Origin of the sequence: Halogeometricum rufum, assembly GCF_900112175.1 — an archaeon.
Lineage (GTDB): Archaea > Halobacteriota > Halobacteria > Halobacteriales > Haloferacaceae > Halogeometricum > Halogeometricum rufum.
Genome location: NZ_FOYT01000004.1, coordinates 1 through 57,671 on the forward strand (window position 1 = coordinate 1; position 57,671 = coordinate 57,671).

Below are 57,671 nucleotides of genomic sequence, written 5' to 3' on the forward strand. Positions count from 1 at the left end.
GTTTCGCCTTCGTCAGCTTCCTCGTCGGTTTCGCCTTCGTCAGCTTCCTCGTCGGTTTCGCCTTCGTCAGCTTCCTCGTCGGTTTCGCCTTCGTCGTCTTCGACGGTTTCGACCTCTTCGTCCACGTCCTCGTCGGCCTCCTCGCTCGCCGTGTCGTCCGACTTCAGTCGCGCCTGTTCGACCCACTCGGCCGCCTGTTCGTCGTTCGCGCCCGTCTCCTCGACGAGCGTCTCGGGGTCCGCGCCAGCGAGGTCCTCGACCGACGCGTAGCCCGCGCTCCGGAGCCGTTTCGCGTACGTCGAACCCAATCCGGGTAGTTGCATCAGTGGGTCGTCGAACCCGTCGTCGTCGGCCGTCTGCCCTCCCTCCGTGAGGTCGCGCGCCCGTTCGGTCGGGAGGACGAACCGCACCTCGTCCGCGGAGACGAACCCGAACACCCGGTTCTTCTTCAGGTCCTCGGTCAGGAGGACGCCGCTCTCTATCGCTTTGAAGTTCGTACAGCCGATGGTCGTGCCGTCCCGACAGACGACGGTCAGCCGCGACTCGGAGTCGTCGTCGCTCATGGGCGACTGTTCGTGCGGCGACGGCCTGTCTCTTTGGGCTAGGACTCGGCGTCGTCCACGTACAACGCGTACCGGTACAGTTCGCCGTCGTACCAGAGCAATCGCCCGTTCGCGAACTCGTCGACCCCGCCCAGACCGAGTCTGTCGAGGAGCGCGTCGTACGACTTCGAGAGCGGCGTCGTCTCCTCGTAGCCGCCCCGCCCGACGGCCGTTTCGAGCGTCTCCCGAACCCCGGACGAGAGGTCGGCCGAGTCGAGTTCGGCGTCGATTCGCGACCCGAACACCACCTCGCGGAACGCCGCGCGCGAGTCGGCGACGGCGACGGCCACGAGAGTGTACGCCGTCTCGACTATCTCGGTTCGGGTCGTCCGAATCCGGTACAGCCACGGCCCGTCCGTTTTCATCGTGACGACCCGCCCGTCGAACTCGCCCGCGGCGAGAGCGCTCTCGCGTTCGGCGGGGCGGCGGAGGACGTACGCGTCGCCGCGCAGGAGTTCGGCGCTCCCGCCCTCGCCTCCCGTCTGCGCGTTGCTGTGGAGTATCTTCACCACGCGTGCCGCCGGCCGTTCGAGCGAGTCGACGGGAATCGCGTCGTCGGACGCCGCCTCCCTGTCGATTGGCTCTGCTCGTACGAGCGTCCGTTCCATCCGTTCCCGGCCGGTGACGACGGACTCCGTCTGGTAGTACGTTCCCCCGTGTTCGACGTACAGGTCCGCGGAGACCGGTCGATAGCCGTGCGTGGTGTGTCGACCCTCCGGCAGGACGGCGTCGAGTGCGGTGCGGGCCGGGTCCCCGAACAGTTCGTCGTCGCTCGGTTCGTACAGCGCGTGTTCGACGGGCGACGCCGAGATTCGCTCGACGTCGAGACCGTACGTCCGAGACTCGTCGTCGCCGTCCCCGAAGACGGCGGACGTACATCCGGCGACCGATGCGAGCGTCGTCGCGGCGGCGGCACGGAGGACGCGGCGGCGGTGGAGGGCCATAGCGACCGGTCGGTACGCCGACGTTTCAACCTGTCTGTCGCGTCCTCGCTCCCGGTATTCCGACTGATTAGGTCTACCTAAAACCGAAACCGCTTTATCGATTTAGGCGAGCCGAAAAATATGGCACGAGACTCGAAGTTCGGACAGTCGCGGCGGCGGTTCCTCCGGGCCGGCGCGGGCATCGTCGGCCTCGGTGCGTTCGCCGGTTGTACGGGCCAGAGCGACGGCGCATCGACCGAGACAGAGTCCGGCGACCGGTCGGCGACGGCGTCGGAGACGACGGCCGACCCGACGGCGACGGAGTCGGAGACGGCGACGGCGTCCGCCGAACCGTACGAGGTGTCGATGGAACCGGTGGGGACGGTGACGTTCGACGAGGTGCCGGAGACGTGGGTCCCGTACACGGGCGACTACGCCGACATGGGCGTCGCACTCGGGCAGGCGGAGGGTCTGTCGGCGATCGGCGTCCGCGCCCGGTTCGGCGCGCACCTGTACGACGAACTCGACGGCGTCTCCGTCGCCACGGACGAACTCACGCAACTGTGGCAGGACGGCACGGGCAAGGAGGTGTTCTACGAACTCGACGCGGACGTCCACCTCGTCGACCCTAACTTCATGGTCAACCGACTCCAGTGGAGTCGGGCCGACGTGGAGGAGATAACGTCGAACGTCGCACCGTTCGTCGGCAACACGGTGTTCACGCGGGTGTACGACTGGCACGACTACTCGTACTACTCGCTGTACGAGGCGTTCGAGAAGGTCGCGCAGGTGTTCCAGCAACGGGAGCGCTACGAGGCGTTCCGCGCGTACCACGACGACGTCCTCGCGGACCTGCAGTCTCGCCTCCCCGCCGAGACGCCGGCCGTCGCCGTCCTCTATCCGGCGGGCGTCCCGCCAGAGTCGTTCTACCCGTACCTCGTCGGCGACGGGACGCAGTCGAAGCACTGGCGGGACCTGAACGTCGGCGACGCACTGGCGAAGCACGACGTCACGGACGCGCAGGCGGGCGGCGGCACCATCGACTACGAGACGCTCCTCGAAATCGACCCCGACGCGCTGGCTATCCGGTTACAGGGCGAAATCACCCCGACGTACTTCGACGAGAAGATACGCTCGCACCTGGAGAGTCACGACGTCGCCAGCCAACTCACCGCGGTCCAGAACGACCGGGTCGTCTACGGCGGCCTGACGTACCAGGGGCCCATCATCCATCTGTTCCAACTCGAACGGGCGGCGCAAGGGCTCTACCCGGATGCGTTCGGCGGCGAGGAACTGTTCGACCGCGGGCGAGTCAGCGACATCGTGACCGGCGACTTCTGACCCGTTTCCGTTCGACCCCACCCCGAGGTGGCCTCCCTCGACACGGGACCGCTGAACCGCTACGACCGCCTGACCGGCGAGAACACGCGCGCTCTCGGCGACGACCCGTCCGACGAGATACGAGAACGGAGAATCGAGCCCGAGTTGGAGGTGTTCAACAACGGCCACCTGAACGAGGTGTACGGTCTCCTCGAACGCCGCGACCTCGCCGACCCCGCATACGCCACTCTCATCTTCGGTCCGGGGACACTGACGCACCCTCGTCACAGAACTTTTTGAATACGATGGGCGACGTACCATACGGGACGACGTTCGACACGCTCGGGTTCGGTCGGCACCGACTCCCGTTGGAATCATGTCGATAGATACGTCGGTTCTGGCCTCGAAGACGACGTCTACTACCGATGCGGCGAGTTGGCCGCGTCGAACGCGCCGTTGGTCGAACGAGTCGCCCGACTCGCCGAGACGTGGGGGAGACCGGTCGCGAGCACGTCTCAGGCGCGAGATGTCCTCGGTTCGAGCTGATTCGCTCTCGTGCGGGGTACTCCTCGGGAACGGTGTCGACGCGGAGCGAGGCGTCGGCTCTCCGGGGACTCGACTGTCCAATAATTATGTCCGGAACGCCTCGAACGCGGGTCGGTTCGAGGCGGGCGTCGCTCCCCGCGATGGCACCTCACCCGACGAACTGGAGGACGAGGAGAATCGTCCCGACGGACGCCACCGTCGTCGCGAACACGTTGACCGAGGCGAGGTTCGCGTCGCCGCCGAGTTCGGTCGCGTAGATGAACGTGGAGACGGCCGTCGGCATCGCCAGCATCAGGACGCCCGCGCGTGTCGTCGAGAGATCCGCCGAGAGCAGGGAGAACGCGACGAGTGCCGCGGCGGGCATCACCAGCATCTTGAGGAGGACGACGGTGCCGACGGTGGAGAGGTCGGCCGACTCTCGGTCTATCGACAGCGACGCGCCGACGGCGAGGAGGGCGACGGGGAGGGCGAGGTCACCGACTGCGACGAGGGCCGACGAGACTGCGCCGGGGACGGCGACGTCGAGAGCGGCGGCGAGGAGTCCGGCGACGAGTGCCGCGACGACGGGGTTCGTGAGGAAGCCCCGGAGTTCGCGCGTGAGGTTCGCCTCCGAATCGTTGACGAACGCGAGAACCGCGACGCTCAACGGCACCTGCGTCAGGGCGCCGACGCCGAGGACGAGACTCGCTTTGGCGGCGACCACGTCGCCGAACGCCACCGCCGCGATGGGCAGTCCGAGGAAGCCGAGGTTGCAGTGGTACGACTGTACGACGGCGACGCTCCGAACTCCGGGCGTCGACTCCCGTCGATGGACGACCCACGCCAGGCCGGCCATCGAGAGCAGGACGGCCCAGAACCCGACGACGAGGCGGGGTTCCAGCACCTCCCGAAGCGGTTGGGAGGCCGTCGAGGTGAACACCAGAGCGGGGAGGGCGACGTAGAAGGCGAATCGAGTGAGATAGGTCGCGCGGGCGTCGTTCAACACCCCGACGTATCGGCCGGCGAACCCGACGCACAGCACTCCGAGCAGATAGACGAGATTGGAGACGACGCCCATACGGCCACGTCGGCGTTCCCCCCATTTGAGGGTACGTTCCGCGGCAACAGACGGCCGGTTACGGCGGGTGTCGCTCCCCCACCGCGCACCGCTCCGGACCCGACAGAACCGCAAAGGCGGTTTTGCTATCTTTGTTTCTTTGCTATCTTTGCTCTCTTTTCCATACTTCCCATCTCGGAACGGGGCTGTCGCGCCACCCCTCCGCGGATACGCCCCGAACAGGCCCGTGAGGGCTCAGTACGCCTCTCGCAGGACCTCGACGACGTCCGCCACCGTCGGGTCGAGTCCCGGCGGAGCGTTGGCGACGAACGAGTCCGAGACGACGGCCTCCGCCACCGCCTCGAACTCGTCGGGTTCGGGGCCGTCCACGTCGCGGAGGCGGGTGGGCAACGAGAGTGCGTCGCGGACGGCCGCGACGCGTTCGACGACGGCGGCCGCGGGGTCGGAGGCATCGCCGACGCCGAGTGCGTCCGCGAGTCGGTCGCGTCGGCCGTCCACCTCGTCGAACACGTACCGCAGGACGTGCGGGGCGACGACGCCGTGTGCGGCCCCTTGCTGCACGTCGTACGTGCGCGTCAGTCCGTGGCCGAAGGCGTGGAGTATCGAGAGCATCGTCCCGTCGGGTCGCGAGACGCCGTACTGGACGAGCATCGTCCCCTCGACGACGGGGTCGAGGACGACGTCGTCCACCTGTTCGGTGCCGAGTCGCCGGAGACCGGACGCCAGGAGTTCCAGACCGCGGGCGGCCGTCGCGTCGGTCACCGGCGTCCTGTTCCGCGCGTACAGCGCCTCGATTCCCTTGTCGAACCCGTTCATCGCCGACGCCGCGAGGACGCGGTTCGGCGTCGTCGCGAACAGGCGGGAGTCGTAGACGACCGCCGCGGGCATCAGGCGCGGGTCCGAGACGCCGCCGTTCGCGGGGTCCGCGACGAGGCCGGACGCCGGCGACGCCGTCACGCCCGCGCCGTTCGAAATCTCCGCGCCGGCCAGCGTCGTCGGTACGGCGACGACGGGGAGAAGCGGCTCCGAGGGGGGCGAAATCGTGCCCGTCTCGGCGAGTTCTCGGCCCACCGTCTCGGGGTCCCTGTCGTCGGCCGAGAGGAGGCTGACGACCTTCGCCACGTCGAGACTGCTGCCGCCGCCGAGACTGACAAGCACGTCCGCGTCGTTGCGGCGCGCGGCCGCGAGGCCGTCGTACGCCGTGGCGAGACGTTTCTCGGGCGTCGTCTCCGCGAAGACGCCCACCAGCCTGTCACCCAGTCCCGACTCGACCGGGTCGACCACCGCGGGCGTCCGACCGACGGTCGACCCGCAGACGACGAGTGCGCGTTCGAAGCCGTGTTCGGCCAGTTCCGCGCCGAGGTCGGCCGCCGCACCGCTTCCTGACCTGAGCACCGGCGCGTCGAACTCGAACCGGAACCGGTCGTCGCTCATCTCGCCCGCCCTCCGTCGTCGGCGCGTCGATTGGTTCGCATGGTTTCTCTCGGACCTCCGGACGGGTATGGTTTTTCGGACGCGGAGGTCGCCTGGTAACACAGGGTAACCGCACGTGCGGCGACGCGCCGCCTCGACGGCAGAACGTATTTTATCGACCGCGCAGAACCCACTCAGCATGCCAGACGCGTACATCGTCGGCGCGGGTCAGACCGAGTTCGGGACGTTTCCGTCCGAGAGTTACCGGACGCTGTTCGCGGAGGCGTTCGAGGCGGCGGTAGAGAGCGTCGACGGGCCGATTGACGCCGGCGACGTCGACGAGGCAGTCGTCGGAACGCTGGGCGTCGGCGGCCGACAACTCGGGCTGTCGGCCCCGGCGGTGACGGAGCACGTCGGCCTGCACAACGTCCCCAGCACGCGCGTCGAGAACGCCTGCGCGGCGGGCGGGTTCGCCGTCAGGCAGGCCGTCCAGGCCATCGAGAGCGGGATAGCCGACGTCGTCCTCGCGGGCGGCGTCGAGGTGATGTCCGACATGAGCGGCGACGCGACGAAGTACTGGCTCGGCGTCAGCGGCGAGACGGAGTGGGAGCGACTCACCGGGACGACGTTCTCGGGCGTCTACGCCCAGATGGCCAGCGCCTACCTCGACCGGTACGACGCGACGACGGAGGACCTCTCGCGCGTGGCGGTGAAGAACCACGCGAACGGCGCGAAGAACCCGAAGGCGCACCTCGACTTCGCCTGTTCGCTGGCGGACGCGACGGACGCGCCGACGGTGGCGGACCCGCTGAACCTCTATCACTGCTGTCCGACCTCCGACGGGGCCGCCGCCGTCCTCCTCGCGAGCGGAGACGTGGTCGGGGAGTACACGGACGAACGGGTTCGCGTCGCGGGCGTCGGCGCCGCCAGCGACCGGGTCGGACTCGCCGACCGCGACTCGTACACGGCCATCTCCGCCTCGAAAGAGGCCGGTACGCGGGCCTACGAGATGGCCGGCGTCGGACCGGCGGACCTCGACTTCGCCGAGGTGCACGACTGCTTCGCCATCGCCGAACTCGTCGCCTACGAGGACCTCGGCTTCTGCGACCCCGGCGAGGGGGCGACGCTCCTCCGCGAGGGCGTCACCGACCCCGGCGGTGACCTGCCGGTGAACACCTCGGGCGGCCTGAAGTCGAAGGGGCACCCCATCGGCGCGACGGGCACCGGCCAACTGGTCGAGGCGTTCGACCAACTGACGGGGAACGCGGGCGAACGGCAACTGGACGACCCGACGTACGGACTCGCCCACAACGTCGGCGGAAGCGGCGGTGCCACCGTCGTCCACGTCCTCGAACGGGAGGCGGCGCGATGACGCTCCGACTCGCGGGCGTCGGCGCGTACGCGCCGCGGAACTACGTCACCGCGGAGACGATACGCGAGGCGTGGGGGCGGTTCGACGGTGCGGGCATCCGGCAGAAGTCCGTGACGGGTGCGGACGAAGACACGCTGACGATGGCCTACGAGGCCGCCCGACGTGCGCTCTCGGCGGCCGGGACGGACCCGGGTGCGGTCACGTCGCTCGTCTTCGGCACGACCACGCCGCCGACCGAGGTGGAGTCGGCGACGGCCAGACTGGTCTCGTTCCTCGGTCTCGCGGCGGACGCGACGACGACGCAACTCGCCGGGAGCGCGAACGTCGGCGTCGAAGCGGTCACGCTCGGACTCGACGCCGGTGACGGCGAGACGGTGCTCGTCGTCGCCAGCGACGCTCCTCGCGGTGCCCCCGACGGCGACGTCGAACACGGGGCGGGCGCGGGCGCGGCGGCAGTCGTCCTCACCGCCGACGGCGCGGGCGCGGTCACGGACCGGGCGACGCACACCGCGACGTACCCGGGAACGCGGTTCAGACCGGCCGGCGAGAGCGAGACGCGGGCGCTCGGCGTCACCCAGTACGACCGGCGGGCGTACCGCGAGACGGTCGGCGGAAGCGTCGCCGGACTCGACGCGGACCCGGACCCGGACGCCGCGGCCCTCGGCGGTCCGGACGGGGACCTGCCGTACCGCGCGGCGGACGAGGTTGGCCTCGAACCCGAGACGATTCGGGCGGGGGCGACCGTCCACGAACTCGGCGACGCGGGCGCGGCGACGCCGCTTCTCGGACTGGCGAACGCGCTCGACGGCGGCGCGTCGCGCGTCCTCGTCGTCGGCTACGGCGCGGGAAGCGAGTCGACGGCCGTCCTCGTCGACGGCGACGTTCCGACCGCGTCGGCGACCGAGGGGACCGTCGAACGCTCCTACGCCGAGTACCTCCGCCTCCGCGGCGTCGTGACTCCGGGCGAACCCGAGGGCGGCGGCGCGTACGTCAGCGTCCCGAGTTGGCGGCGGACGCTCCCCCAGCGACACCGTCTCGTCGCCGGCCGATGCCGGAACTGCGGGTCGCTCTCGTTCCCGCCGTCGGGCGCGTGTTCGTCCTGCGGCACGCGCGATAGCTACGCCGAGGTCACCCTCCCCGGCACCGGCACCGTCGAGGCGGCGACGGTCATCGGACAGGGCGGGGCACCGCCGGAGTTCGTCGAGCAACAGGCTCGCGACGGGGCGTACGTCAGCGCCGTCGTCGCCCTCGACGGGCCGGACGGCGGCACGGTCAGCGCGCCGATGCAGGTGGTCGAGACGGACGGGAAACCGGGCGTCGGCGACGAACTGACCGCGACCGTCCGACGCGTCTACACGCAGGAGGGCGTCACGCGGTACGGAGTCAAGATGCTCCCCGTCGACGCCGAACGGTAGTCGCGGGTCCGGACGATACCACTCGCCCGTCGTTCATCGACCCGACGCTGGGCCACGAGAACAGTCTACGTTCGTCCGCCACTCGACCGGTGGTGAACCTGCCACTGAGCTTCACAGCTATAGTATCGTAATGACCGACGCGCGCGACGGTGGCCGCGCTGATACCCGCCTGCCGTTCGTCGGTCGTTCGAGGCGAGGAGATAGTGGTTCCGGCCGACTTCGGCGCTCGCCGCGCTGCTACCAGTACGTTTCGGCAATCTCGGCGGCGTGGTCGAGCGTCTCGTAGGAGTCCGGACGCTCCTCAGCCTCGTATATCAGCCAGTCGAAGCCGTGGTCGCGGACCGTCGAAACGGTCTCCTCGACGTCGATGTCTCCCTCGCCGACTTCGGCGGGTTCGCCCGTCTCGGCGTGGTAATCCTTCAGGTGGACCAGACGTATCCGGTCGGCGTGGTCGTCGAGGTACGAGAGCGGGTCGTAGCCGGCGGCGCCGACCCACCCGAGGTCCAGTTCGAAGGAGACGTCTTCCGTCGCCTCCATCAGGCGCGTCAGAGCCGGTTCGCCGTCGAGGTCCGTGAACTCCTGGTCGTGGTTGTGGTAGTGCAGAGAGAGGTCGTACTCCGCGAGGTCCTCGGCGACGGCGTTCAGGCGCGCGCCCGCCGCTTCGACGGACGCTCGGTCCTCGAACTCCTCGGGCTCGAACCACGGCACGACGACGTTCTCACAGCCGAGTGCGCCGTACGTCTCCGCGACGGCTTCGGCGTTCGCCTCCAGTTCCTCGATGCCGACGTGCGCCCCCGCGAGTTCGAGCCCCGTCCGTTCGAGGGCGTCACCGACGTCCTCGGGGTCTGCATCACCGAGTCCGGCGAGTTCGACGCCGTCGAACCCCGTCTCGCCGACCCGTTCGACGACGGTCGGGAGTGGGTCGTCTATCGCGTGAACGCTGTACAGTTGGAACGCGAACGATGTCATAGTCGACGTTCGACGGTTCGGCTGATAAGTGTCGGTGAACGACCAAGGGTTGCCGACTCTCGGGCGGGAGGCTCCGAACGGGAACCGGAGGTCAGACGGCGTCCAGCGACTCCAGCACCTCGTAGCAGGCGTTGACGTGATGGTAGCCGCTCTTGACCTTCGGGGTCTCGTCGATGCTCGGGTGAATCGCTCCGTCGGGCGTGAGCCGTTCGTAGCGGATGCCGAGCGAGCGGTTCGTCGCGTACTCGTGCAGGTAGTCGTGGATTCGGTCGTACCAGCTCCAGTAGCGGTCGTCGCCCGTCGTCGCGCCCAGTCGCGCCGCCGCGCCCAGTCCCTCCTCCAGCGCCCACGTGTACTTCGCGTCCACGATGGGTTCGCCCTCCCGGTCGATGGTGTAGTAGAAGCCGCCGCGTTCGTCGTCCCAGCCGTCGGTGACGGAGGCGTCGAAGAAGCGCTCGGCCCTGTCGAGGTACCAGCCGGCGTCGTCGTGGTGGTGCAGGCGGACGAGCAGTTTCGCCCACTCCAGCATGTGACCCGGTTGGTAGCCCCACGGGCGGAACAGGTCGGCCTTCTCGTCGCGGTTGTACTCCCAGTCAACCTCCCAGTCGGACGTGAAGTGTTCGCAGAGCAGTCCGTCAGCTTCGTCCGGTTTGTCCCGCGCGATGGTCTCTGCGACCGTCGCCGCCCGCGAGCGGTATCGTTCCTCGCCGGTGGCCTCGTAGGCGGCAAGCAACGCCTCGGTGGCGTGCATGTTCGCGTTCTGTCCCCGGTAGTCCGGTTCGGCGGGTTCCCAGTCGGCCGTCCGGTTGCTGGCGAACGCCCCGTGTTCGGCCTCCCAGAACCGCTCGTCGAGGATGTCGAACGTCTCTCCGATGCGGTCCGCCACGTCGCCGATGCCGGCGCGCGTGGCCGTTGCGTACGCGAGGAGGACGAACGCGTGGCCGTACGTCGACCGCGTCTCGTCGGTCGGTTCTCGCCCCTCGAACAGCCACGCGTAGCCGTCCCGTTCCTCGTCGTAGGCGACGTTTCGGAGGTACGAGAGGCCGTGTTCGGCGGCCGGTTCGCACCACACCGGGCCGTCGAGGAGTTCGCCGACGCTGAATGCGAAGACGAAGCGCGCGGTGGGGACGAGGTGCTTCGTCCGCGAGTCGTAGATGGCGCCGTCGCGGTCGCTCACCTGTGCGACGTAGCCGCCGAAGTGGGTGTCCACCGATCGCTCTCGGTGAAACTGGAGGGCGTCGATGGCGTCTCGACGGAGCCACTCGGGCGACCGGAACGGGGTCTGGTCGTTCATAGCCGTCCATCTTCGCCGCCGTGGAAAAAGCCACCGACGCCTCGCGGTTCGGTCGGTGACCGTCACCGACGCTCCCACTACACTTTTGCTCGTTCCGCTGAACTGCCGTACCATGACAGTAGACGAGTTCCTGCGAGGTGTCACCGCGCGCGACTGGGAGCGGCTGGAGTCGGGAACGCTCCGTCTGGCGATGGTCGGCCTCGGCTGGTGGACGCGCGAGCAGGCGATACCCGCCGTCGCGGATTCGAAGTTCTGCGAGACCACCGTCCTCGTCAGCAGTAGCCACGAGAAGGGCGACGAGGTGGCCGAGGACGTGCCGCACGTCGAGGCGACGCTCACTTACGAGGAGTTCCAGGCCGGCGAGGCCACCGACGCGTACGACGCCGTCTACATCTGCACGCCGAACGCGCTTCACCTACCCCACGCCGAGGCGGCGGCCGACCACGGCAAGGCGATTCTCTGCGAGAAACCGGTCGAGGCGACGCGGGAACGCGCCGAGGAACTGGTCGCGGCCGCCGAGGACGTCCCCCTGATGGTCGCCTACCGGATGCAGACCGACCCGGGCGTCCGGCGGATGCGCGAACTCGTCGCCGACGGCGCCATCGGCGCGCCCGTCGCCGTCCACGGCCACATGGGTCAGCAGATGCTCGACGTGGTGTCCGGCGACCCCGACCAGTGGCGACTCGACCCCGAACTCGCGGGTTACGGCGCGACGGTGATGGACCTCGGCATCTACCCGCTGAACACCGCCCGGTTCGTCCTCGACGCGGACCCCGTGAGCGTGACCGCGCAGATGCACTCGGAGAACGAGGCGTTCCGGAAGGTGCCCGACCAGCACGCCACGTTCACGATTCGGTTCGACGACGACACGTACGCCGCCTGCACGGCCAGCCAGCACGCTCACCAGTCGGGCCACCTGCGCGTCGTCGGCACCGAGGGCGAACTGATACTCGAACCGACGTTCCTCGGCGAGTCGCCGCAGACGCTGACGCTCCGGACCGACGGCAAGGAGATGGTGGTCGACGACGGCCGTCGGGACGTGTTCGGCGACGAGATGACCGAGGAGTTCGACTACTTCGCCGACCGGGTGATTCGCGGCGAACCGCTCTCGCCCGACGGCGAACACGCGCTGGTCGACATGCGGACGCTCGCCGCCATCTACGAGGCGGCGGAGACGGGCGAGGAGGCTTCGGTCGAGTAGGGGGTCCGCGCGCTCACGCGTCCGCGCCCTGCCGTTCGAGGATGTCGACGAGCATGTTCGCGAACTCCACCGTCCGCGTCGGGAGGCCGTACCGGTCCGTCTCCATGTCGTACTCGCGGAGTTCCGACACCGCCTCCGCGGTGTGGCCGAGCGTCGTCGCCGCTTCGCGTACGTCCACCTCCAGTACGCCCTCGTCCGTCTCCAACCACGGCTGTCTCCGTTGTCGCTCGTCGTACTCGATGGTGTACGTCTCGCCGCCGACTGCGTCCACGACGTCGTCGACCCGACCCACCTCGAGTCGGTCGTCGCCGCCGCGCAGAAACAGCGTCTCGTTCTCCGTCTCGGGTTCGTAGCGTATCACTTTCCGGGCTATCCCGCTCGCGTGCTAATAGTAGTGTCGCCGCGAGTGCTAGCCCCCCTCGTCGTGGGGTCGGCCAACGTCCGGAACCGAAGTCGTTCGGCGGGCGACTCTTCGTCTTCGACACCGCCGTCCGACGAGTCACCAGCGGTGGTGAACGTGCTCGCGGACGTGTTCTTCGTAGGCGTCCAGAACGGCGCCGTGCGTCTGGTGCGACAGGGCGTCGAAGTCGGCCGCCGCCGCGTTCTCCGCGACGTGGTCCGACGACGTCGAACCCGGGATGACCGTCGAGACGGCGTCGTGGTCGAGTATCCAGCGGAGCGTGAACTGCGCCATCGTCATCTCCTCGGGGACGTGCGGCCGAAGCGCGTCCACCGCGTCGACGCCCGCGTCGAACGGGACGCCGGCGAACGTCTCGCCGCCTTTCGTCCCGACGCCCGCGTCGACTCCGCCCTCGATAGCGGCCGCGCGGTGGTCGTCCTCGTCGAACTCGGTCGTCTCGTCGAACGCCCCCGCGAGGAGGCCGGACGCGAGCGGAACGCGGACGATGAGGCCGACGTCGCGACGCTTCGCCTCCTCGAACAGTCGCTCTCGGGGGCGGAGTCTGAGCGGGTTGAAGATGAGTTGGACGGACTCGACGACGTCGTACTCGATGGCCTTGAGTCCCTCCTCGACGAGTTCGACGCTCACGCCCGCGTGGTCGATGAGTCCCTCCTCGCGGAGTTCGGTGAGTGCGTCGAACACGTCGGGGTCGTAGAACGCGCTCGTGTCCGGGCAGTGAAGTTGGACGAGGTCGAGGCTGTCGACGCCCAGACGGTCGAGCGACCCCTCGACGGACTCGCGGAGGCCCGCCATCGAGTGCCCACCGTCCGGGTCGGGTGCCGCCTTCGTCACCACGTCGATGTCGTCCGCGTCGTCGCGTTCGGCGAGTACCTCCCCGATGAGTCGTTCCGCACGCCCGTCGCCGTACACCTCCGCCGTATCGACGAACGTGATTCCCTCGTCTAACGCGGTGTGAATCGCCGCTCGAATCTGGTCGTCGCTCACGTCGCCCCAGACGGGGCCGACGTTCCACGTCCCGAGGCCGACCGCCGTGGCGTCGATACTCGTACTGCCGAGTGGTCGTGTCTCCATACCGTACGTCCGGCCCAATCCGGTAAAATACTGTGGGTAACGGCGACGTGCCGGGCCGCGGGCGGGTACGACTGGCGGTCACGTCCGCGACCGTAGACCTTCACCCGAACGGAACGGTCGACGTTACAGCCGTAACTCCGTAACGCAGAGTGGCCACGACCGTCTGCGGAGCGACCGCACCTCGGATACTCTCGCGACCGACCGGAGCAAGCGGCCGACCGCTGGCGTTCCCCCGGACTTCGATGGGCATTGTGCACCCATTGAGTAACAAACGCTCTATTCGTATTTTTGAATCTCGACTACTTACTTCCAAATAGCTCTAACCGACACAGATCACTCGAATAACTCGGAAAGCACGACTAGAAGGGTCCGAATCCGACTACTATAGATACACTCACCCGTATCGGACACTCGACTTCGTTTGGACCGTCGGCCACGTTCTGCGACGGGACCAGATGGAGCGTCGGAGCGTCGGCGACTGTCGCGACTGAGTGGGTTGAGTGAGGAGAGACGGACGACTATCCGGCCGGATGTCCGCTACACCGTCTGTTCGTCGCGCCGATTCGCCTCGACCACGCTCGTTCGTCGGCGCAGTTCGGAGTCGCGGGTGGCTACCCCCTGCACCGTCGACAGTGGTTGGTGTTCTTCGAGAGGCCGATGGACTGACAGCCCGTGCACGTCACCTCACCGCAGTCCGCGCACACGAAGCCGCTGTCGCTCTGAGCGACTGTCACTCCGTCCTCGACGACTGTACTCCCACAGACGTGGCACGTCTGTACCATACCTCTCTCTTTCACAATAATATAGTATAAATCTTACTCAGAATACAAGTGGATTCAGCTGCCGATAGACGGCGCTCTCGAAGCGATTCCCGACTCGCCGAGAGCGTCGGCGAGGGGAGGTAGACCGGTGCCGGACGGTGACCTCTACGACATCGGTCGGGTCTTGTCCGATGGGTCCCGCAGTTCACGGGTTCGTCCGTGAGTGGACGCCGCCCGCCGTGTCAGTCGCCCTTCATGACGCTGAGTTGCGGTTGCTCGCCTTCTCGACCCAACTGCTGGACCGACTCGGTTAGCTCGAAGCCCTCGTAGCCCTTCTCGGCCACTTCGAGGATGGTGTCGTGGTAGAGGTCGACGCCGCCGGGGTACGGGGTGAACACCGTCGGCTTGTCCGGGATGTTCTCGTTCATGTACCAGGAATCGACGGTCGTGTACAGCGTCGATTCGGCCACCTGACGGTTGTGAGTCGTCCACGCCTCCTCGGCCGCCTTCGTCGGTTCGATGAGTTGGATGTCGTTGTCGACGAGATGCTCGATGGTGTCCGAGACCCACTCGACGTGGTGCTCTATCGACACCGGCATGTTGCTGAGCACCGACGGACTCTGCGGCCCCGTGATGGTGAACATGTTCGGGAAGCCGTGGAGCGTCAGTCCGAGGTACGTCTGCGGACCGTCCTCCCACTTCTCTTCGAGCGTCAGTCCGTCGCGCCCTTCGATATCCATCTGCAAGAGCGTCCCCGTCATCGCGTCGAAGCCGGTGGCGTAGATTATCATGTCGAAGTCGTGGTGGCCATCGGCGGTCTGGACGCCGTCGGGCGTGATTCGCTCTATCGGGTTCTCCGTGACGTCCACGAGACTCACGTTGTCCCTGTTGTACGTCTCGTAGTAGTCGGTGTGGAGGGGCGGTCGCTTCGTCGCGTAGTAGTGGTCCTTCGGGGCGAGTTTCTCGGCCAGTTCCGGGTCGTCGACCGTCTCGCGGATCTTGCCGCGGAGGAACTCGGACACCTTCTCGTTGGTCTCCTCGTTGACCAACAGGTCCTCGAAGGCGAGCAGGAACCTGAAACCGCCCTCCTGCCAGCGCGGCTCCAACGCCTCTTCGACTTCCTCCATCGTCATGTCCGCCGCCGTCTCTTGTCCCACCTCGAACGGGAACCCGAACCCCGAGTCGTGTGCGCGTTGGAGGATTTCGTCGTAGTTCGACTGTATCAGTTCCCAGTCGTCGTCGTCGAGCGGTCGGTTGCGCGCGGGGACGGCGTAGTTCGGCGTCCGCTGGAACACGGTCAGATGCTCGGGGTCGGACTTCGCGACTTCCGGAATCACCTGGATACCGGTCGCCCCCGTGCCGATTACCGCGACGCGCTTACCCTCGAAGTCGACGGGTTCGTGCGGCCACTTCCCCGTGTGCGTCCAGAACCCCTCGAACGATTCGATGCCCTCGAAGTCCGGGATGTAGGGCTCGGAGAGGCAGCCGACGGCGGTGACGAAGAACTGCGAGGAGACGGTCTCTCCGTCGTCGGTGCTGATGCGCCACGTGCCGGAGTCCTCGTCGAACGCCGCCGAGGTCACCTCCGTCTCGAACTCGATGTTCCGCCGCAGGTCCAGTTCGTCAGCGGCGAATCGGAGGTACTCCAGCACCTCCGGCTGTTCGGGATAGCGTTCGCTCCACTCCCAGTTCTGCAGGATGTCCTCGTTGAACGAGTAGCAGTAGATGTGACTCTCGCTGTCGCACCGAGCGCCGGGATACCGGTTCCAGTACCACGTGCCGCCCACGTCGTCTGCCTTCTCGATGACCTTGACCGACAGTCCCAGTTCGTCTCGGAGTCGGTGGAGTTCGTACAGCCCCGAGAACCCAGCCCCGACGATGATCGCGTCGTAGTCTGTCCCCGCTGTAGCCCCAACACTATCGTGTGAGGTAGTCTCTGACATGGTATTACCCGATTGTTCATGTGTAAGTCTGAAGTCATAAATCTACCGGTAGGTCCTCTCGGTTCGGTCCGGCTACTCGGTGACCGACGCGGGCGTCGACTGTCGGTCTGGGATACGACCGTCGCCCTCGAAAAAGCGGGACTGGTGCGGTCCCTACTCGAACGTCGCCGTCAGGTCGGCGGCCACGTCGTCTATCAGTTCGCGGGACCGGGTCAGGTCCATCGGTTCGACCAGGAACTGGGCGATGCCGTGGATGGCGTCGTCGTAGTTGATGTGGTTGACCGAGACGCCCGCCTCCTCCAGTCGGTGAGCGTACGCCGCCCCCTCGTCGCGGAGGGGGTCGAACCCGCAGGTGAGAACCGTCGCCGGCGGGAGTCCCTCCAGATTCTTGGCCTGAAGCGGCGAGGCGTACGGGTTCTTCCCGTCCACGTCGGACTCGAGGTAGTGGTCCCAGAACCACTCCATGTCCTCCTTCGAGAGCAGGTACCCCGCCCCGTTCTCTTCGTACGACTCGGTGTCGAACGAGTGGTCGGTGACCGGATAGATGAGCACCTGTCGGTCGATGTCCGGGCCCCCGCGGTCACGGGCCATCAACGCCAGTGCGGCGGCCAGGTTGCCACCGGCCGAGTCACCGGCGACGGCGACGTTGTCCGTGTCCACCTGCATCGTCTGCGCGTCGTCGAACACCCACTCGAGGGCGGTGTAGCAGTCTTCCAGCGGTGTCGGGAACGTGTGTTCCGGCGAGAGTCGGTAGTCGACCGACACCACCATCGCGTCCGTCGCGTTCGTTATCGCCCGACAGGTCTCGTCGTGCGTGTCGACGTCGCCGAGTACCCAGCCCCCGCCGTGGACGTACACCACCGTCGGGTACGGCCCTTGTCCCTCGGGAACGTAGACGCGCACCGGGACGCCTTCGTCGCCGAGATGCAGGTCCATGACGTCACCCACCGGTTCGGGCTCGTCGGGGTCCGGGAACATGTGTTTCATCAACTGACGCGCTCCCGTCGGCGACAGCGACGAGAACGACGGCGCCGGCGCGGCACCCATCTGTTCCAACAGGCCGGCGATTTCGGGATGCGGTTCCTCAGCGGCAGTGGCTTCTGGTTGTTCCAGCGACATCACTGTGTCATGTCATCCTCTCACATGATAAGCTTAATGATTTATCACACGAGTGGGGCGGTGGAACGGAACCGCTCCGACGGGCGAACCGACGCTTCGGGGGGTGGCGGATCACCAGTTGGAGTACAGGTCGTCGAAGTCGTACCGTGAGAGGCGGTGTTCGACCTCTTTGACCGTCTGGACGAGCAAGTTCGGCAGTTCCCGATTCGCTCGGCGTTCGTCCAGTCGGTGCAGGACCGTGCTGATGAGGAGGGACCCGTAGATTTCGTCGCCCACTTTCACCGGCGCGGCAACGGCCCAGATGTTCTCGTGACTCTGTCCCTCGTCCACCGCTAGTCCCCTCTCTCGGATGTCTTCGAGTTCGGTCTCCAGTCGTTCGGTCGTCTCGGAATCGAGGCCGTTGCCGGAGAGAATCTCGCGACGGTCCGATTCGGGCATCTGCGCGAGTATCACCTTTCCCTGCGGCACCTTCCCGAGGTGGAACGGTTCCCCGAGGAACGGCGGGGGCACGTGAACGGCGTGGTGACTGTTCGCCTCGTGTATCATCACGGCGTGTACCCCCTCCTTGACGAACACCGAGATGTACTCGTCGATGACCTTCGAGAGAACGTCGATGGGTTCGGTGGCGGCGTGCATGATGGGGTAGGAGTTCCGCACGGCGCGTCCCTTCTGCAGGAACTTGAGGGTGAGTCTGTATCGCCCGTCGTTTCTGATGACGTACCCCCACTCCTCCAGTGTCCTGAGGTAGTTGTAGACGCTACTGGCGGAGAGTCCCACGTGGGCCGTGAGTTCCGAACAGGTCGGCTGGTCGAGTTGCTCTATCTTTTCGATAATGGTGAACACGTTCTCGGCAGTTTTTATATTCTTGTATTGTTGTGACATACCATAGACACGCCGCTCTATCCGCAAAAGCATTGTGCACGAACGTTCGTCAACGTTTTAGGGCACTCTCGAGGCGGCGACAACCGACTCGAACGGGTGATCCCACGCACTCCGTCTCGTTCGACGGCCTGCACGCTTCCGGTCGCCGTTCGTGCGGCGACGTGGCCGCAGTCGTTCGTTTCACACTCGCGTTCCGGTTCTCTCCCGTAGCTATTTTTCCGTTCGGCGAAACGTCTAATTATGCGTGTACGGAGGTGCGTCTCCACGAGTCAGCCATTCTGCACCACGATCCCGAACCGCGAATTTTGGAATTAAACTACCTGACCGTACCACTGTGATTTCTGAACTGAGCCGACCGACCGAACTGGCACCCGAAGCGAGATGGCCTCCCATCCCTTCGAATACGACGTTCCAGAATTAGTTGAAAAATGGTTATATAAATCTATTGAATGTAGTGGTTCGGTCTCACGCACGCCGAGCGTCGGGACCTCGGTTCCGGTGAGTGGACCGACTGCCGCCTGTGAAGGGGAGGGATGCGCGGGTGAAAGCATTACACACCTACTATCGTAACGTCATCCGACGTCTAACGGGCGGTTGTCGGACTTCGGGGAGACACGCCGAGGAGGCGCCGACCGGGCCGTCGAGGTTCGGTGTCGCCTCCGTGGCCGGACTGGTCGACGGCGTTCTCGACGCGAACTGAGATTCGCCGCTTACGACCGGAAGAACGGCCCACGGTAATCTTAAGTATTTGTACGAATCTCGATTCGGACCCACGAGACGAGCGGACGAGAGAGCGCGACGACTGCGGGTACTTCTCTCGCTGGAGGCACCTCACGCTGTCCCGGAACGAGGCATCTGAGCACGCTCGAACTCGGTTCGTGCGCATCGACCGCGAGTTCGTCCTTCGAGAGCTCTCTCGCAGTGAAGACGCGGGATGTGCGTGGCTCTCGTGCGTTTTGAACCCTGTAACACGTCCCTAAGCGAATCTGCAGTCCGCTCTCGTTCTCTCTCGACTGTAGCGAACACGAGACGGCGCCGAGTGACGCCGACTCGGACTAAAGTACGATTATTTCTATTCGACACGTCGGGCGACGACGGTCGCAAGGAGACGCCGGTGGCCGGTCTCTCGAAGGGGTCTTTCCAGTACGAACGGCGTTCGGAGCGGCACCGTTCGGCGTGTGTTCCGCGAACGCCGTCGACAACGTCAAAACGGTGCGATTTTGTGCGCCGAGCGCGCTATTACCTCCGTGAGCAGTATCCGTCCGAACGAACTGGACGAGCGCATCCGCTCGGGGACGAGAGACGAACCGTTCCTGCTCGACATCCGCCCGGAGTCCGATTTCCGAGCGAATTCTATCGAGGAGAGCCGGAACGTCCCCGTCTACGACGAGTTGCGACAGGGCGACGAATCCGCGCTTCGCGACCGACTCGGAGAGATTCCGACGGACAGAGACGTGGTCGTCGTCTGCAAGATGGGAGTGGTCGCGAAGCGAGCGACCAGTCTGCTCGCGGACGAGGGGTACGACGCGGTGACGCTCCGGGGCGGGATGAGCGGGTGGACCGGCTATCAGAACGACTCGCTGAGTTACAGGTTGCGGTCGGTCCTGTGGGACCTCTTCTAGCGAGGTGCCATTCGCGGCGAGAACGGACCGCCCCCGAGAGTCGGCCGGTCGGTACCGGTCCGCTATCGGCGCGTTCGGCTCACTCGACGTCGTCGCCGAGTGACCCCTCGTACTTCTCCTGTTCCTCGTCGGGGAGGTACGCCCGTTCCCACTCGACGACTTCGGGGAAGCCGGAGAACTCGTGGAGACTCCCGACCGGCGTCTCGTTGAACGCGTCGTCGATGTCGCGCATCGCCGCGACGGGGTCGTCGGCGAAGGCGCTGAGGTCGGCGTAGGCGTTGGCGATGGTCGAGAGCGTCGCGGCGATGGGGAACAGCACCACGTCGAAGCCCCAGTCTTCGAGCGACGACAGGTCGACGTACGGCGAGGAGCCGAGGTCGCCGACGAAGTTGTACACGAGCGGTCCGTCCACCGCGTCGCCGATGCGCCTGAGTTCGGCCTCGTCGGTCGGTCCTTCGACGAACGCCACGTCGGCACCGGCGTCGAGGAAGGCGTTGACGCGGCCGATGGCCTCGTCCAGCGACCCGCCGCCGGTCCCGCGGGCGTCGGTGCGGGCGATGAGGACGAACTCCTCGCCGCGTTCGTCGCGCGTGTCGGCCGCGGCCGCTATCTTCCCGACCGCCTCCTCCCGCGGTATCACCTGTCGCCCTTTCGTGTGTCCACAGCGCTTGGGGAACGTCTGGTCCTCGATGTGGATGCCGCCGACGCCGGCCTTGATGTACTCGCGGACGGTCCGGACGACGTTCGTCGCGTTACCGTAGCCGTTGTCGGCGTCGGCGATCAACGGGACGCCGATGCGTTCCTGGATGTTCGCGGCGTTGTCTATCATCTCCGGCATCGTGATGAAACCGGCGTCGGGGTAGCCGATCTTCGACAGCGACGTGCCGTAGCCGGTCATGTAGATGGTCTCGAAGCCGACGGCGTCGGCGACGGCGGCCGTGAGCGGGTCGTGGACGCCGGGGCAGACCAGCATCCCGTCGCTGTCGAGGTGGTCGCGGAGTGCGGCACCGTACTCGGTCATGGCCGCTCACAGGGGAGACGCGGGCTAGTCGGTTTCGATACGGTCGGGTCTGCGGGTTCGTCAGTCATTGGTAGAGAGGTGTTCGAGGACGGCGTCGGTCGCGACGACGTCGCCGTACTTCGCGTCGATGTCGAACAGGTTGGCGCGGTGCGGTCCCTCGGCGCGGTCACCGACCGCGTCTGCGGGGACGACGGTGCGGTAGCCGTGCTGGAGGCTGTCGACCGCCGTCGCGCGGACGCATCCGCTCGTCGTCACGCCCGTGATGACGAGCGTGTCCACCCCGTTCGTCGTCAGTTCGGTCTGCAGGTCCGTGCCGAAGAAGGCGCTCGCGTACTTCTTCAGGACGACTCGCTCGTCGCCTTCGGGCGCGACCCGGTCGTCGACTTCGACCGCCTCGGTGCCGAGTTTCAGTTCGCGGAGCGCCGGCACCTTCTCGATGAAGCGTCCGGCGTCGCCGTAGGACTCCTCGAAGGCGACGGTGGTGAAGTACCGCGGCAGGTCGTGTTCGCGGAACGCCGCGAGCAGACGAGCCGTCTGCTCCAGCACGTCGGTGACGTCCGAGCCGAGGTCCGTCTCCGGGTCGGTGAAGGCGTTTATCAGGTCGACGACGAGCAGTGCGGGCCGGTCGCCGAGGCCGACGCTCGCGCCGAAGGCCGCGTCGTCGTAGTCGGCGGCTTCGTACTCGGCGTCACCGTCGCCGGCGTTGACGTCGTGTGGACTGTCCATTGTGTGGTGGGCTCGGGTCGTTCAGCTGTGCCGGTTCTCGAACGTCCGGCGTTCCTCGGCGATGCGTTCCGAGAGCGTCTCTTCGTCCGGTAACGGGCCGTAGTCGAACTGCTGTGGGTCGCCGCGGGTCGAGCGAATCTCCGCGCGCCGGTCCTCGGTCGCGGCCTCGTCCACGGTGCCGTCGTCGGCGAGGACGACGCCGTACTCGGTGCGAGCGGCCGACTCGGAGACGAGTCCGCGTTCGACCTCTCCGGCGACGACGTCCGGGTCGCGGTCGAGGGGGTCGCCCAGTCCGCCGCCGCCCGCGGTGCTGAAGACGAGTTTGTCACCGGCCGACACGGCGACGTTCTCGACCTTCGAGGGGAGGTCTTCTTCGGTGCCGTCGGTCCGAATCAGCGTCTTCTCGCTCGTCTGCGCGTGCGTGCCCCCGTCCACGCCCCACGGGTACGTGTGCGCGCGGTCGTCCTGGAACGTGATGGCACCGTCCTCCTCGAACGTGTAGACCTTCGTGATGCCGTGGCCGCCGCGGAACTCGCCCGCGCCGCCGGTGTCGGCGCGCGTGCTGTACTCGTCTATCGTCAGCGGGTAGTACGCCTCCTGGTACTCCGCCGGCACCGTGCGGAACAGCGGCCACCACGAGTGACCGTCGAGGCCGTCGCCGCCGGGACGGGCTGGAATCCCCCCGTAGAGGATCTCCAGCATCTGGAAGTCGTTGCCGTCGGAGTCCGTCCCCGCGTACACGAGGTTCGGCGACGTGCCGTAACTGCCGGCGACCGAGAAGCCGTCGATGAGTTTCGAGAACGTCGCCTGCAGCACGTCGAACTGCCGGGCCATCGTCGGCAGTCGGTTGCCGAGCGGTGCCGGGAACTCCGGTTGCAGCACCGACCCCTCCGGGAGCGTGACCTCGAACAGGTCGTAGTAGCCGTCGTTGAACGTCAACAGCGGGTCGAACGCCATGATGAGGAACACGCCGGTGAACATCTTGAACATCTTCTCGTTCAGGAGGAAGTTCACCGTCCCCGGCACCTGCGCGTCCGTGCCGGTCCAGTCGAGGTAGACCGTGTCGCCCTCGCGGTAGATTTCGAGGTGGAGTTTGATGGGCCCGTTCCCCATGCCGTCGTCGTCCACGTGGTCCTCGAACGTGTACCGCTCGCCCTCGGGAACGAACTCGTGGATGAGGTCTATCATCCCGTCGCGGGTGCGGTCGAGGATGGCGTCGCAGGCTTCGAGATAGGTCTCCTTACCGAACCGGTCGCAGAGTTCCTGTATCCGCGTCTCGGCGGCCTTCGTCCCCGCCGCGAGCGCCTTGATGTCGGCCTCCGCGTGTTCGGGCAGGCGCGTGTTGTGAGCGAACGATTCGAGCAGTTCGCTGTCGATTTCGCCGCGCTTGTAGAGTTTGACCGGCGGGAGGCGCATCCCCTCCTCGAAGATGGTGGTAGCCTGTACGGGCATGCTGCCGGGCGTCTTCCCGCCGACGTCCATCAGGTTCCCCCACTGGCTGGAGAACCCGACGAGGTCGCCGTCGTAGAAGATGGGCCGCAACAGGAGCATGTCCGGCGTGTGCGAGACGGCGCCGGCGCACATGTAGGGGTCGTTGGTGGCTATCACGTCGCCGTCTTCGAGGTCCTCGCGGTCGAACGGCGAGTTCGTGAGGATGGTGTCGATGGCGGACCCGAACTGGCCCATCACCATCCGCCCCTGCGCGTCCGCGATGAGTGGGAACTGGTCGGACTGTTCGCGGATGACGGGGCTGATGGCCGTCGTCTCCAGCACGCGGTCCATCTCGTAGCGGACGTTCGAGAGCGTGCTCTCGATGATGTCGAGGGTGGTCTGGTCGACGTCGTGGTCGCCGACGAACTCTGGTGGTGCGTCGCTCATTGGCTCTCTCCTCTGGTGATTTCGATGTTGGCGTAGCGGTCGATGGTCGCGACGTGGTCCGGTTGCAGGACGACGGTCGAGTCGTCGTCGGTGACGATGGCCGGGCCGACGAGTTCGTTGCCCGGTCGGAGTTCGCCGCGGTCGTAGATGGTCGTCTCGCGGTACTCGTCGTCGAAGTACACCTCGCTCGTGCCGAGTTCGGCGTCGCTCGGGTCGGCACCGGTGAGCGCGTGTTCCTCGATGGTGACGCCCTGCAGGGTCCCCTTGCCGACGACGCGGAGGTTCGCGATTTCGAGGGGCGCGTCGAGCGAGAACCCGAACTGGCGGTCGTGCCGGGCCTCGAAGTCGTCCTTTATCTCCGCGAGTCCGCTCTCGCCGCGGAGGTTCTCGACGGTCACCGGAATCGACATCTGGATGTCCTGCCGGAAGTACCGGCAGTCGGCGAAGTAGTCGAACGCGTGGTCTCCCTCGGGGACGCCCTCGGAGGTGAGCCACTCGCTCGCCTCGGCTTCGAGCGCTCGGAGTTCGTCGTGGATGTCCCCGCCGTCGACGTCCTCCTCCGTCTCCAGATAGGTCTCCGCGAACTCGTTCTGGATGTCGGACGTGAGGAAGCCGAACGCGGACATGACGCCCGGTCCCGGCGGGACGACGAGGGGGTACGCGCCCATCACGTCCGCCAGCGCGTTGGCGTGCATCGGCCCGGCGCCGCCGAACGCGACGAGGCCGAACTCCCGCGGGTCGTAGCCGCGTTCGACCGAGACGACCCGGAGCGCGCTGTGCATGTTCTCGTTGACGATGTCGAGGATGGCCTGTGCGGCCTCCTCGACGCTCGTATCTCGCTCCTCGGCGATCGTCGCGACGGCCTCGTGGGCCGCCTCTCGGTCGAGTGCCATCCGGCCGCCGAGTTGGACCGACTCCGGGATGCGGCCGAGGACGACGTTCGCGTCCGTCACCGTCGGTTCCTCGCCGCCCTGCCCGTAACACGCCGGTCCCGGGTCGGCACCGGCGCTCTCCGGGCCGACCTGGAGCGACCCGTTCAACTGGACCCGGGCGATGGACCCGCCGCCGGCACCCACCGTGTTGACGTCCACGGACCGGGACGTGAACTCCCGGTAGCCGACCTTCGTCTGCCGCGTCGTCTCCGGCGTGCCGGCCTCGACGAGCGACACGTCGGTCGAGGTGCCACCCATGTCGAGCGTCAGCACGTCCGGGACCCCCTTCTTCTCGGCGATGGTCGCCGCGCCGACGACGCCGCCGCTCGGACCCGACAGCGCGAGTTCGACCGGTCGCTCCTTGGCGGCCGCCGTGCTCATCAGTCCGCCGTCGGAGCGGACCACGTTCATCGTCGCCGACGACCCGGCCGCCGCCAGCGAGTCGTCCAGGTCGTCGAGGTAGTCGATGACCGTCGGCCGCGCGTAGTCGTTGATGACCGTCGTCAGCGTCCGCTCGTACTCGCCGTACTCGGGGACGATGTCCGAGGAGATGGACACCGGAAGCTCCGGGGCCTCTTCGGCGACGATTTCGCGGACTCGCTCCTCGTGTGCGGGGTTGAGGTAGGAGTTCAACAGCGCGACGGTCAGCGACTCGACGCCGGCGTCGTCGAGTTCTCGAACGGCCTCCCTGACCGCCGCCTCGTCGAGCGGTTCGGTCTCCTCGCCCGAGGGTGAGGTTATCCGCCCGCCGACGCCGCGCGTGTCCACGAGGTCCGCCAGCGGGTTCGGTTTCTCCATGCCCATCCACCCGTACAGCGGACCGGGCGTCCACGCCCGGGCCAGGTGGAGGATGTCCTCGTGCCCCGTCGTCGTGACGAGTCCGACGCGGGAGCCCGTCTCCTCCAAGAGCATGTTCGTCACGACCGTCGTGCCGTGAAACAGGAGGTCGAGTTCCGAGACGGACGTGCCCGCCTTCTCCGTCGCCTCCTCGACACCGCGTAGCACCCCCTCCGACGGATTCGCGGGTGTCGAGAGCACTTTGTCTATCGTGAGTTCGTGGGTCGATTCGTCGAAGACGATGACGTCCGTAAACGTCCCGCCCACGTCCACGCCGAGATTGTATGTCATATGGTATCGTTCATCGTATCTATCGGCAGATTGGGGAGTAAGGATTTCCCCAACAGCTGTTGGCTGCTTATATGGCCGGATCGGCCGCGTCGGCGCGTCCCCCCTCGTCGCGTAGCTTTTTGTCCGTGGGGAGTGTTGGCACGGGAACCCACAGATGTTCATCGCGACAGTTCACTTCACCCAGCACCGAGAGTGCGTGCTCCGCCGACTCACGGCCGACGTCGAGACGCCGATTCCCATCGAAATCGAGGAGATACAGAACGGGTTCGTGACGTTCGTCCTCCGGGCCGGTCCGCACGCCGACGAGTTCCAGCGAGAACTCGAAGCGACGGACCACGTCGAACACGTCAAGCGCCTCGACGACGACAACCTCCTCGTGACGAAGCCCTCCTGCGGGGCGTACTCGGCCATCTACCAGAACCACGGTACGCTCCGGCGGTCGAACACCGTGTCGGGTCGTCAGCGAGAGTACCACGTCCTCGTCTTCCGGCGGGAAGACCTGAAGGACATTCTCGACGATTTGGCGTCGTTCGGCACCGTCACGCTCGGGAAACTCACGGAGTTCAGAGCCGGCTCCGACTCCCCCCTGACCGAACGGCAGCGCGAAGTCGCGACCGAAGCCCTCGCGCGGGGGTACTACGACTGGCCGCGGAAGATAACGAACGAGGAACTCGCCGCGGAACTGGGAATCAGCCGAGCGACGCTGCACGAACACCTCCGAAAGGCCGAGCGGACGCTGCTGTCGTCCGCACTGACGGATAACGCGAAGCAGACGGACAGTTCCCACGAGTCGGAGCCGCATCGCGGTAGCGTGTAGGCGTGCCGAGCGTTTCGGTCGGTGCCGTTCGTCGAGTACGCGGTGTTCCTGCGACGTGCGGGAACGGTCTGGATGCGTGCGGACTGCTGCTCCTCGGCGCTCGACATCGAACCCACCGGCGGCCGCGACGACTACCTCACGGGCCTCGGAGTCGGCACCGAGGACGTCCACGGACCGTCGAGTGGCGGCGCGTCGACGGCTCTCTCACCCGGTAGTGGCTCGCTCGTTGGAAGTCGAGCTTCCGAGTGTAAGCGCTGTCCGAAGAAACAACACAGAGAACTACAGAACGAGGCTATGTACTAACGAATATATCGAATGAATACTGTATGTGGCTGTTCATGCTCGCTATCGGGGACAAATGGAGTATCAGCTCCGGAAACGGAGGCAGAATTCGCTAATCGACTCGCAGAACGCGGACGGAGCTCGACCGACCGTCCGGGGACTCTGTCGCGGCCCGGGTCGTACCGTGGTCGAAGTCGAACGTCGGACTCGGCGTCGGCCGCGTCGCCTCCGACAGAAACACGGCCGTCGATTGGCCCCTTTCGACGTTCGACCGACGGAAACGACACGCCGGCGTCTCTCGTCTCGGTGACTGCACCGCTCTGCAGACGTCTCCGTCCGGAACCGACCGGCTTCGTCCGAGTGTCAGCGTCAGACCACGACGGCGGTATCGGCGCAGCATCCGACGACGTCCGGTTCGTCGCCAGTCGGTCCGAGAGCGTGCGTTCGCCACTCGTCTGTCGTCTCCCATTGCAGTGCTATTGTTGTAACGGATAACTCGGAGGTCCGGAGTCAAACCTCGTCACGTGTCGGTTCGGGTGTCGAATCGGAATTACGAAGCTATGGTTGTAATGGTAGCTCGAAACCGGCCTCACGGAACGTCAGCAGCCCCGGATTCGTCGGAGACGTGCGTGTTGAGCATATCAAACGAATCCACACCGAGAGGGACGGCGGCGGCGAGTGAGGCTCTCACGTCGGGGTCGTGGTGCCGTTCGCGGACCCATCGCGACCAGTTCGCTCGCTCTCGCCAACGTCGGTACCAGTCTGTGATCGTTCGAAACATCCCTCGCACGTAGTTCGGTGTCCGGTGTTTCGAGCGAGTCGAGGGAATCGAACGCACCGATACGGTGGGGCGGCATCGAACGTCATCCTGTCGTCCCTCCTTTCGGGAATGTTCCGTCTCTATCATATATATTCTTACTGAACTGCATTCGACGAAAGACCCTTTTCGTCGGACATTCGTTTGAGCATATCGACAACTCGAGTCTATACCGGAGTAAAGAACGTAGCGACCGGACGAGAGGCCGGGTAGAACTGGGGTGAATCGGCTGGTGCGCGACGTTCCCGCTCGGGCGTCGCAGCGGTCGTCGTCACCGCTTCACGACCGTGCCCGCTGGATGTTGATCTCGATCTGGTTGGCGGCTTCGATCATCGTCTGGACTAGCTCGTCGGTGTCCTTCGTCTCGAACCGTCCTATCGTCCCGCTGATTCCGATGGACCCGGCGAGAGAGCCGTCGGGGAGTTGCACGTCGGTCGCGTACGTCTGCGCTCCCACCGTTTGTTCCTGATAGTTGTTGGCGTACCCACGTTCTCGGACCGTCTCCAACTCCTCGTAGAGTTGTTCGCGGTCGGTTATCGTGTGCGTGGTGAGCGATTCGAGCCCGTGTTGGTCGATGATCTCCTCGACGCGGTCGTCGGACATCTTCGCGAGGAGCGCCTTTCCGGTGGCCGAGGCGTGCATCGGTAACCGCCCGTTGCTCGGGGTTTCCTGCTTGAGCGACCCTCGCGAGGAGTACAGCATGTAGACGACGCCGTCGGACTCGACGGCGAGATGCGTCACGTCACCCGTCGCTATCGCCAGTTCGTTGGCTTCGTTCCGCCCGTGTCTGTATATCGGCTGGCGTTCTCTGATGGAGGATGCCAGGTCGAGTATCTTCAGGTTGAGGTCGTACTCGCCGTCGCTGGACTTCCGGATGAAGCCCTCCTCGTTGAGCGTGACCAGGTACGTGTGGACGGTGCCCCTCGTCAACTCCACCTGCTCGGTCACTTCGGCGACCGACGCCCCGCCTCGCTCTTCGAGAACGGCCATTATCTCCCGCGCGTTCTCGACCGACTGTATCGTTCGGCGGTTCTCGTTCATACTCGGGACCGACGAGCTTGTCCTCCATAAATTTGTATGAACATATCAAACGCTCCGCGCTGCCGGTTCTGCGTACGCCCGTTGCATCCGTCGGATAGCGTCGGACGGGCCGGATTCGCGGGGACCCGACGAAGTCCGGTACCGCGACGAGTGACCCCTCGTCCGTTGGCGGCAGGCGGGCGACTCCCTCCCAAAGTTTTACGAACGCTCGCGGTGAGCCACTGTTGTGAGTTCGACATACGGAATCATAGGTGGCGGTATAGCGGGTGCGAGTATCGCGTATCACCTCAGCCAGCGGACCGACGACTCCGTCGTCGTCTTCGAGCGCCAGTCGCCGGCGTCGGAGACGACCTACAAGTCCGTCGCCCAGTACGGATTCTACGGAGACGAGACCCAGTACAGGATGAAGCGCTACGGCATGAAGCTCTACAACCGCTTCTTCAGAGAGTCTCGCGTGAACCCCCGATACACGTCGATGGGAATCCTGACGGCGGCGACCGAAGCGGACAACGCCGACAGGATGGAAGAGGCGGTTCGGACGGACGGGGACACCTACTTCGGAAAGATGGGCATGGGGTTCGACAGGGACTTGGTCGAGTACATCGACGGCGACGCGATCAAGGAGAAACTGCTCCTGCCGCCGGTCGACGAGGAACCGATCGAGGGAGCGCTGTTCCGACCGAAGGTCGGCTACATGGACCGGCCGCAGGAACTGGCGTACGAGTTCCTCGAACGCGCGAAGGACAACGGCGTCGACGTGCGTGCGAACACCGCCGTCGAGGAGATAACGACGGACGGGGGCCGGGCGACGGGTCTGGTAACGGAAGGCGGCGAGGAGGTCGAACTGGACGAGGTCATCTGCGCCGCGGGGCCTTGGAACATCGAACTCGCCGAATCGGTCGGGATCGAACTGCCGGTCAAACACACTATCGCTCCGATACTCGTGTTACGGCCCGACGACCAGTCCGACTACACGCTCCCGGCCATCAATCACTTCGAGTCACCCTACACGTTCCACCGTCGGAGTGAGGACGAGTTCCTCATCGGGTACAATCCGGGCGACGTGTACGAGGACGCGACGGAGTACGACCCGAGGGCGATGGGCGAGACGGTACCCGAGGACATCCGGGACCGGGGAATCGACCTCCTCCAACGGCTGGTCCCCGACCTCATCGACGCGAAGGTGGTCGAAGAGTGGGTCGGGATTCGGTCCATCACGCCGGACAAGAACCCGGTCGTCGGCTGGACCGACCTCGAAGGCTTCTCCATCGCGGCCTTCCACACGTCCGGAATCCAACTCGCTCCGGCGGTCGGAAAGATGATCGCACAGCAGGTGCTCGACGACGACCCGACGGACTACTACGACGACCTCTCGATAACCCGGTTCGAAGGATACACCGACCACCGCTCGTGAGACGGCCGTCGCCACGATAGACCGGCCGCAGAACCGACTGGTGTGGGCGAGTCACTCCGAATTACGACTGCTTACCTTGCTCTTCGCGCCGTTCGAACGAGGCACCGTTCCGAGTAGCGACGCCCCCAGCCGGTTCGGCGACCTTGCTGCGCCGAGAACCGTTCTTACCGTAAAAATTAAGAGTGACTGTGGACCACAATGGCATGGAATACTATACCAATGAATGTCCTCGGAAAAGAGATCGGTCGTGACCAATCATACCTTATCCGGAACCTGAGCCGCGGATTCAAGGTCATCTGGCGGGACCCGACGTCGAGATTCGCGTTCCTGTACCTCTCTGCGCTCTTGGTTCTCGCGGTGGTGGGTCAGGAGATCACGCCGTACAGTTACGATCGCGTCTTCTACGCGAGCGAAGGCGGAATCCTCCGTTCGCAGCCGCCGTCGATAGCCCACCCCCTGGGGACCACCTCGAGCGGGCGTGACGTCCTCTCGCGACTCGTCTACGGCGTCCAGCCGACGGTGATCACGGGCTTCGTAGGCGGAGCTATCATCATCGGAATCGGGATGACGGTCGGCGTCCTCGCCGGGTACGTCGGCGGATGGGTGGAGTCGACGCTCATGCGAATCACCGACTTCGCGTACTCGGTGCCCACGATTCCGTTCGCCATCGTCCTGGTCAGTTTCCTCGAGGTCGGATTCTTCGCCTCTATCATCGTCATCGGCCTCATCCTCTGGCGCGGCAACGCTCGCGTGCTGCGGTCGCAGGTGATTCAAATCAAGGAGCGACCGTTCATCCTCGCCGCGAAAGCCACCGGGTCCAGTCGCATCCGCATCATCGTCAAGCACATCCTCCCCAACATCGCTCCGATGGCGGCGCTGTTCTTCTCGCTGGGCGTCGGATACGCGATACTCGTCAACGCCGGACTCGCGTTCATCGGGGTCTCGAGTCCGTTCATCCCCTCCTGGGGCGTGATGATTCGGAACGCCTACCAGTCGGGGACGATGGTTCAGGCGCCGTGGTGGTCGCTCCCACCGGGAATCCTCATCTCACTGACCGTGATGTCGGCGTTCATGATCGGTCGGCAACTCGAAGACAGCGACGAAGACGAGCGGTCCGTCACGGGGGCTGGTCCGTAATGTCGAGCGAACCGCTGCTCGAAGTCGAGAATCTGACTATCGAGTACGACACCCGTCAGGGGCCGCTCACGGCCGTCTCGAACGCCGACTTCACGGTCGAAGACGGGGAGTACTTCGGCCTCGTCGGCGAGTCCGGATGCGGGAAGAGCACGCTCGCGAAGTCCATCATCGGCGGTCTGGACGACAACGGTCGCATCGCGTCGGGGAAACTGAAGTACAGGGGCGAGGAACTACAGGACCTCGGCGACGCCGAACTCAACGAGAAGGTTCGCTGGAAGGAGATCGCGTACATCCCGCAGGCGTCGATGAACAGTCTGGACCCGATGCAGCGACTCAGCGAACAGGCGCTCGAGATAGCCAACGTTCACACGGACCTCTCCGAGGAGGAGGCACTCGCGCAGTTCGAGGAGATGTTCGAGGTGGTCGGACTGCCGGAGAACCGCATCCGCGACTACCCCCACCAGTTCTCCGGGGGGATGCAACAGCGCGCTATCATCGCCCTCGCGCTGTTCCTCCAGCCGTCTATCGTCATCGCCGACGAGCCGACGACGGCGCTGGACGTCATCATGCAGGACCAGATATTCAAGTATCTGGACGAGATCCGCGACTCGACGGAGACCAGCATGATCCTCATCACGCACGACATCAGCCTGGTCTTCGAGTCGTGCGACGAACTGGCGGTGATGCACGGCGGGCAGATAGCCGAGACCGGTCCGATAACCGACGTGTACGACGACCCGAAACACCCGTACTCGTACCTGCTCCAGCGGGCGTTCCCGGACATCCGATTCCCCGACCGGGAACTGGAGACCATCGAGGGGACGCCCCCGCAGCAGTTCGGCGACGTGGACTACTGCACGTTCGCGAACCGGTGCCCGTGGGCCGAGGAGGGCTGTCGCGAGGCAGCGCCCCCACTCGAAGCCAGCGACACGTCGGCCGATGGCCACCGTGCGGCGTGCTTCAGAACGAACGAGATATTCGAGCAAGAGGACCCGGCGGAGAGTCTGGCGGCGATACGAGGTGACCAATCGTGAACGACCCACTGATGGAACTGGACGAGATGGAGAAGTATTTCAGCCGGAGCTCGGGGTTCCTCGATTCGCTCTTCGGCAGCGACGAGTACGTGAAGGCCGTCGACGGCGTCTCGTTCACGCTCGACGAGAACGAGGTCGTCGGCGTCATCGGCGAGAGCGGGTGCGGGAAGACGACCCTGCTCAAGACGCTGATGGGCCTCCACGACCCCACGGGCGGTGAAATCAGGTACGACGGGACGCCGCTCTCGTCGTTCGACCGCAGCGAGTGGAAAGCGTTCCGTCGAAACGTGCAGATCATCTTCCAGGACCCGTTCAACTCGATCGATCCGAAGATGTCCGTCCAGGAGACGCTGAAGGAACCGCTCAAGATCCACGACATGGAGGCGAGCGAGGAGCGGATTCTGGACGTCCTCGAACAGGTGGAGCTGAACCCGGCCAGGAACTACCTCAACCGCCTCCCGCAGCAGTTGAGCGGCGGGGAGAAACAACGCGTCTCGATCGCTCGAGCGCTCGTGACCGAACCGGACGTGATTCTGGCCGACGAGCCCGTCTCCATGCTGGACGTGTCCACGCAGGCGTCCGTACTCAACCTGCTCTCGGACCTGACGACCGAACTCGGGGTGAGCATGATATACATCTCGCACGACCTCTCGACGGTCGGATACGTGTGCGACCAGATCAAGGTGATGTACCTCGGACGAATCGTGGAGTCGGCACCGACGCAGACGCTGCTGGACGACCCCAAACACCCGTACACCCAGGAACTGGTGTCGGCCGTACCGATACCGGACCCCCATCACCAACGGGACCGAACGTCGATAGAGGGTGCCGTCGCGGACCCGATAGGCTTGGGAAGCGGATGCCGGTTCCGCGACCGGTGTCCGGACCGGATGGACATCTGCGAGAAAACCCCGATGAACGTCGAACACGGAGCGGAACGAGAGGTGGCGTGTCACCTCCACTACGACCACGAACGACGCGTACAGACCGGAGCGGACGGGGCGTCCGCGAATCAGCGAGCCACGGGCACGGAGGGTGACGACTGATGTCGACCGCACGATACTTCGTCAACCGGACGCTCCAGACGGTCCTGTTGCTGTGGGGGATACTGACGTTCCTGTTCCTCCTGTTCCGCGCGATGCCCGGCGACCCGGGGACGCTCATGCTGAACTCGGGAGCGAGTCCGGAAGCCGTCGCCGCGGCGCGTGCGCGATGGGGCCTCGACGAACCGATACACATCCAGTACCTGCAGTACGTGCGGAGTCTGGCGACGTTCAACCTCGGGAACTCGCTGACGAGCGGGGTCCCGGTGTGGGAACTCGTCCGGATGAAGATATTCAACACGTTCATCCTCGTCGGACCGGCGACGGTGGCGTTCTACATCATCGGGTCGATAGTCGGCGCCGTCCTCGGGTCCAAGCGCGGGACCAAACTGGAGAGCTACGGCATCATCCCGTTCTTCGTCATGGGGACGATGCCCTCGTTCTTCCTGAGCATCATCCTCGTGGTGGTGTTCGCGATGTACCTCGACCTGTTCCCGACGTCCGGGATGTTCTCGGCGGGCTTTCTCGCCCTTCACCCGGAGTGGCCGTGGTGGCGGCCGTACTTCACCCAGGACTTCCTTCACCACTACATCCTGCCGTTCACGGCGGTGATACTCCGGTACGTGTACTCGCCGCTGCTGGTGATGCGGACGAGCGTGACCGAGGTGATGGGGCAGGACTTCACCTACTACCACCGCATCACCGGTCTCCCCTCGAAGAAGCGGCTCAAGCACGTCTCGAAGCACGCGAGTCTGCCGGTCATCACGCTCTTCCCCACGTCGATGCTGCAGGCGGTCAGCGGTCTCGTGCTGATCGAAGTGGTGTTCAACTGGCCGGGAATCGGCAACCTGCTGGTGCACTCCATTCTGGGACGGGACTACCCGGTCGTTCAGTTCGTCTTCTTCGCCGCCGCCGTGAGCGTCGTGCTCGGCAACTACGCCGTCGACATCCTGTACGGCGTCATCGACCCGCGGGTCAGCGTGACGGACGACGCTTAGGCCGCCGTCCTCCCCGCCCTCGGGTTCGAGAGTACCTCGGACGCCGCCTCGGGGTCGGTCCGACGCTAACACGATTTTTCACGCGGGGCTACGACGCGGTCCGAGGCGGACGTGCGGCCTCGTTCGCGACTGCCCCCTGCCTCCGAACTATATTCCGTCCTGTGAGTCACGATGACAAACGCAAATATTTAATAGATAGATACTGTTGAGTGTGGCACGGTGAAACACAGCCATGGGTGAGCATGCCATAGACAGACGGCAGTTTGTGAAGACGATGGGTACTATCGCCGGAGCGACGGCCGTCGCCGGTTGCAGCGGCGACGACTCGGGTGACGGAACGGGTGACGGCAGCGGTGGAACGGCCAGCGACGGTGAACTCGGCGAGCGGGTTCCGTCGCTGGCGTGCCCGTACTGGTCGGACGTCGGGCGCGCCCCGACCTGTGAGGAGCAACTCTCCGTCGCCAAGCCCAACGTGGAAAACGCGCTGGGGGTTCAGGTCGAACTGCAGCCGAAAGACATCGCGACGACCATCTCCGAGTGGAACAACGACGTTCGGAAGTTCCCCATCGCGTACTGGTACATGGGGAACACCGGCGGGCGACTCGACCCGAACCCGATCATGGTCCGTAACATGATCACTCGGGCGGGCGGCGACGGACTGTTGAACTCCTCGCACTACCCCTCGTGTGAGTTCTCGAAACTCGCGCACGACCAAGTCTCCGCACCGTCGCTCGACAAGCGGAACGAGATGGTTCGGGAGGGGATCAAGATAATGAGCGAGGACGCCGCCCACATCCCGACGACGAACACGCTCAACTTCAACGCCGCAAGGTCGGCCGTGAACACGGAGCGAGTCGGTCAGGCCGGCTACGCGAAGAACAACCCCCGGTTCCACATCTACTCGTCGGTCGAAGACAAAGACCAGATGGTGTTCAACGCCGACGGGAACACGATGGCCACGTCCGCGTTCCCGCGGATGGACTCGGACTCCCTGTGGAACCACATCGTGACGTCGACGCTGATGGAGTACGACGAGAACTTCGAACTCCAGCAGAACATGGCCGCCAGCCTCGAAACGGCCCGCGAAGGCAAGCGCATCATCGTCGAAATCAAGGACGCGACGTTCCACAACGGCGACCCGGTCACCGCGGAGGACGTCCAGTACACGTTCCAGTGGAACCACGAGAACGGCAGCGTGGTGCCCGACCACACGGCCATCCCCTACGAGGGCGGCGCCGACGGCATCAAGATCGTCGACGACAAGACGGTCGAGTTCAACCTGAAGCAGGCGTACTGGCCGTTCATCAACAAGAAGCTCCAGAAGCGCGGCATCTACCACAAGCAGTCGTTCGTCGAATCCGGTGCCGACGAGAACCCCTCGAACTTCACGCTGAACGAGATCATCGGCTGCGGCCCCTATCAGGTCGTCAACTTCCAGCCCGGACAGTCGGTCACACTCGACCCGTTCCCGGACTGCGCCGCGCACGACCCGCCGAACCAGCGAAAGGTGTTCCTCGCGTTCGACAGCAAGCAGGGCGCGGCCCAAGGGTTGCAGGCCGGCGAGGTCGACGTCGTGTCACAACTTCCGACGGGACTCTTCGACCAGATGAAGCAGGCGGACGGCATTCAGACGAACGTGTTCAGCGGCTTCATGGGCTACCACTTCCACCCGCACCACGGCGTCGCGCCGACCAAGTTCCTCGAGTTCCGCCGCGCGTGGGGTAAGGCGCTCAACCGAAAGGAGATCAATCAGGTCTCTCAGTCCGGACAGGGCGAACCGCAGTACCACGGCAGCCACTTCATCACCACGCACCCCTCCTATCCCGACGACGACAGCGACGTCTACAAGTACACCACCGAACCCACGGGCGAACCCGAGGCGGCAAAGCAGTTACTCGAAGAGAACGGGTGGGGTTGGGACGACCAGGGGCGACTCCATTACCCGCCCGACGCGGACCTGAGTCCGCTCTGGCCCAAAGAGGGAACGCCGTCCGAGGAAGACTTCCCCTGCCTCTCGGAACTCCCCGAAGACTAGCTCAGCGGACGCCTCGCATCTCGGCGGTCGTCAGCGAGTTGTCGACCTCTCTCTCCACTACTTCTTCGACGTGCGCGCCTTGGAGTCGACTGTCTATCGTCCCGTCGACGACGAACAGTGTGGTCGGACCGCCGACGACGTCGTACCGGTCTTCCAGCATCTCGGCACAGTCCGGGCCGTACACCGACAACAGCGTGACCGAGTCGTGACCGCGTTCGAAGACCGACTCGAGGGCGTCACGCATCTCGTCACAGTCGGGACACCGCTCGCGCCAGACGTACACGACGGCCACCGGGAAGACGCCGAGCATCGCGGGGAGTCGCTCCCCCGCGACCGGAAGAAACGGCTCGGGAGACCCGTCCGTCGGCGGCACGGATCCGGTGAACCGGTCGAGCAGTATCACGACCCGAACGCTCTCGACGAACCCCAGCGCCTCCGCCACGTCCCGAACTGCGAGATACCGGGCGACGAAGTCGGGCGCCTCGTCGGCGACGGCGACGAAGTCGGCCACGCGTCCGGACGGGGTGTCGACCGCTCTCAGTTCCTCCCCGAGGTCCGTCTCGTCGCGTATCCGCTCGTCGTATCGGGAGACGACCGACTCGAAGTCGCTCGACGGTCGGACTTCGCCGTCGTCCTGTGCCGACAGCACGCCGGATTCGATCAGCGTCTCGAAGAGTTCGTTCTCGTCCATCACGACGGTGAGATTCCCGCTGATCGTATAGAAGTGTTGGGGTGAGACGAGAACCTCCGGAGGGCCGGAGAGACGGCAGTTACTCGACGGCGTCGGTGGTCGAGTCCTTCGGTTGGAGCCGCTCGAGTTGCTCCGCGTCGGTGAACAGGTGCTCGGCGACGAGGAGGCTGCTGCTCATGCTCGTCAGTCCGCCCGCGGCGAATATCATCGCCATGATGACGAACTGGTAGAGCGCGGCGTACAGCGGGTTCTCGCCGGAGAGTATCATCCCGGTCATGATACCCGGAATCCAGACCCACCCGAGGCTCTTGAGCGAATCTATCGTCGGGATGAGCGCCGCTCTGACGCCGGTCTGGATGTGCCGTGTGACGACGGCCGACGGCGGCGCCCCGAGCGCCAACCCCGCTTCTATCTCGTCGCGGTTCGAGAGAACTTCGCCACGCACGCGGTCGAGTGCGAGCGAGTTGATCTTCATCGCGTTGGCGATGACCATGCTCCCGACGGGAACGAGGTCCCGCACGGTCGATTCGATGGCGCCCGTCAGCGTCATCGCCACGATTACCGTCCCCGCACCGAACGATATCGAGAGGAACGAGACGCGAGTAACCGCCGGGAGGCCGTCACCGCGGTTCTTTGATATCCACGTCGCACCCCCGACCATCCCGAGGAGGATGAGCCAACTCCAGAAGTACTGCACGCTGAGGAGGACGCCGATGAGCGACCCCATGACGAGGACCTGAACGAACCCTCGGACGAGTGCGACGCTGAACTCCCGTTCGAGTGCGAGACCGCGGACCCGAGAGACGCCCACTACCACGAGCGCGATTGCGACGGCGGCGGCGACCTGGAGCAGCCCTTTCACGACCGTCGGGTCGAGACGGGCGAACAGGTCCGCGAGCGGGAAACCACCCGTCACGGCGACAGCACCTCGCGAGCGGGTCCGAGGTCGCTGACGGCGCCGTCCTCCAGCGAGAGCACTCTATCGGCCAGCCGTCGCGCTTGGTCCGGGTCGTGCGTGACGATGACGCACGCGATTCCGAAGTCGGCGACGACTTCCCGTATCAGCGCTTCCACGTACGCTTCGGTGCCGGCGTCGAGGTTCGAAGTCGGTTCGTCGAGCAGGAACGCGTCCGGGTCGTTCACCAGCGTCCTCGTCAACGCCACTCGCTGGGCTTCGCCGCCGGAGAGGTCGCCCACGTCCTTCGCCTCGTAGTCGGCGATGTCCAGACGTTCGAGCAACTCGCGCGTGCGTTCCTCGGGGACGGGTTCGTCTCTGAGCGTCGGGCCCCGAACGACGTTCTCCCAGACCGTCCCCGGGACCAGCGAGGGTTGCTGCGGGACGAGGCCGATGCGCTGTCGGAGCGTTCGCGGGGAGAGTTCGCGGTAGTCGACGCCCTCGACGTACACCGACCCCGAAGACGGCTCGTCCAGTCGATTCAGTAGCCGCAGGAACGACGACTTCCCCGCTCCCGACGGCCCCACGACGGCCAGTACCTCACCTCTGGAGACGGTCACAGAGACAGTGTCGACGACGGCGGTTCCGTCGACCAGTCTCGTCAGTCTCTCCGTCTCGAGGAGTGGCGCGTCCTCCGACTCGGAAGCGTGCGTGTCGTGTTTCATGTCTGTAGGGGGGCGAACTCCGGAATGACTCCGGAAGTACCCTGGGCCTTCGGTGTCGGAGGTTCGCCGGGGCGGTGACTAAAACTACCGATTGCGGTGACAGTTCTCGCCAGAAGTCGCTCGGTCGCCGAGGCGTCGTCAGGAGGAGTCGGGCGTCCTGACCGTGAGCACCGGACGGTCGGAGTTCAGTAGAATCGACTGCGTCGTGCTGCCGAACATGGCCTTTCCGACCGGCGATTGGTTCCGCCCACCGATGACGACGTACCTCGCGTCGACTTCCTCGGCGACGGAACGGACCTGCGTCTCCGGCCGGCCGACGCGCCCCGCGACGTCCACTCGCTCTCGCTGTTCTCGGTCCAGCGTCTGCTCGACCATCCGCCTGACGAAGTCCGCGGCCCGGTCACTCTCGTCCGAGACGCCGGTATCGGAGTACCCCGGCAACTCCCGCATGGTTCGGATGTGTTCGTCCACCTCCTGTTCCGGAATCACGTGTACCACGACGAGCGTATCGTCGTACGCCGTCGCGAGGTCCGCGGCCACCTCGATAACCCGCTTCGATGCCTCTTCTTCTCCGATTGCAGCTAACACGGCCATGAACTCGAATACGAGAGCAGATATAAAAAATCTCCTCCGGGCGGGGGAAGCGACGGCGACGACGACCGAGTGGGGCGGACGGCGGGCGTCGACTGGCCGAACGCCGCGGCGAGGGCTGGTCGAAGACGGCAAACTCCGTCCAGCAGTGGAATACGGCCCCGGACGCCTCCCTCGCCACCAAAGATTTATTCCCTAGTGAGCCAGTCGTTTTGCATGTAGCCTGATAGCATGGCACGACGCAACTCCTCAGCGGACGGCTGGACAGGCCCCGGTGAGTCGGTCTCTCAGGAGACCGACGACGTACGAGACCGGCTCCCGGGACCGAACGACAGCGAGTCTCCGAACCGGACCTCACCGGTGAGACGCGACGACCCCGAGGCGGCCTATCGCTCCACGCTCGGAACAGCGGAGGCGGCGACCTGATGACCGCCGAAGGCGGGTATCACGTCGTCGGCGGGGGTATCGTCGGTGCCAGCATCGCGTACCACCTCGCTCGGCGAACCGACGAACCGGTCCACGTCTACGAGAAGGGGACGCTGGCGAACGAGACGACGAAGAAGTCGCTCGCGTTCTTCGGGTTCTACGGCGACGAGACGCAGTACCGCATGAAGCGGTACGGGATGGAACTGTACAACGAGTTCCTGTCGTCGCCGCGCGCCGACCCCGGATACGTCACGACCGGGTTACTCGACGTCGCGACGTCGGACGACGGCGCGGAATCGCTCCGGCGAGCGGTCGAAGAGCGAGGCGAGCGACTCGCCCACGCCGACGCTGACCGGGTCGACACGTCCCCGGTCGACTTCGTCCAACCGGACGAACTGAAGCGGACGGCCGTGCTGCCGTTCCTCGACACCGACGTCGTTACCGGCGGCGTGTTCCGGCCGCAGGTCGGCTATCTCCGACCGCGAGAGATGGCGCTCGAATTCGTCGACCGGGCGCGGGACGAGGGTGCCGTCTTCCACGAGAACGCCACCGTAACGGACCTCTCGGTCGACGACGGCGTCCTCTCCGGCCTCTCCGTCGACGGCGAGGAACGACCGGCGGCGGCGGTCGTCTCGGCCGCCGGACCGTGGAACCCCCGCGTCGCCGAGATGGCGGGCGTCGAACTCCCCGTCAAACACACGCTCGCTCCGGTCTTGGAACTCGAACCCGACGAAGAGATTCCGTACACGCTACCGTGGATAACCCACCACGAGTCCGGATTCTCCATCCGACGGAACGCCGACGGACGCGTGTTGATGACGAACCACCCCCCCGGCGGACACGAGGAGGCCACAGAGTACGATCCCGATGAGGTCGGCGACGCCGTCCCCTCGGACCTCCGACAGCGGGGTCTCGAACTGCTCGAATCGCTCCTCCCGACCGTCGAGACGTTCGAAGTCGTCGACGAACGGGTCGGAATCCGCTCCTCGACGCCGGACGGTAATCCGGTCGTGGGCTGGACGCGCGTCGACGGCTTCTCCGTGGCGGCGTTCAGCACGTCGGGCATCCAACTCGCCCCGGCGACGGGGAGCGTAATCGCAGAGCAACTCCTCGACGACGAACCGTCCCAGTTCTACGAGGGACTCTCGGTCAGTCGCTTCGACGCCTATGTAGACCACAGATAACACCTCCCCACACAGACCCGACGAGACCATCTTTTGACGGCTATTTGCAAATATAGAATTTTATTTCATAAAATCATCCACGAAAAAATTAAGGCGGTACACGTCGATGCGTGAGTCATGGGACAACAGATCACGGTCCTCGGCGCGGGCGCGGGCGGTCTCACCACGACCGCCGACCTGACGATTCAGGGCCACGACGTGACGCTGTTCGAACTTCCGAAGTTCGAGTCGAACCTGGAAGCGATTCGGAGCAACGAGGGAATCGACATCACGGGCGCGGCGAACGAGGGCCACGCGCGACCGGCGACCGTCACCTCCGATCCGGCAGAAGCGGTCGAAGACGCCGACCTCGTCATCCAGGTCGTCCCGAACTTCGCGTTCGAACCGTTCGCCGAAGCCGTCGGTCCGCACCTCTCCGAGGGACAACCGTTCGTCCTGCTCTCGGCGAACACCATGAGCGCACTCGAGTATCGTCAGATTCTCGACGACGTGGGTGCCCCGGAGATTCGTCTCGGCGAGACGCCCTCGCTCGCGTACGCGGTCCGGAAGACCAGTCCGAGCAGCGTCCACGTCCTGGGAATCAAGCGCGAACTCTCCGTCGCCGGCCTCCCGGCGGAACACTCGTCGGTGCTCGCGGAGCAGATGGACGACGTGTTCCCCTTCTCCGTCAGTGCGGCGGAGAACGTTCTCGAGACGAGTCTGTTCAACGCGAACCCCGTGATTCATCCCGTCGGGGCCCTGCTGAACGCGGGCGAAATCGAGTCGCCGGACGACGAGTACTACCTGTACCAGAACGTCACGGACTCGATCGGACGGGTGATGTCGAGGGTCGACGAGGAACGAGCGGAGATCGGCGAGGCGCTGGGATTGGAGGTGAAGACGGTCGGCGAACTCTTCCACGACTGGTACGGTATCGGGGAGAACGAGTACTACGCGACGACGACGAACTCCCTGCGTACGAGTTCGATCCACGGGCCGATTCAGGGGCCGGACTCGCTCGACCACCGCTACGTCACCGAGGACGTCCCGTACGGTCTCGTTCCTCTCTCGGAGATGGCCGCGGCCTGCGGCGTCGAGACGCCGACCATCGACTCGCTCATCCAACTCGCCGAGGACGTCCACCACACGGACTTCCGCGCCGACGGACGAACGCTCGACGACTGCGGCATCGACGCCACCGACAGAGACGCACTCCTCCGGGTCGCGACTCGGAGCAACGCCCGCGTCTAGCTTCGCCGAAGCATGTCGATAGCGTTCGTCGGCGGCGGCGGAAAGACCTGTGGCGCGGAAACGGCCCGGAACCCGGCGGGCGTCGCTCTCCCGACGCGTGTTCGAGGGAACGCGAACGGGGCGAGAGCCGTCTTCCCGCGGTCGAAGGCGTCACTATCGCGGACGCGGACGCCAGTAGGCGGGACACGGTGAGCGTCGACGGAGTCCCGGCCGTGCGAAGCGGGTTCCGGCCGGCGACGGACACCGTTCGCCCCGAATCTCGAATCGAGCCGAGTCCGACCATTCCGGACCCCACCACACTAACAGCACACTATGAGCACGACAGACGACACGACCGAACGCAGTACCACCCGGACGACTATCGTTTCGAGCCGCGACGTCGAAGCGCATCTCGACATGGGGGACCTCGTCCCCGCGGTCGAAGCCGCGTTCGCCGCATACGAGAACGGGACGGCGCAGATGCCTCCGAAATCGTACGTCGACCTCCCCCAGTACGACGGCGACTTCCGCTCGATGCCCGCGTACCTCGAAACGGACGACTGGCAGGCGGCGGGTATCAAGTGGGTGAACGTCCACCCGGACAATCCGAGCCAGTTCGACTTGCCGACGGTCATGGGGACGCTCGTGTACACCGACCCACGGAGCGGCTTTCCCCTCGCGGTGATGGACGCGACGACGTTGACGATGAAGCGGACGGGGGCGGCGGCCGCAGTCGCCACCGACCACCTCGCCGTCCCGGACGCCTCGACGCTCGGCATCGTCGGTGCCGGCGTCCAGTCGTACTCGCAACTCGAAGCGATCGCCGAGGTCCGGCCCATCGACACGGTGGTCGTCAGCGACCCCGACGACGACCGACTCGCCCGGTTCGTCGAGGCGTTCGAGAACGACTTCGACGTACGGACCGGCACGGTGGCGGAGGCGGCGTCGTGCGACGTGCTCTCGACGGTCACCCCGGTCGAATCACCGATCGTGTCGGTGGACGACCTCGGCGACCACACCCACGTCAACGCGATGGGGGCCGACGCCGAGGGGAAACAGGAGCTACAGACGGAGGTCGTGCGCGAGGCCACTCTCGTCATCGACGATTTCGAGCAGACGACCCACTCCGGCGAAATCAACGTCCCCTGGCGCACGGAGAGACTCGACAGACGGGACATCGACGCCGAACTCGGCGAAGTCGTCGACCACGACCCATTCGGCGGCGACGTCCGCGCCGGCGTTACCGTCTTCGATTCGACCGGATTGGCCATCCAGGACCTCGCCGCCGCCCGCGTCGTCTATCACTCCCTCGACGACGCTGGGAGCGACCTCGAACTGGTCGCCACCGGACGGTGACGAATCGCGGTCCCGAACAGTTCAGCGCCGCCCCCTCTCCGCTTCACCCACAAACGAACCTCGTTCGCTGAGAGTTCTCCCCACAGTACGGACGTATAGTCCCGATTCGTGTTTGTAAATCGGAATACGAAAATATCAATTCTAGATTCAAAATATATTGGCTCATTGATACTCACTCGAACGTTATCTATTCTCAGAATCTGACTGCACAGTCACCAAACCCTCTCGAATCTGCTATCTATCCTCAATCAATCTACAGCTACCTAGACGCGGCTACGTTCCGTCCGTCACTCCTACCGGTCGGGTGTCTCCTCTCGGAGTCGACCGGTCTCACTCGACGGCTGGCCCGTGTGATCGCCGCCGCGCGTCCGGTCGTCGAGAGCCGTCCGCAGGATGGTGCATCTGCGTCACGGGAGAGGGGAGTCTCTCCCTCGAACCGCCCGGTCCCTCTCAGGCGAGCGTCAGGAACAGCCAGAGCGGGACGGCGTAGACCGGTTTCTCGTCTTCGGGACTCTCGTATCGCTCGACGCTGTTCCCGCCGGTGAGCACCAGTCCGAACTGCGCCTCGCCGTCGTGGATGCGGTGGTGCGTGGTCGCGCCGGACGACCCCCCCGTCGGGTCGTCGTCGTTCTCGCCCCACCTGAACGCCTCGTAGGAACCCCGGTACTCGCTGTCCGGTTCCTCGCGCAGCCCGTTCCACCAGCCGTCGTCGCCGCGGCGCAGACGGTCGATGCGGCGCTCGTACTCGCCGTCTTCGCCGCGCTCAGTCCGATGTTTCGCGGCTTCGATAACCCGTTCGGCGGTCGTCTCGGTGAACCCGTCGAGCGCCGCCACCTCCGCGACCGTCGCCGCACCCAGTCGCTCGACGGTCCAGTGGGTCGGGTCGTCGGTCCCCGGGTTCCACAGCGTCTCCTGCTTGGCCGGGCCGACGCCGCGTACGTCGCTGACGGCGTCGTACAGCGCTATCGCGTCCGCGACCGTCTCGGCGTCCGCTCGACTGAGGCCGTCGATAGCCGCCAACGCCTCGACCGACGCGTTCCACAGGTCGCTCAGTCCGTCCACTTCGCCGGCGTCTTCGAGTGCGTCCAGCACGCGACGCTCGAGCCACTCCGACAGTTTCGACAGCCCACCGGACGGTCCGGTTCGGGGAGACCCGACCGTCGGTTCGTACCGCACGAAGTCGTGTAAGCCGGCGTCGGGGTCGGCGCTCTGTCGGTCGAGGAACCGTCCGACCGCGTCTATCTTCTCGACGGGCGTGTCGGAGGCGGTGTCGATGCCGATGGGGACCGGCGCTCCCCTGACCTTCGGGACGAACTCGACGAAGTCGTCGCCGTCGCGCCAGTATCGGACGACGCCGCAGTTCGGGTCGAGCGGATGGTTGACGTTGTAGCTGAACCGGATGACGTGGTCGAACGCCACCATGTACTCGAGTTTCGAGCGGACGCCGTCGCGGTCGCTCGTCACGTCGTCGAGGTCGCGCCACTGGAGGACGTTCCCGAGGCCGACGTCGCGAAGCCCGACGCGGAGGTGGCGCGGTTTCTTCTGGCCGTAGCCGTCGCTGAACGCCACGAGGACGAGTTCTTCGAGCGTCGCGAAGTACTTCTCGCGGAGCGTGCGCCTGTCGACGTCGAGAATCCAATCCCCGGGGTCGCCGGATTCCCCGAGGAGGTCGTCGTAGTCGAACGGCCTCGTCTCTAACTCGTCGGCTACCCACGAATACAGTCGCGACAGGTCCCGCACTCGCCGCGGCTTAATCGACTGCAGCGACGGGGCCTGTTCGTGGAGCGACCCGAGGAGGTCGTCTGCGACGCTGCCGGCGTCGTCGGCGAAGGTGTGGCCCTCTCCGTCGGCGTCGCCTCGCAGGTACGCGCGGAACCACTCGTCCGACCGCTCGAACAGGTCGTCGTCGAGGGCGAGTGCGAGGTAGCCGCCCAGGAGGAGGTACTCCTCTAACGCGCGCTTGATCCACGCCCGCGGCGAGTCCGAGCCACCGCTGCCGACCAGTCGGTACATCCGGTCCAACTGCGACTCGTACGACTCCAGCGCCGAGAGCAGTTCGTCGGGATGGTCGACGGCAGCCCTCACCTTCGTCGTGAACTCACTCGGACTGACACGGTACGTGTCCGGGTCCCGTTCGAGCGAGGCGTCGCCGTCGAGCGCTGCGTGGTACGCCATCTCGACGCCGTCCGCCGCGTTCGCCCCCTCGAACAGCGGGTATCGACGCTGGAGGTAGTCTCGGAACTTCGCCGGGAGAATGGTCTCTATCTCGTAGTCGTCCAGTCGCATCTCGTCGCGTTCGGCGTCGTACAACTGTCGTTCGACCACGTCGTCGGAGGTGGCGGTTCCGACGACCGTTCGCGCGGGAGCGTCGCGGCAGAGTTCGGCGACCAGTTCCCCCCAGCCGTCGTCGCCGGCGTCGTCGTCGAGGACGTCGACGTCGTCGACGAAGACGAAGTGACGCGTCTCTGCGGGGTCGCCGTCGAGTACCTCCGCTTCGTAGTACGCGACTGCGTCCCGTATCTGGCGTTCGGGTCTGAGCTGGAAGGCCGGGTCTGCGTCGAGCGGGAGGTAGAGGACGCGATTCGGGCCGAGGTCCGGGAGTTGGTTGACGAAGTGGGACGACTCTCCGTCGGCATCGCTCGGGTCGTAGTGGTATCTGTCGATGGCCCAGGCGGTGCGCACGTCTCGAGGCCCGCGCGCGAGATGCTCGACGTCGTCCGTCTCCGGGAGCGTCCACAGCAGTTCTCGAAACCGGTCGTCGACGAACAGTCTGACGAGTTGACCGAGGAGCGTCGTCTTCCCCGTGTTCTCCGACCCCGCGATCGCGAAGAACCGCGTCTGCGGGGCCTCTGATTCGGGGTCCCACGCGAGTTTCTGTATCGCGCTGTAGAAGTCGGCCTTGTAGTTGGCCCAGGATCTTTTCGTCGGGATGCACCCCGGGCGCCCCGGGCGGTACTCCCGGTTGGAGTCTGGCCACCAGTAGTTGATGTCCGGGAGGCGTCGAACGAGCGCCTTCTCGGAGCGGTCACCGTCCTCGCGCGTGGTCATTAGCCGTGCTTGGCGCGCCCGCTACTTAAATCGTGCAGGAAACTATTGTCGATGCGTTATTTATCAGACACTCGGGCGGCCGAGTCGACGTCGGTCCGGCCCGCTGCCGCCTCTCGTCTGACTGGCGCTCTTCGTCCCGTTCGCGTCCTTTCTCACCTGTTTGGCCGTAGTATCGTTCGGAACGCCGAACCCGGACGCGACGCGTGCCGACTCGGCGTCGGGCCGTTCGAGGAAAAAATTCGCAATTTCCGGTGATGTCCGCTCTGTGTCTCGGTCTCACTATCGGAAACTTATCTCGATACTGCCGACGCGGGGAAGAGAAAAGTGGCAGAACAGCGCCGAAGGGGGGCCTCTACCTCGGGTTCTGTTCCCGTTTGACGACTCGAATCTGGGAAAATAATCTACATCGAATTATTTTTTGTCGCAAGCTTTATCACTCCTCCCCGTCGTATCGATAGATGAAAACACATCGAGATTCAGAATATCACCTCTCGACTCACGACGGTCACGGGCAACTACCACCACCCCCTCGAACGATGAACACCGACACCAACGACGAACGACGAACCGACGTCACCGGGACGTTCGTGACGCACCGCAGCACCGAACAGGGCGACGAGACGGTCTGGCACCTCACGATAGACACGGGGAGCGAACACCGAAGCGTGTTCCTCGCGCCGGCGCGGAGCGACGTCCGGTTCGACCTCCTGACTGGACGCGAGTACGCCTTCTCGGGCGTGCGTGTCTGTACGCCGGCAGCGGCCGAAACCGTCGACGACGCCGACTGTCCGTCGTGCGGCGGTGACCTCCGCGAGTGGACCGCCGTCGACGACTACCCCGCCGTCCGTGCCGCACTCCCGGAGTTCGACGTCGAAGACGAGTTCTACGTCGTCGACACCGCGACCACGTTCGACGCACCCGACGACGAGCGCTCGTACCCCGTCGACGACTGGCGCTCCTGGCGGACCACCACTCCTCCGGGGGTCGTCTGTCTCGACTGCGACCGCGAGTTCGACTCGCGGGAGTTCCGACTGCCAACCGGCGAGGCGCATCCGACGGACACCGTGGAGGACCACTCGGTCGCCGCGCCGGAGTCCATCGGCCTCGCGACAGGGGGCGCGAACGACGCGTCGAACTTCCGCGAGAACGTCGCGAACGGCTACACGCCCCGGCCGGATTCGCTCGCCCCCGAGGGCCTGTTCCACGACTACCGGTTCCCCACGCGCGGAGACACGGACGCGGCCGGGATGTTCGTCCCCACGTCTTCGCAGTCCGTCTCGACGAACCCCGTGACCGGCGACGAGGAACGATACGTCGCCGTCGGTCTCGACTCGTCGCTCCCCGTCTCCGAGTTCGAACGCCCGCCGCTGGACCTCGTCGCGGTCCTCGACGTCTCGGGGTCGATGCAGAGCGGGTTCGACGAGTACTACTACGACGAGACCGGCACTCGGCGGGAGGTCCCGGCGGAGGAACGCTCGGCGGAGACGAAGTTGGAGGCGGCGGCCGAGTCGCTGTGTGCGCTCACCGGTCACCTCGCCCCGAACGACCGCTTCGGCGTCGTCCTCTACAACGGCGACGCACACGTCGCCAAACCCCTCGGCCGCGTCGACGAGACCGACCTCGCCGCGATTCGCGGTCACATCCGCGACGTGCAGGCCGGCGGCGGCACCGACATGAGCGCCGGGTTCGACGCCGCCCGAGACCTCCTCGCCGACGCACCCGCCGACGAGGACCGCGAACGTCGCATCGTCTTCACGACGGACGCGATGCCGAACACCGGTCTCACCGGGTCGGCGGCGCTCACCGACCTCGTCGCCGACGCCGCCGACGGGGGCGTCCACACGACGTTCGTCGGGATGGGCATCGACGCGAACGCCGAGTTGACGAGCGACCTCTCGGCCGTCCGCGGCGCGAACCACTACTTCGTCCACTCGTCGGCGGAGTTCGAACGCCGCCTCGGCGAGGAGTTCGACTACTTCGTCTCGCCGCTGGCGTTCGACCTCTCGGTGGACGTCGACGCCGACGACCACGCGGTCGCGGGCGTCTACGGGTCGCCGAACGCCGACCCCGAGGCGGGGCGGGCCATCCACGTCGAGACGCTGTTCCCCTCGCCGACGGCGGACGGGGAGTCTCGCGGCGGCGTCGTCCTCGTCCGACTCGACCCGGTCGCCCCGGTGGCGGACGACGCCGAAGTACGCCTGCACGCCTCGTGGACCGAACGCGACGGGACCGAGGACGAGACGACAGTCACCGCCCCTCTCCGCGGGGCGGGACACGACGACGACGGAGTCCGGAAAGCCGTCGCACTCGCCCGGTACGCCCGGACTCTCCGTGCGTGGGCCGACCGAGTACGCGGGCACGACGCCGACGAACCGGTCGACGACTGGCGCAGTCGGGAGGGCCAACGAGCGTCGCGGCGGTCGCGACACGAACGCGGGTCCGTCCCCCTCCGCGTCTCGGCAGACGACGCGGCGACGTTCGAGGTTCTCGCGTCGTACCTCCGCGAGGAGCGAGACGCCGTCGACGACCCGTCGCTGTCGCGGGAACTGGACGTCTTGGAGGTCCTCCAAGCGGCGGTGCGCGGTGCGGAGGCCAGACGATGAGGTCGAATCCGCTGGCCGTCTCGCCGTCGTCCCCGGAGGAGTTAGACGCGTTCCTCTCGGAGACGGCGCCGGACGCGGCCTACGAGTTCCACCTGTCGGTCGGTCCGTCCACGCCCCGATTCGCCTCCTCGGTCGAACGCCTCGGCCTCGACGGACCGTTCGACGGGGCGGTGTATCGGTTCGTCCACGCGGATGGATGCGGGGAGACGAACGTGGCCGCGGAGTTCGTCGCCCGAGTCCTCGTCGCCGAGGACCTGCGGACCGAGGCGACCCGCACCGGCAGGGGCGACGCTAACCGCGTGACCGACCGACAGACGGGAGGCCGGGCGTGAGTACAGAGCCCGCGACCGACCCCGGATTCGCAGGACTCGACGACCACCCGGTCGAACTCTCGTACCAGCACGCGAATCCGTCGGCCGGGAACGAGTCGGTCCTGTTGCGGTTTGGCTACGAGGGCCGCGACGGCGACGCCTGTCTGCTTGTCGACGCGGGTGCCGACGCCTCGCTGGACCGACTGCTCGGACCCGAAGACCGACTGGTGGGGGTGTGTCTCACGCACGCCCACCTCGACCACTACCGGTCACTCCCGGCGTGCATCGACGAGGACGTCCCCGTCTACGCGTCGCCGGCGACGGCGGCGATGGCCGGCGACGTCCTCGACGTGGCGAGCGAACGCCACGACGTGACCGACCGCGGCGTCGCCGACGCACTCGTCGGCGTCGACGGCTGGACGACCGTCTGTCCGGGCGTCCGCCTCCACCCCCTCCCGGCGGGGCACGCCCCGGGTGCGGTCGGGTTCCTCGTCAGATTCGAGGACGGCGACGACCACCACGACGTCGTCGTCACCGGTGACTTCACGCACACCGACTGCGCGGGTGCGCCCGGCTTCCAGACGGACCTCGCCACGGACGTCGAACTGCTGTTCCTCACCGCCGCGACCGCCAGCGACCCCGGCGACGCGCTGACAGACGCACTCGGCGACGCGCTCGAACGCGCGACTGCGGGCGGTCGAACGCTCGTCACCGCGGGCGCACTGGTGGGCGTACACGTCGCGACGCTCGTGGCCGCCGCGAACGCGGAACTCGACGTCTCCGTTCCGGTCCGACTCGTCGGGCAGACGGCGAAGCTGTACGACGCCCTCGGGTACGACCACGACGCCGTCGAGACGGTCCCGGTGTTCGAGGACCCCCGGACGTGTCTGACGCCCGGGACGGTCACTATCGCCGGTCCCGAAGTCCCCGTCGACGACAGCAGCGAACGCCTGTACGGCGAACTCAAAGACGACGCCGACGCCGCACTCGTCCAACTCGTCACGAGCGGTTCGCCGCCCGTGCAGACGGGCGGGTGCGTCAGCACGCACTACGAACTCTCGATGCACCCGACGGAGTCGGGACTTCGGTCGGTCGTCACGGACCTCGAACCCATCCAGACGGTCCTGACGCACTGCCGCGGCACGGACGAGTACAACGACCTGCCGACGTGCGTCTGGTCGCCCGGCGACGATACGGTGTACCCGCTCTACCGAGACGACTCGTGGTGCCCGCCGCCGTGGATGTCCAACGTTCGGCGCCGAGATACCAGTGAGACGACCCGCCTCGGCGCGTTCGCGGGCGACGCCTTCGCCGACCTCTCGCTCCCGAGTCTCGACCGGGTCTCGACCCCGAACCTCGCCGCCGAAGGCGTGGACGCCGACCGACTCGCTGACCGACTGGCCGGCCGACCGGACACGACCACTGTCGGTCACTCCGAGAGCACCGACGGCAGTCCCGACGCCGAACCGCCTCGAGACGACCAGACCGCGACCAGTACGTCTGATTCAGACACTATGAGTGACGCAGACACCAGCGACGACGGTACCGACCACGAACTGTATCGCACGGCGGGGGCCGACGTCGACATCGAGGTTCCGGCAGACTTCGAGGAGACGCTCCCGTCCCCGAACAACATCATCTCCGCGCGCGCACGGAGACGGGTCCTCGGCGGAGACGGCGACGAAGACGAGGGGACGGCTACACCCGTCGACGAGCACGAGGAGTCCACGGTCGACGAACCCGACGACAGGACCACCGACACCGAGACTGCACCGGACACGACCGACGACGGCGCGGAGGCAGACACCAGTTCCGACTCTGTCGACTCGCCCAAGGTGGAGTCGTTCACGAGCACCGACGACGGCCTCGAAGCGACTACGACGCTCGACGTCGAACTGGACCCGATACTCGCGGCACTCCTCGAACGCCACCGCGCGACGACCGACGACGACCGGTCGCTCGGAACCGTCGTCGCCGACGCCGTCGAAGCATACCTCGACGCCGTCCTCCGCGACGAACTCACGCCTTCGGCGACCACGACCACCGTGAGCGTCACCGTCGACGGACTCCTCGACGAGACGCTGACTGACGCCGTCGAAACGGCAGACGTCGGCGACCTCGACGCCGCCGTCCGTGACCACATCGCGGCCGCCATCGCCGACGACCTTCAGACGACGGTGACGACCGACCTCGGGCGCTGTGCGTCACTCCTCCGCGCCGTCCACGAGACCCACGACGCCTTCGAGACCCGGGCCGACGTCGTCGACGCCGCCGTCGAGCGGTATCTGGCGACCACCGCGTCTGCAGACTGACCGCTCGCCTACGCGTGTGCGGCGAACAGGTCGAACGCGACGCCGCTCTCTCCGGTTCACTCCCGGGCACTCTCGTACCGGTCGACCCGACGGAGTAGTGCGCCCGAGACTCCGCCGAGACGAACGGGACGGAGGAAGGCCACAGAGACTCCGGGGCCGCGGTTAGAACCGGCGACCGACGAGGGCATCACACGGGTTTATCGACCCGCGGATAGTTGCCGATGGTATGAGCGACACGACGGACGTCGACCTCGAATTCGTTCGACTCGGCGACACGGGTATCCAGACCAGCGAACTCCAGTTCGGTACGTGGCGGTTCGGAAAGGAGACCGAAGAAGGGAACGTCGAGATAGACGAAGAGCGCGCGCACGAACTGTTGGACGCGTACGACGCGGCGGGCGGACGCTACATCGACACCGCCGACGTGTACGGCGGCGGCGCGAGCGAACGGTGGATCGGTGACTGGCTGGCGGACCGCGACCGTGAACGGTACACCATCGCCTCGAAGATCTACTGGCAGATTCGCGACGGCGACCCGAACAGTCGCGGCACGAACCGCAAGAACGTCCGCCACCGCATCGACGCGCTGCTCGACCGCCTCGACACCGACTACGTCGACGTGCTCTACATCCACCGCTGGGACGACCAGACGCCCACACGGGAGATGATGAAGACGCTGAACGGACTCGTCGAAGACGGGAAGGTCCACTACCTCGGCGCCTCGACGCACCGGCCGAACGCGTGGAAGGTGGCGCGGGCGAACGAGATCGCCCGCGAGAACGGGTGGGAACCGTTCACCGTCTCCCAACCGCGCTACAACCTCGTCGACCGCGAGGTAGAGGGCGACTACCTCGAGATGACGCGGTCGTACGGCATGGCGGTCTGTCCGTGGAGTCCGCTCGGTCAGGGCTTTCTCACCGGTAAGTACTCGCGCGAAGAGGGACTCACCGGCGAGTCGCGCGCCGCGGAGTCCAGTCGGTTCGAGGACGCCTACCTCACGGCGGAGAACTTCGACGTGCACGACGAACTCGACGCCGTCGCCGACGAAGTGGGCGCGTCGGCCGCACAGACCGCCCTCGCGTGGTTGATGCACCGCGAGGGCGTCACGGCACCCATCGTCGGCGCGCGCACCATCGACCAACTCGAAGAGAACCTCGCGGCGGCGACGGTTGACCTCTCGGACGACCAGGTCGACCGCTTGACCGAGGCGAAGGGCGGACCGTACGCGGGCCTGTAAGCGAACGGCGCTCCGACCGGTCTCGTCGTCCGTTTCAGTCGCCGGGGTTCGTCGCGACGTCGGCCCAGACGAGTCGGTGGTCCGAGGCGGTTTCGACGGCCTCCAAGAGGCCGTTCTCCGTGGTTGCCTCGCTCGGCCAGACGACTCCCGAGTCCCGCAGCGAGAGGTCCGGTGAAGGGAGGACGTAGTCGATCAGTTCGACGACGCCCTCCACGTCGCCGCCGAAACGCGTCGCGGTGGGGAGATCGCGGTGGAACCCGCCCGGACTCGTCGGGAGACGGTCGGTGTTGAAGTCGTCGTTGTCGACGAAGAACTTCTGAGCGGGCTGGAGTGGACGCTCGTCCCGATTTCGACCCGGCCCGGCGTTCATATCGCCCATCAGGACGAACGAGGCGTCGTCGTTGAGACCCCCGTGGTTGCCGTCGTCGTCGTAGATGTACTCCTCGCCGGCGACGTAGTCCGCGAAGAACCGGACCTCGTCGTGGTTCCACTTCCCATTGAAGTTGTTCACGCCGTCGAAGCCCGGCGGCGTCGGGTGCGCGAACAGGCCGTGAACCGTTCCTCCCTTCACCCGGAACGGGACGTCGACGTGCGTCTTCGAGGAGAGCCGATAGACGTCGAGTTCCGCTTCCGTGAGGTAGATTGCCGTCTCGTCCTCCGCGGGGTCGGTGACGACGCCCTCCTCGCCCGCGACCGGAATGCGGTTGTCGGGCATGTCTGCCCACTGGAACGTCTGAAAGGACCGGATCTCCGACTCGGCGATGGGATACTTGCTCGCGATTGCGAACGCGTAGTGTCCCGGAAACTCCCCGAACCCGAACGCGTCACCGGGCAGTGCGCCGGCGTCTCCGTCTTTGTTGAAGTCGTAGTCCTCCTCGGGAAGGACGCCCGTGTTGCTGGTCGGCTGGAGGGTATGCTCGTAGTGGATACCGTCGAGACCGTCCCGTTGCGGGACGCTGAGGTAGTTCTCGACGAACGCGTCGATGTTCGCCGTGTCGGTGTGTTCGCCTTCCTGGAGGTTGTTCGTGAGTTCGTTGACGACGAGGATATCCGGCTGGACCTCTTGGACGACTCGGGCGGCCGCTTCCGCCTGCTCGTCGCCCTGCTGTTGGACCTGCTCCGTCTCCAGTTCGATCACGTTGAAGGCCGCGTAGCGCGTCCCGCGACGACGATTCCGGCTTCCCGACTGCTGTCGTCGTCCGCTAGCGGTGCCCATCAACCCGGCCGCAGTCGCCGTGCCAGCGATCGTCTTGAGTAACGCGCGTCTGGTCTGCTGTAGGGACATCGACTACGTTGACATGACGACTACACGGCATAAATTTCAGTATAAGAATATAAGATATTATCGAACGCGTACCGAAACTCGGGACGTTCGTCGTTCACGGTAGGGTGCGACCACCCCCGATTGGGGAGGCCCGCCTTCTCTCCCTCTCGAAGCGCGGAGATTCGGCGCTGTCGTGGCTACAGATGGATGGACGGCGTCGACCCCGCACAATCCACTTGGTTTTACTAATCTAAAACAAAGTGCAAGCGCTTCGACTCGATTCAATACAGAGAACACCTGAAACGCCAGTATTCGGGGTTTCAGAAGGAAGATTCCACACCATATACTATATATGGCTATACAAAATGTCGCTCTTGGAAGTTCCGCAGTTCGGAGGATAGGCTAGTTTTGGGTCGTATATCCGTCGACTCGTGGTGCTGTTCACCAACCAGTCTAAACCGTTACCTCTGTCTGACCCCGTCTTTCCGCCGATCTTAGTGAAAACCACTTACCGAGCGACGATTACAGAGACGGGCGAGTTGCGGAACACTTTCTGGGCGACGTTCCCGACGACCAGTCGATCGACCAACGAGCCGCCGTGGCTCCCGATGACGACCGCATCGAAATCGTCGGCCCTGTTCAAAATCGCCCGAGCCGGTTGGCCCAGTTGAACCTCGGTCGTGATCTCGACGTCGTACTCGGCGGCCAACTCCCGGGCGCCGTCGAATACCTCCTTCGCGCGTTCCTCGGCGGCCTCTTCAAGGTCCTCCTCGAGAGCGAGTGACGTGGCTGTTCCCCCCCACGGCGACGGTTCGCCTACGACCTGCAAGACGGTGATCTCCGCGTCGGGATGGTTCTCGAGGGCGTACTCGAGCGCTCGCTGGGCCATCTCCGAGCCGTCCATCGGAACGAGAATCCGTGAGATCATGGTACAACTACGGACGCGGGGTGATTAAAGCGGCGGGTCGCTCGATCGGATATGCACTCGGCCGCAGTGAACGTGTTCGGTCTCACGGGCGACAGTAATCACGGGGACGGGCGCAGTTCGCACGGTTTGGTCGACGTCGCCCTTCGCGTTCATCCTCGTCGAGAGCAACTCTGTCCACGTGGCGAGGGGCGAACAGTGGCGGAACACCCCGCTGTGATGTCGTGGCCCTACGCGTTTGTTCTCGCTTGGGTACGCCTTCGAAGTGCCGAGCAGGTGTCTCTTTCGACCACCGCCAGGAAGAGTTACCCACTTAATCAAAAATTGGTCAGTCGTGAATATATCAACCGTTAATCCACTTTCGGGTGCTAGCTCACCTATGAGTGAATCAACTGACGAAACGACGGGAGTCGCACGAGAACTAGACGAGAGCGGCCTCGGCCCCGGGGCGATGGCAGCAATGGGCTCCGTTGCGCTCGCCCTGTACTACTACTACGTCCGTGGTGAAAAGCAGCGAGGGCAGTTCGTCGGGTTGTGGCCGGCGACGATACTCGGTCTCGCCGTCTACCTCAAGCTGGAGCACATAAAACGGATGTTACAAGACTCCCAGAACTGAACGCGGGGAACCGCTGGCGACCCGCAGTGCTTCGGGGCGAGGTCAGGGTGTTTTGTCTGTCGCCCTCCTGTAACGCATAATGAGTGAACTCCCAGAAACCATCGCGGGTGTGTCCGACGTCGACTGTACCGGACTACAGGCTCTCGTCACGGGATCGACGAGCGGAATCGGCCGCGCCGCCGCGCTGGCGCTCGGCCGACTCGGCGCGGACGTCGTCGTCCACGGCCGGGACCCACGAGCCGGCGCGGAGGTGGTCGAAGAACTCTCCCGGACTGGTGGCGACGCGACGTTCGTCCAGGCGGACTTCGCGGATCTCGATGCGGTCCGAGCTCTCGCGGTCGCTGTGCGCGAAGAGACCGAGGGGCTCGACCTCCTCGTCAACAATGCTGGCGGGCTGTTCCGGAACGGGGGGCTGACCGACGCTGGCGTCGAGTACACCTTCCACGTCAACCACCTGTCGCCATACCTGCTGACGACCGAGTTGCTGAGCCACCTCCGCGAGGGCGCTCGGATTGTCACGACCGCATCCGACGCTCACAAGGGGGCCTCGCTGAATCTGGACCGGGTGCGGGGCGCCGATCGATACACCGGATTCAACGCATACAGCCACTCGAAACTCGCGAACGTCCTCTTCGCCACCGAACTCGCCAGACGACTCGACGCAACCGGTCGCGAGGTTACCTCCAACAGCATCCACCCGGGCGCGATTCCGGGGAGCGGGTTCAGTCGGTTCCTCCCTGGCCCGCTCCCAGGTCTGTTCCAGCGACTCGAAGCGGTCCCTGGGGTGACGTCTGTCGCCGACGGGGCCGCAGAGATCTTGTTCGTCGCCGTCTCGCCACGCGCTGCGGAGGTATCCGGGCGGTACTTCACGAACCAGCGGCCGCGGACCCCCTCCAAGGCCGCCCGGGACAGCGAGGCTTCCCGGCGGCTCTGGTCGGAGAGCGCAACGCTACTCGACATCGAGGAGCCACTGGCGGAACGCGACCGACAGCCCGTCTCGACCGGCGATGGGACTGCCCCGGGTGACGTCTGACTCCCCCAGCATGAATCACGACCGCATTCACGCACGGGAGCCCACTCACCGCCGTGATCGGTGGTCGGTCGGGACTATCGCGTCGGTCGCAGAGCGGGACGGCCACTGTGTCGTCACGGTCACTCCTGAGGAGGGTGAGACGATAGACCTCGTCGTCACGCTCGCCGTTCGCGACCTGTTCGTGAGTCGGCTGGATATCGACGAGGGGGAGTCACCCGTCGGCGAGCGTGTCTGGTACCGGAAACACGGCAGTCACACGTCCCAGTCATAGCCCTGTGACGCCATGTTGAACCCCCAGTCGGTGATGTATCTCCTCAGTCGTGCTGAATACAGGGGGCGAATGTCTCTGTCGAACGCACTTAGCTACGTAGACGTGTCGTAAGTCGATGCCGAACGTGAATTCGCGCATCACGCATCCTCCGGTTCGTCACGGGGACTCGACGACACACCATCGAACTCCGCCGGCGAGCGCGAAAGAATTCCCGCTCGGCGCATATTCTCTTTCGGAAACATAATTATTATTAATTCTGGACTTGACCGTGTTGACACACACCATGAGCGCCGACGAACCCAATCAGTCGACCGACACACATGGGCACGAACATCACGGAGTAGAGGGGCCGGGGTATCCGACGCCAGCGGCGATGCGCACCGAGTCGGAACACGAGGAGACTGCCTTCGTCATGGGGCTCCGGGTCGGCATGGACGTGGACGAACCCGACTTCGTCGGCGTCGTCGATGTCGACCCGGACTCCGAGACGTACGGCGAACTGATCGACACGGTCGAGATGCCGAACAAGGGCGACGAACTCCACCACTTCGGCTGGAATACCTGCTCCTCTTCCTGCCACGCCGAGGGCCTGGTCCGGGACCATCTTATCGTCCCCGGCCAGCGTTCCTCGCGCATCCACATCGTCGACGCTTCCGACCCGCGCAGCCCGGCAATCGAGAAGGTCATCGAACCCGAGGAGGTGTTCGAGCACGACCTCTCGGCGCCGCACACGGTCCACT

Annotated in this window: 49 protein-coding genes (1 of these 49 running past the window's edge); 25 read left to right on the forward strand and 24 right to left on the reverse strand. The window is 65.6% G+C overall.

All coding sequences use genetic code 11. From position 1 onward, the window contains the following. Positions 1–563: helix-hairpin-helix domain-containing protein (locus BM310_RS16870; protein ID WP_177232679.1), on the reverse strand; the 563-nt coding region annotated here is incomplete at its 3' end. A 38-nt stretch (positions 564–601) separates the two neighbouring features. After that, positions 602–1,546, reverse strand: a complete 945-nt coding sequence (locus BM310_RS16875) for a hypothetical protein (RefSeq protein ID WP_089809952.1) — start codon at positions 1,544–1,546, stop codon at positions 602–604. Positions 1,547–1,666: 120 nt separating this feature from the next. Here BM310_RS16875 and BM310_RS16880 point away from each other — a divergent pair, with 120 nt between their 5' ends. From BM310_RS16880 to BM310_RS21950, 3 genes are read left to right on the forward strand one after another with little or no spacing between them, the layout of a single operon-like run. Beyond that, complete coding sequence (locus tag BM310_RS16880; RefSeq protein ID WP_089809954.1) at positions 1,667–2,866, forward strand: ABC transporter substrate-binding protein; 1,200 nt, start codon at positions 1,667–1,669, stop codon at positions 2,864–2,866. A gap of 27 nt (positions 2,867–2,893) precedes the next feature. Continuing rightward, a complete protein-coding gene (locus BM310_RS21655) occupies positions 2,894–3,145 on the forward strand; it encodes a 3-keto-5-aminohexanoate cleavage protein (RefSeq protein WP_218156480.1) in 252 nt (83 codons plus the stop codon). Further along, positions 3,146–3,391, forward strand: coding sequence for a 3-keto-5-aminohexanoate cleavage protein (locus tag BM310_RS21950; RefSeq protein WP_394328072.1), 246 nt, complete (start codon positions 3,146–3,148; stop codon positions 3,389–3,391). Positions 3,392–3,539: 148 nt separating this feature from the next. On the opposite strand, the gene BM310_RS16890 is transcribed toward BM310_RS21950, so the two are convergent. Beyond that, the gene (locus BM310_RS16890) at positions 3,540–4,448 is read right to left on the reverse strand and encodes an AEC family transporter (RefSeq protein ID WP_089809956.1); all 909 of its coding nucleotides are present in this window, start codon (positions 4,446–4,448) and stop codon (positions 3,540–3,542) included. 234 nt (positions 4,449–4,682) lie between these two features. Next, complete coding sequence (locus BM310_RS16895) at positions 4,683–5,882, reverse strand: iron-containing alcohol dehydrogenase family protein (RefSeq protein ID WP_089809957.1); 1,200 nt, start codon at positions 5,880–5,882, stop codon at positions 4,683–4,685. 178 nt (positions 5,883–6,060) lie between these two features. On the opposite strand from BM310_RS16895, the gene BM310_RS16900 reads away from it, so the two are divergent. Further along, positions 6,061–7,233, forward strand: coding sequence for a thiolase domain-containing protein (locus BM310_RS16900; protein ID WP_089809959.1), 1,173 nt, complete (start codon positions 6,061–6,063; stop codon positions 7,231–7,233). Beyond that, the gene (locus tag BM310_RS16905; protein WP_089809961.1) at positions 7,230–8,648 is read left to right on the forward strand and encodes a zinc ribbon domain-containing protein; all 1,419 of its coding nucleotides are present in this window, start codon (positions 7,230–7,232) and stop codon (positions 8,646–8,648) included. Before BM310_RS16900 ends, BM310_RS16905 begins: the two co-directional genes overlap by 4 nt. Positions 8,649–8,885: 237 nt before the next feature. Here the strand turns inward: BM310_RS16905 and BM310_RS16910 are convergent, their stop codons facing one another. Together BM310_RS16910 and BM310_RS16915 are read right to left on the reverse strand one after the other, a co-directional pair. Next, complete coding sequence (locus BM310_RS16910; RefSeq protein WP_089809963.1) at positions 8,886–9,617, reverse strand: sugar phosphate isomerase/epimerase family protein; 732 nt, start codon at positions 9,615–9,617, stop codon at positions 8,886–8,888. A gap of 91 nt (positions 9,618–9,708) precedes the next feature. Beyond that, positions 9,709–10,911, reverse strand: coding sequence for an AGE family epimerase/isomerase (locus BM310_RS16915; protein WP_089809965.1), 1,203 nt, complete (start codon positions 10,909–10,911; stop codon positions 9,709–9,711). 112 nt (positions 10,912–11,023) lie between these two features. Between BM310_RS16915 and gfo6 the strand changes: the two genes are divergently transcribed. Further along, positions 11,024–12,112, forward strand: coding sequence for a D-xylose 1-dehydrogenase Gfo6 (gfo6, locus tag BM310_RS16920; RefSeq protein ID WP_089809967.1), 1,089 nt, complete (start codon positions 11,024–11,026; stop codon positions 12,110–12,112). 13 nt (positions 12,113–12,125) lie between these two features. Here gfo6 and BM310_RS16925 read toward each other — a convergent pair whose 3' ends face one another. From BM310_RS16925 to BM310_RS16945, 6 genes are all read right to left on the reverse strand, one after another. Beyond that, the gene (locus BM310_RS16925; protein WP_089809969.1) at positions 12,126–12,473 is read right to left on the reverse strand and encodes a hypothetical protein; all 348 of its coding nucleotides are present in this window, start codon (positions 12,471–12,473) and stop codon (positions 12,126–12,128) included. Positions 12,474–12,611: 138 nt separating this feature from the next. Continuing rightward, positions 12,612–13,604: an aldo/keto reductase gene (locus tag BM310_RS16930; RefSeq protein ID WP_089809971.1), complete on the reverse strand. Its 993-nt coding sequence runs from the start codon at positions 13,602–13,604 to the stop codon at positions 12,612–12,614. Between the two features lie 611 nt (positions 13,605–14,215). Then, positions 14,216–14,386 (reverse strand): hypothetical protein, encoded by a 171-nt coding sequence (locus BM310_RS21530; protein WP_177232680.1) that lies wholly within the window; start codon positions 14,384–14,386, stop codon positions 14,216–14,218. 221 nt (positions 14,387–14,607) lie between these two features. Further along, complete coding sequence (locus BM310_RS16935) at positions 14,608–16,308, reverse strand: flavin-containing monooxygenase (protein WP_089809973.1); 1,701 nt, start codon at positions 16,306–16,308, stop codon at positions 14,608–14,610. Positions 16,309–16,461: 153 nt separating this feature from the next. Then, positions 16,462–17,427, reverse strand: a complete 966-nt coding sequence (locus BM310_RS16940; RefSeq protein WP_089809975.1) for an alpha/beta hydrolase — start codon at positions 17,425–17,427, stop codon at positions 16,462–16,464. Positions 17,428–17,538: 111 nt separating this feature from the next. Then, positions 17,539–18,309 (reverse strand): IclR family transcriptional regulator, encoded by a 771-nt coding sequence (locus BM310_RS16945; RefSeq protein ID WP_177232681.1) that lies wholly within the window; start codon positions 18,307–18,309, stop codon positions 17,539–17,541. A gap of 1,247 nt (positions 18,310–19,556) precedes the next feature. On the opposite strand from BM310_RS16945, the gene BM310_RS16950 reads away from it, so the two are divergent. After that, the gene (locus tag BM310_RS16950; protein ID WP_089809980.1) at positions 19,557–19,931 is read left to right on the forward strand and encodes a rhodanese-like domain-containing protein; all 375 of its coding nucleotides are present in this window, start codon (positions 19,557–19,559) and stop codon (positions 19,929–19,931) included. Between the two features lie 79 nt (positions 19,932–20,010). On the opposite strand, the gene BM310_RS16955 is transcribed toward BM310_RS16950, so the two are convergent. Genes BM310_RS16955 through BM310_RS16970 form a run of 4 tightly spaced genes read right to left on the reverse strand, consistent with a single transcriptional unit; the run spans position 20,011 to position 25,616 of the window. Further along, positions 20,011–20,952, reverse strand: a complete 942-nt coding sequence (locus BM310_RS16955) for an isocitrate lyase/PEP mutase family protein (protein ID WP_089809982.1) — start codon at positions 20,950–20,952, stop codon at positions 20,011–20,013. A gap of 60 nt (positions 20,953–21,012) precedes the next feature. Beyond that, a complete protein-coding gene (locus BM310_RS16960; protein WP_089809985.1) occupies positions 21,013–21,678 on the reverse strand; it encodes an isochorismatase family protein in 666 nt (221 codons plus the stop codon). Positions 21,679–21,699: 21 nt separating this feature from the next. Beyond that, positions 21,700–23,556, reverse strand: a complete 1,857-nt coding sequence (locus BM310_RS16965) for a hydantoinase B/oxoprolinase family protein (RefSeq protein ID WP_089809986.1) — start codon at positions 23,554–23,556, stop codon at positions 21,700–21,702. Continuing rightward, positions 23,553–25,616: a hydantoinase/oxoprolinase family protein gene (locus BM310_RS16970; protein ID WP_089809989.1), complete on the reverse strand. Its 2,064-nt coding sequence runs from the start codon at positions 25,614–25,616 to the stop codon at positions 23,553–23,555. Before BM310_RS16970 ends, BM310_RS16965 begins: the two co-directional genes overlap by 4 nt. Before the next feature lie 154 nt (positions 25,617–25,770). On the opposite strand from BM310_RS16970, the gene BM310_RS16975 reads away from it, so the two are divergent. Further along, complete coding sequence (locus BM310_RS16975; RefSeq protein ID WP_089809991.1) at positions 25,771–26,433, forward strand: helix-turn-helix domain-containing protein; 663 nt, start codon at positions 25,771–25,773, stop codon at positions 26,431–26,433. 1,378 nt (positions 26,434–27,811) lie between these two features. On the opposite strand, the gene BM310_RS16985 is transcribed toward BM310_RS16975, so the two are convergent. Further along, positions 27,812–28,573 (reverse strand): IclR family transcriptional regulator, encoded by a 762-nt coding sequence (locus BM310_RS16985; RefSeq protein ID WP_089809995.1) that lies wholly within the window; start codon positions 28,571–28,573, stop codon positions 27,812–27,814. Positions 28,574–28,799: 226 nt separating this feature from the next. Here BM310_RS16985 and BM310_RS16990 point away from each other — a divergent pair, with 226 nt between their 5' ends. The 6 genes from BM310_RS16990 to BM310_RS17015 all read left to right on the forward strand — a co-directional run bounded on the left by BM310_RS16990 (position 28,800) and on the right by BM310_RS17015 (position 36,234). Further along, on the forward strand, positions 28,800–29,987 hold the full coding sequence (locus BM310_RS16990) for an NAD(P)/FAD-dependent oxidoreductase (protein ID WP_089809996.1): 1,188 nt from the start codon (positions 28,800–28,802) through the stop codon (positions 29,985–29,987). A 357-nt stretch (positions 29,988–30,344) separates the two neighbouring features. Further along, positions 30,345–31,124 carry an ABC transporter permease gene (locus BM310_RS16995; protein ID WP_177232682.1) on the forward strand — a complete coding sequence of 260 codons (780 nt, stop codon included), beginning with the start codon at positions 30,345–30,347 and terminating at the stop codon, positions 31,122–31,124. Continuing rightward, positions 31,124–32,158, forward strand: a complete 1,035-nt coding sequence (locus BM310_RS17000) for an ABC transporter ATP-binding protein (protein ID WP_089810000.1) — start codon at positions 31,124–31,126, stop codon at positions 32,156–32,158. The genes BM310_RS16995 and BM310_RS17000 overlap by 1 nt, the downstream gene beginning before the upstream one ends. After that, positions 32,155–33,204 (forward strand): ABC transporter ATP-binding protein, encoded by a 1,050-nt coding sequence (locus BM310_RS17005; RefSeq protein WP_143105184.1) that lies wholly within the window; start codon positions 32,155–32,157, stop codon positions 33,202–33,204. The genes BM310_RS17000 and BM310_RS17005 overlap by 4 nt, the downstream gene beginning before the upstream one ends. After that, positions 33,204–34,199 (forward strand): ABC transporter permease, encoded by a 996-nt coding sequence (locus BM310_RS17010; RefSeq protein ID WP_089810004.1) that lies wholly within the window; start codon positions 33,204–33,206, stop codon positions 34,197–34,199. The genes BM310_RS17005 and BM310_RS17010 overlap by 1 nt, the downstream gene beginning before the upstream one ends. A 232-nt stretch (positions 34,200–34,431) precedes the next feature. Beyond that, a complete protein-coding gene (locus BM310_RS17015; RefSeq protein WP_089810006.1) occupies positions 34,432–36,234 on the forward strand; it encodes an ABC transporter substrate-binding protein in 1,803 nt (600 codons plus the stop codon). A gap of 1 nt (position 36,235) precedes the next feature. On the opposite strand, the gene BM310_RS17020 is transcribed toward BM310_RS17015, so the two are convergent. The 4 genes from BM310_RS17020 to BM310_RS17035 all read right to left on the reverse strand — a co-directional run bounded on the left by BM310_RS17020 (position 36,236) and on the right by BM310_RS17035 (position 39,139). After that, on the reverse strand, positions 36,236–36,925 hold the full coding sequence (locus BM310_RS17020; protein ID WP_089810007.1) for a YbbN family protein: 690 nt from the start codon (positions 36,923–36,925) through the stop codon (positions 36,236–36,238). 79 nt (positions 36,926–37,004) lie between these two features. Next, positions 37,005–37,841, reverse strand: coding sequence for an ABC transporter permease (locus BM310_RS17025; protein ID WP_218156483.1), 837 nt, complete (start codon positions 37,839–37,841; stop codon positions 37,005–37,007). Continuing rightward, positions 37,838–38,545, reverse strand: coding sequence for an ABC transporter ATP-binding protein (locus BM310_RS17030; RefSeq protein ID WP_089810009.1), 708 nt, complete (start codon positions 38,543–38,545; stop codon positions 37,838–37,840). The genes BM310_RS17025 and BM310_RS17030 overlap by 4 nt, the downstream gene beginning before the upstream one ends. A 138-nt stretch (positions 38,546–38,683) precedes the next feature. Beyond that, positions 38,684–39,139, reverse strand: coding sequence for a universal stress protein (locus tag BM310_RS17035; protein ID WP_089810011.1), 456 nt, complete (start codon positions 39,137–39,139; stop codon positions 38,684–38,686). Between the two features lie 422 nt (positions 39,140–39,561). Between BM310_RS17035 and BM310_RS17045 the strand changes: the two genes are divergently transcribed. The 3 genes from BM310_RS17045 (at position 39,562) to BM310_RS17055 (ending at position 43,311) form a co-directional block, all read left to right on the forward strand. Further along, a complete protein-coding gene (locus tag BM310_RS17045) occupies positions 39,562–40,746 on the forward strand; it encodes an NAD(P)/FAD-dependent oxidoreductase (RefSeq protein WP_089810015.1) in 1,185 nt (394 codons plus the stop codon). A gap of 117 nt (positions 40,747–40,863) precedes the next feature. Next, complete coding sequence (locus BM310_RS17050; protein ID WP_089810017.1) at positions 40,864–41,976, forward strand: NAD/NADP octopine/nopaline dehydrogenase family protein; 1,113 nt, start codon at positions 40,864–40,866, stop codon at positions 41,974–41,976. A gap of 312 nt (positions 41,977–42,288) precedes the next feature. Then, a complete protein-coding gene (locus BM310_RS17055) occupies positions 42,289–43,311 on the forward strand; it encodes an ornithine cyclodeaminase family protein (protein WP_089810018.1) in 1,023 nt (340 codons plus the stop codon). Between the two features lie 450 nt (positions 43,312–43,761). Here the strand turns inward: BM310_RS17055 and BM310_RS17060 are convergent, their stop codons facing one another. After that, positions 43,762–46,359, reverse strand: coding sequence for a helix-hairpin-helix domain-containing protein (locus BM310_RS17060; protein ID WP_089810020.1), 2,598 nt, complete (start codon positions 46,357–46,359; stop codon positions 43,762–43,764). 536 nt (positions 46,360–46,895) lie between these two features. Between BM310_RS17060 and BM310_RS17065 the strand changes: the two genes are divergently transcribed. The 4 genes from BM310_RS17065 to BM310_RS17080 all read left to right on the forward strand — a co-directional run bounded on the left by BM310_RS17065 (position 46,896) and on the right by BM310_RS17080 (position 52,822). Beyond that, positions 46,896–48,962, forward strand: coding sequence for a vWA domain-containing protein (locus BM310_RS17065; RefSeq protein ID WP_177232683.1), 2,067 nt, complete (start codon positions 46,896–46,898; stop codon positions 48,960–48,962). After that, a complete protein-coding gene (locus tag BM310_RS17070) occupies positions 48,959–49,294 on the forward strand; it encodes a hypothetical protein (protein WP_089810024.1) in 336 nt (111 codons plus the stop codon). Before BM310_RS17065 ends, BM310_RS17070 begins: the two co-directional genes overlap by 4 nt. Beyond that, positions 49,291–51,585: an MBL fold metallo-hydrolase gene (locus BM310_RS17075; protein WP_089810026.1), complete on the forward strand. Its 2,295-nt coding sequence runs from the start codon at positions 49,291–49,293 to the stop codon at positions 51,583–51,585. The genes BM310_RS17070 and BM310_RS17075 overlap by 4 nt, the downstream gene beginning before the upstream one ends. Before the next feature lie 226 nt (positions 51,586–51,811). Then, positions 51,812–52,822 (forward strand): aldo/keto reductase, encoded by a 1,011-nt coding sequence (locus tag BM310_RS17080; RefSeq protein ID WP_089810028.1) that lies wholly within the window; start codon positions 51,812–51,814, stop codon positions 52,820–52,822. A gap of 34 nt (positions 52,823–52,856) precedes the next feature. On the opposite strand, the gene BM310_RS17085 is transcribed toward BM310_RS17080, so the two are convergent. Then, positions 52,857–54,107, reverse strand: coding sequence for an endonuclease/exonuclease/phosphatase family protein (locus BM310_RS17085; protein ID WP_245778532.1), 1,251 nt, complete (start codon positions 54,105–54,107; stop codon positions 52,857–52,859). Between the two features lie 487 nt (positions 54,108–54,594). Then, positions 54,595–55,014 carry a universal stress protein gene (locus tag BM310_RS17090; protein ID WP_089810032.1) on the reverse strand — a complete coding sequence of 140 codons (420 nt, stop codon included), beginning with the start codon at positions 55,012–55,014 and terminating at the stop codon, positions 54,595–54,597. A gap of 376 nt (positions 55,015–55,390) precedes the next feature. Here BM310_RS17090 and BM310_RS17095 point away from each other — a divergent pair, with 376 nt between their 5' ends. The 4 genes from BM310_RS17095 to BM310_RS17110 all read left to right on the forward strand — a co-directional run. Beyond that, complete coding sequence (locus BM310_RS17095; RefSeq protein WP_089810034.1) at positions 55,391–55,627, forward strand: hypothetical protein; 237 nt, start codon at positions 55,391–55,393, stop codon at positions 55,625–55,627. A 79-nt stretch (positions 55,628–55,706) separates the two neighbouring features. Next, positions 55,707–56,660: an SDR family NAD(P)-dependent oxidoreductase gene (locus BM310_RS17100; protein ID WP_089810036.1), complete on the forward strand. Its 954-nt coding sequence runs from the start codon at positions 55,707–55,709 to the stop codon at positions 56,658–56,660. Between the two features lie 10 nt (positions 56,661–56,670). Beyond that, positions 56,671–56,931 carry a DUF7861 family protein gene (locus BM310_RS21785; protein ID WP_089810039.1) on the forward strand — a complete coding sequence of 87 codons (261 nt, stop codon included), beginning with the start codon at positions 56,671–56,673 and terminating at the stop codon, positions 56,929–56,931. A gap of 283 nt (positions 56,932–57,214) precedes the next feature. Continuing rightward, a protein-coding gene (locus BM310_RS17110; protein ID WP_089810041.1) for a selenium-binding protein SBP56-related protein crosses the window boundary here: on the forward strand, positions 57,215–57,671 show its 5' end (the start). Its footprint extends 947 nt past the window's final position; 457 of the gene's 1,404 nt are visible here — the first part of the coding sequence; the start codon lies at positions 57,215–57,217; its stop codon lies beyond the right edge, outside the window.

Coding starts and splice junctions, on each gene's coding strand:
- BM310_RS16910 (WP_089809963.1), bottom strand. CDS start 9,617: ATGACATCGTTCGCGTTCCAACTGTACAGCGTTCACGCGATAGACGAC.
- BM310_RS17000 (WP_089810000.1), top strand. CDS start 31,124: ATGTCGAGCGAACCGCTGCTCGAAGTCGAGAATCTGACTATCGAGTAC.
- BM310_RS16915 (WP_089809965.1), bottom strand. CDS start 10,911: ATGAACGACCAGACCCCGTTCCGGTCGCCCGAGTGGCTCCGTCGAGAC.
- BM310_RS17085 (WP_245778532.1), bottom strand. CDS start 54,107: ATGTCCCTACAGCAGACCAGACGCGCGTTACTCAAGACGATCGCTGGC.
- BM310_RS16965 (WP_089809986.1), bottom strand. CDS start 23,556: ATGAGCGACGCACCACCAGAGTTCGTCGGCGACCACGACGTCGACCAG.
- BM310_RS16945 (WP_177232681.1), bottom strand. CDS start 18,309: ATGTCACAACAATACAAGAATATAAAAACTGCCGAGAACGTGTTCACC.
- BM310_RS17045 (WP_089810015.1), top strand. CDS start 39,562: ATGACCGCCGAAGGCGGGTATCACGTCGTCGGCGGGGGTATCGTCGGT.
- BM310_RS16875 (WP_089809952.1), bottom strand. CDS start 1,546: ATGGCCCTCCACCGCCGCCGCGTCCTCCGTGCCGCCGCCGCGACGACG.
- BM310_RS17070 (WP_089810024.1), top strand. CDS start 48,959: ATGAGGTCGAATCCGCTGGCCGTCTCGCCGTCGTCCCCGGAGGAGTTA.
- BM310_RS16935 (WP_089809973.1), bottom strand. CDS start 16,308: ATGTCAGAGACTACCTCACACGATAGTGTTGGGGCTACAGCGGGGACA.
- BM310_RS16895 (WP_089809957.1), bottom strand. CDS start 5,882: ATGAGCGACGACCGGTTCCGGTTCGAGTTCGACGCGCCGGTGCTCAGG.
- BM310_RS17020 (WP_089810007.1), bottom strand. CDS start 36,925: ATGGACGAGAACGAACTCTTCGAGACGCTGATCGAATCCGGCGTGCTG.
- BM310_RS21530 (WP_177232680.1), bottom strand. CDS start 14,386: ATGGTACAGACGTGCCACGTCTGTGGGAGTACAGTCGTCGAGGACGGA.
- BM310_RS16905 (WP_089809961.1), top strand. CDS start 7,230: ATGACGCTCCGACTCGCGGGCGTCGGCGCGTACGCGCCGCGGAACTAC.
- BM310_RS17095 (WP_089810034.1), top strand. CDS start 55,391: ATGAGTGAATCAACTGACGAAACGACGGGAGTCGCACGAGAACTAGAC.
- BM310_RS17090 (WP_089810032.1), bottom strand. CDS start 55,014: ATGATCTCACGGATTCTCGTTCCGATGGACGGCTCGGAGATGGCCCAG.
- BM310_RS16930 (WP_089809971.1), bottom strand. CDS start 13,604: ATGGAGACACGACCACTCGGCAGTACGAGTATCGACGCCACGGCGGTC.
- BM310_RS17060 (WP_089810020.1), bottom strand. CDS start 46,359: ATGACCACGCGCGAGGACGGTGACCGCTCCGAGAAGGCGCTCGTTCGA.
- gfo6 (WP_089809967.1), top strand. CDS start 11,024: ATGACAGTAGACGAGTTCCTGCGAGGTGTCACCGCGCGCGACTGGGAG.
- BM310_RS16955 (WP_089809982.1), bottom strand. CDS start 20,952: ATGACCGAGTACGGTGCCGCACTCCGCGACCACCTCGACAGCGACGGG.
- BM310_RS17010 (WP_089810004.1), top strand. CDS start 33,204: ATGTCGACCGCACGATACTTCGTCAACCGGACGCTCCAGACGGTCCTG.
- BM310_RS16975 (WP_089809991.1), top strand. CDS start 25,771: ATGTTCATCGCGACAGTTCACTTCACCCAGCACCGAGAGTGCGTGCTC.
- BM310_RS16970 (WP_089809989.1), bottom strand. CDS start 25,616: ATGACATACAATCTCGGCGTGGACGTGGGCGGGACGTTTACGGACGTC.
- BM310_RS17080 (WP_089810028.1), top strand. CDS start 51,812: ATGAGCGACACGACGGACGTCGACCTCGAATTCGTTCGACTCGGCGAC.
- BM310_RS17030 (WP_089810009.1), bottom strand. CDS start 38,545: ATGAAACACGACACGCACGCTTCCGAGTCGGAGGACGCGCCACTCCTC.
- BM310_RS17035 (WP_089810011.1), bottom strand. CDS start 39,139: ATGGCCGTGTTAGCTGCAATCGGAGAAGAAGAGGCATCGAAGCGGGTT.
- BM310_RS16985 (WP_089809995.1), bottom strand. CDS start 28,573: ATGAACGAGAACCGCCGAACGATACAGTCGGTCGAGAACGCGCGGGAG.
- BM310_RS17050 (WP_089810017.1), top strand. CDS start 40,864: ATGGGACAACAGATCACGGTCCTCGGCGCGGGCGCGGGCGGTCTCACC.
- BM310_RS16880 (WP_089809954.1), top strand. CDS start 1,667: ATGGCACGAGACTCGAAGTTCGGACAGTCGCGGCGGCGGTTCCTCCGG.
- BM310_RS21785 (WP_089810039.1), top strand. CDS start 56,671: ATGAATCACGACCGCATTCACGCACGGGAGCCCACTCACCGCCGTGAT.
- BM310_RS16890 (WP_089809956.1), bottom strand. CDS start 4,448: ATGGGCGTCGTCTCCAATCTCGTCTATCTGCTCGGAGTGCTGTGCGTC.
- BM310_RS17015 (WP_089810006.1), top strand. CDS start 34,432: ATGGGTGAGCATGCCATAGACAGACGGCAGTTTGTGAAGACGATGGGT.
- BM310_RS17100 (WP_089810036.1), top strand. CDS start 55,707: ATGAGTGAACTCCCAGAAACCATCGCGGGTGTGTCCGACGTCGACTGT.
- BM310_RS16960 (WP_089809985.1), bottom strand. CDS start 21,678: ATGGACAGTCCACACGACGTCAACGCCGGCGACGGTGACGCCGAGTAC.
- BM310_RS17055 (WP_089810018.1), top strand. CDS start 42,289: ATGAGCACGACAGACGACACGACCGAACGCAGTACCACCCGGACGACT.
- BM310_RS17065 (WP_177232683.1), top strand. CDS start 46,896: ATGAACACCGACACCAACGACGAACGACGAACCGACGTCACCGGGACG.
- BM310_RS16900 (WP_089809959.1), top strand. CDS start 6,061: ATGCCAGACGCGTACATCGTCGGCGCGGGTCAGACCGAGTTCGGGACG.
- BM310_RS16940 (WP_089809975.1), bottom strand. CDS start 17,427: ATGTCGCTGGAACAACCAGAAGCCACTGCCGCTGAGGAACCGCATCCC.